Origin of the sequence: Marinobacterium sp. xm-d-564, assembly GCF_013283345.1 — a bacterium.
Taxonomy (GTDB): domain Bacteria; phylum Pseudomonadota; class Gammaproteobacteria; order Pseudomonadales; family Balneatricaceae; genus Marinobacterium_E.
This window is the reverse complement of record NZ_WBYO01000002.1, coordinates 57,294-114,964: the sequence shown is the minus strand read 5'-3', so window position 1 is coordinate 114,964 and position 57,671 is coordinate 57,294. Positions and strand designations below refer to the sequence as shown.

42 protein-coding genes (2 of these 42 cut by a window edge) are annotated in these 57,671 nt (G+C 49.2%); 21 read left to right on the top strand and 21 right to left on the bottom strand.

What is annotated here, in order from left to right:
- Together XMD564_RS02840 and XMD564_RS02835 are read left to right on the top strand one after the other, a co-directional pair.
- Positions 1-1,653, top strand: the 3' portion of a protein-coding gene (locus XMD564_RS02840; protein ID WP_173481655.1) for a sulfate permease. It extends 105 nt beyond the left edge of the window; 1,653 of the gene's 1,758 nt are visible here — the last part of the coding sequence; its start codon lies beyond the left edge, outside the window; it ends in the stop codon at positions 1,651-1,653.
- A gap of 96 nt (positions 1,654-1,749) precedes the next feature.
- A complete protein-coding gene (locus tag XMD564_RS02835; RefSeq protein WP_173507758.1) occupies positions 1,750-3,207 on the top strand; it encodes a deoxyribodipyrimidine photo-lyase in 1,458 nt (485 codons plus the stop codon).
- 143 nt (positions 3,208-3,350) lie between these two features.
- On the opposite strand, the gene XMD564_RS02830 is transcribed toward XMD564_RS02835, so the two are convergent.
- Genes XMD564_RS02830 through XMD564_RS02820 form a run of 3 tightly spaced genes read right to left on the bottom strand, consistent with a single transcriptional unit; the run spans position 3,351 to position 6,089 of the window.
- Positions 3,351-4,109, bottom strand: coding sequence for a CLCA_X family protein (locus XMD564_RS02830; RefSeq protein WP_173507757.1), 759 nt, complete (start codon positions 4,107-4,109; stop codon positions 3,351-3,353).
- A gap of 5 nt (positions 4,110-4,114) precedes the next feature.
- Positions 4,115-5,056, bottom strand: a complete 942-nt coding sequence (locus XMD564_RS02825; RefSeq protein ID WP_173507756.1) for a PDR/VanB family oxidoreductase — start codon at positions 5,054-5,056, stop codon at positions 4,115-4,117.
- The gene (locus XMD564_RS02820; protein ID WP_173507755.1) at positions 5,049-6,089 is read right to left on the bottom strand and encodes an aromatic ring-hydroxylating dioxygenase subunit alpha; all 1,041 of its coding nucleotides are present in this window, start codon (positions 6,087-6,089) and stop codon (positions 5,049-5,051) included. Before XMD564_RS02820 ends, XMD564_RS02825 begins: the two co-directional genes overlap by 8 nt.
- Before the next feature lie 143 nt (positions 6,090-6,232).
- On the opposite strand from XMD564_RS02820, the gene XMD564_RS02815 reads away from it, so the two are divergent.
- Positions 6,233-7,105 carry a helix-turn-helix domain-containing protein gene (locus tag XMD564_RS02815; protein ID WP_173505909.1) on the top strand — a complete coding sequence of 291 codons (873 nt, stop codon included), beginning with the start codon at positions 6,233-6,235 and terminating at the stop codon, positions 7,103-7,105.
- 98 nt (positions 7,106-7,203) lie between these two features.
- Here XMD564_RS02815 and glk read toward each other — a convergent pair whose 3' ends face one another.
- Together glk and XMD564_RS02805 are read right to left on the bottom strand one after the other, a co-directional pair.
- Positions 7,204-8,157 (bottom strand): glucokinase, encoded by a 954-nt coding sequence (gene glk / locus XMD564_RS02810; RefSeq protein ID WP_173494357.1) that lies wholly within the window; start codon positions 8,155-8,157, stop codon positions 7,204-7,206.
- A gap of 2 nt (positions 8,158-8,159) precedes the next feature.
- Positions 8,160-9,011: a MurR/RpiR family transcriptional regulator gene (locus XMD564_RS02805; RefSeq protein ID WP_173481555.1), complete on the bottom strand. Its 852-nt coding sequence runs from the start codon at positions 9,009-9,011 to the stop codon at positions 8,160-8,162.
- A gap of 294 nt (positions 9,012-9,305) precedes the next feature.
- Between XMD564_RS02805 and gap the strand changes: the two genes are divergently transcribed.
- The 11 genes from gap to pgi all read left to right on the top strand — a co-directional run bounded on the left by gap (position 9,306) and on the right by pgi (position 24,878).
- Positions 9,306-10,310: a type I glyceraldehyde-3-phosphate dehydrogenase gene (gap, locus tag XMD564_RS02800; RefSeq protein WP_173481556.1), complete on the top strand. Its 1,005-nt coding sequence runs from the start codon at positions 9,306-9,308 to the stop codon at positions 10,308-10,310.
- Between the two features lie 127 nt (positions 10,311-10,437).
- Positions 10,438-11,886 carry a pyruvate kinase gene (pyk, locus tag XMD564_RS02795; protein ID WP_173495406.1) on the top strand — a complete coding sequence of 483 codons (1,449 nt, stop codon included), beginning with the start codon at positions 10,438-10,440 and terminating at the stop codon, positions 11,884-11,886.
- A gap of 420 nt (positions 11,887-12,306) precedes the next feature.
- The gene (locus XMD564_RS02790; protein WP_173507754.1) at positions 12,307-13,410 is read left to right on the top strand and encodes a sn-glycerol-3-phosphate ABC transporter ATP-binding protein UgpC; all 1,104 of its coding nucleotides are present in this window, start codon (positions 12,307-12,309) and stop codon (positions 13,408-13,410) included.
- Between the two features lie 99 nt (positions 13,411-13,509).
- The gene (locus XMD564_RS02785; RefSeq protein ID WP_173481559.1) at positions 13,510-14,868 is read left to right on the top strand and encodes an ABC transporter substrate-binding protein; all 1,359 of its coding nucleotides are present in this window, start codon (positions 13,510-13,512) and stop codon (positions 14,866-14,868) included.
- Positions 14,869-15,004: 136 nt separating this feature from the next.
- Entirely contained in the window at positions 15,005-16,003 is a 999-nt protein-coding gene (locus tag XMD564_RS02780) for a carbohydrate ABC transporter permease (protein ID WP_173483173.1), read from the top strand.
- A complete protein-coding gene (locus tag XMD564_RS02775; protein WP_173483174.1) occupies positions 16,003-17,154 on the top strand; it encodes a carbohydrate ABC transporter permease in 1,152 nt (383 codons plus the stop codon). The genes XMD564_RS02780 and XMD564_RS02775 overlap by 1 nt, the downstream gene beginning before the upstream one ends.
- Before the next feature lie 192 nt (positions 17,155-17,346).
- Positions 17,347-18,684 carry a glycoside hydrolase family 32 protein gene (locus tag XMD564_RS02770; protein ID WP_173507753.1) on the top strand — a complete coding sequence of 446 codons (1,338 nt, stop codon included), beginning with the start codon at positions 17,347-17,349 and terminating at the stop codon, positions 18,682-18,684.
- Between the two features lie 172 nt (positions 18,685-18,856).
- Positions 18,857-20,473: an alpha-glucosidase gene (locus tag XMD564_RS02765; protein ID WP_173507752.1), complete on the top strand. Its 1,617-nt coding sequence runs from the start codon at positions 18,857-18,859 to the stop codon at positions 20,471-20,473.
- Between the two features lie 176 nt (positions 20,474-20,649).
- Complete coding sequence (locus tag XMD564_RS02760; RefSeq protein WP_254445570.1) at positions 20,650-21,690, top strand: LacI family DNA-binding transcriptional regulator; 1,041 nt, start codon at positions 20,650-20,652, stop codon at positions 21,688-21,690.
- Between the two features lie 351 nt (positions 21,691-22,041).
- Complete coding sequence (locus tag XMD564_RS02755) at positions 22,042-22,998, top strand: porin (protein WP_173507750.1); 957 nt, start codon at positions 22,042-22,044, stop codon at positions 22,996-22,998.
- 293 nt (positions 22,999-23,291) lie between these two features.
- Complete coding sequence (pgi, locus tag XMD564_RS02750) at positions 23,292-24,878, top strand: glucose-6-phosphate isomerase (RefSeq protein ID WP_173507749.1); 1,587 nt, start codon at positions 23,292-23,294, stop codon at positions 24,876-24,878.
- 136 nt (positions 24,879-25,014) lie between these two features.
- Here pgi and XMD564_RS02745 read toward each other — a convergent pair whose 3' ends face one another.
- A complete protein-coding gene (locus XMD564_RS02745) occupies positions 25,015-26,730 on the bottom strand; it encodes a long-chain fatty acid--CoA ligase (protein ID WP_173507748.1) in 1,716 nt (571 codons plus the stop codon).
- 370 nt (positions 26,731-27,100) lie between these two features.
- On the opposite strand from XMD564_RS02745, the gene XMD564_RS02740 reads away from it, so the two are divergent.
- On the top strand, positions 27,101-27,901 hold the full coding sequence (locus XMD564_RS02740) for an alpha/beta hydrolase (protein ID WP_173507747.1): 801 nt from the start codon (positions 27,101-27,103) through the stop codon (positions 27,899-27,901).
- 293 nt (positions 27,902-28,194) lie between these two features.
- On the opposite strand, the gene XMD564_RS02735 is transcribed toward XMD564_RS02740, so the two are convergent.
- The 10 genes from XMD564_RS02735 to sdhC form a co-directional block, all read right to left on the bottom strand.
- Entirely contained in the window at positions 28,195-28,638 is a 444-nt protein-coding gene (locus XMD564_RS02735) for a transposase (protein ID WP_173481569.1), read from the bottom strand.
- A gap of 360 nt (positions 28,639-28,998) precedes the next feature.
- Positions 28,999-29,880, bottom strand: coding sequence for a succinate--CoA ligase subunit alpha (gene sucD / locus XMD564_RS02730; protein ID WP_173481570.1), 882 nt, complete (start codon positions 29,878-29,880; stop codon positions 28,999-29,001).
- A gap of 2 nt (positions 29,881-29,882) precedes the next feature.
- On the bottom strand, positions 29,883-31,049 hold the full coding sequence (gene sucC, locus XMD564_RS02725; protein WP_173481571.1) for an ADP-forming succinate--CoA ligase subunit beta: 1,167 nt from the start codon (positions 31,047-31,049) through the stop codon (positions 29,883-29,885).
- 108 nt (positions 31,050-31,157) lie between these two features.
- A complete protein-coding gene (gene lpdA / locus XMD564_RS02720) occupies positions 31,158-32,597 on the bottom strand; it encodes a dihydrolipoyl dehydrogenase (protein ID WP_173507746.1) in 1,440 nt (479 codons plus the stop codon).
- Between the two features lie 52 nt (positions 32,598-32,649).
- Entirely contained in the window at positions 32,650-33,864 is a 1,215-nt protein-coding gene (odhB, locus tag XMD564_RS02715; RefSeq protein ID WP_173507745.1) for a 2-oxoglutarate dehydrogenase complex dihydrolipoyllysine-residue succinyltransferase, read from the bottom strand.
- A 47-nt stretch (positions 33,865-33,911) separates the two neighbouring features.
- Positions 33,912-36,743: a 2-oxoglutarate dehydrogenase E1 component gene (locus XMD564_RS02710; RefSeq protein WP_173505898.1), complete on the bottom strand. Its 2,832-nt coding sequence runs from the start codon at positions 36,741-36,743 to the stop codon at positions 33,912-33,914.
- A 505-nt stretch (positions 36,744-37,248) separates the two neighbouring features.
- The gene (locus XMD564_RS02705) at positions 37,249-37,953 is read right to left on the bottom strand and encodes a succinate dehydrogenase iron-sulfur subunit (RefSeq protein ID WP_173481575.1); all 705 of its coding nucleotides are present in this window, start codon (positions 37,951-37,953) and stop codon (positions 37,249-37,251) included.
- A 12-nt stretch (positions 37,954-37,965) separates the two neighbouring features.
- Positions 37,966-39,741: a succinate dehydrogenase flavoprotein subunit gene (gene sdhA / locus XMD564_RS02700; RefSeq protein ID WP_173481576.1), complete on the bottom strand. Its 1,776-nt coding sequence runs from the start codon at positions 39,739-39,741 to the stop codon at positions 37,966-37,968.
- Positions 39,742-39,744: 3 nt separating this feature from the next.
- A complete protein-coding gene (sdhD, locus tag XMD564_RS02695) occupies positions 39,745-40,092 on the bottom strand; it encodes a succinate dehydrogenase, hydrophobic membrane anchor protein (RefSeq protein ID WP_173481577.1) in 348 nt (115 codons plus the stop codon).
- Positions 40,086-40,463, bottom strand: a complete 378-nt coding sequence (sdhC, locus tag XMD564_RS02690; protein ID WP_173481578.1) for a succinate dehydrogenase, cytochrome b556 subunit — start codon at positions 40,461-40,463, stop codon at positions 40,086-40,088. Before sdhC ends, sdhD begins: the two co-directional genes overlap by 7 nt.
- A gap of 455 nt (positions 40,464-40,918) precedes the next feature.
- On the opposite strand from sdhC, the gene gltA reads away from it, so the two are divergent.
- Complete coding sequence (gene gltA / locus XMD564_RS02685; protein ID WP_173507744.1) at positions 40,919-42,199, top strand: citrate synthase; 1,281 nt, start codon at positions 40,919-40,921, stop codon at positions 42,197-42,199.
- A gap of 69 nt (positions 42,200-42,268) precedes the next feature.
- Here gltA and XMD564_RS02680 read toward each other — a convergent pair whose 3' ends face one another.
- On the bottom strand, positions 42,269-42,502 hold the full coding sequence (locus XMD564_RS02680; protein ID WP_173507743.1) for a hypothetical protein: 234 nt from the start codon (positions 42,500-42,502) through the stop codon (positions 42,269-42,271).
- A gap of 249 nt (positions 42,503-42,751) precedes the next feature.
- Positions 42,752-44,644, bottom strand: coding sequence for a propionyl-CoA synthetase (locus XMD564_RS02675; RefSeq protein ID WP_173484291.1), 1,893 nt, complete (start codon positions 44,642-44,644; stop codon positions 42,752-42,754).
- 285 nt (positions 44,645-44,929) lie between these two features.
- Between XMD564_RS02675 and XMD564_RS02670 the strand changes: the two genes are divergently transcribed.
- Genes XMD564_RS02670 through XMD564_RS02660 form a run of 3 tightly spaced genes read left to right on the top strand, consistent with a single transcriptional unit; the run spans position 44,930 to position 46,836 of the window.
- Positions 44,930-45,631: an energy-coupling factor ABC transporter ATP-binding protein gene (locus XMD564_RS02670; RefSeq protein ID WP_173483191.1), complete on the top strand. Its 702-nt coding sequence runs from the start codon at positions 44,930-44,932 to the stop codon at positions 45,629-45,631.
- Positions 45,628-46,236, top strand: a complete 609-nt coding sequence (locus XMD564_RS02665; RefSeq protein ID WP_173484292.1) for an energy-coupling factor transporter transmembrane protein EcfT — start codon at positions 45,628-45,630, stop codon at positions 46,234-46,236. Before XMD564_RS02670 ends, XMD564_RS02665 begins: the two co-directional genes overlap by 4 nt.
- Positions 46,237-46,275: 39 nt before the next feature.
- Positions 46,276-46,836, top strand: a complete 561-nt coding sequence (locus XMD564_RS02660; RefSeq protein WP_371731723.1) for a biotin transporter BioY — start codon at positions 46,276-46,278, stop codon at positions 46,834-46,836.
- 62 nt (positions 46,837-46,898) lie between these two features.
- Here XMD564_RS02660 and panD read toward each other — a convergent pair whose 3' ends face one another.
- Positions 46,899-47,333: an aspartate 1-decarboxylase gene (gene panD, locus XMD564_RS02655; protein WP_173481584.1), complete on the bottom strand. Its 435-nt coding sequence runs from the start codon at positions 47,331-47,333 to the stop codon at positions 46,899-46,901.
- Positions 47,334-47,565: 232 nt separating this feature from the next.
- Here panD and metH point away from each other — a divergent pair, with 232 nt between their 5' ends.
- Entirely contained in the window at positions 47,566-51,276 is a 3,711-nt protein-coding gene (metH, locus tag XMD564_RS02650; RefSeq protein ID WP_371740244.1) for a methionine synthase, read from the top strand.
- 555 nt (positions 51,277-51,831) lie between these two features.
- Positions 51,832-54,054, top strand: a complete 2,223-nt coding sequence (locus XMD564_RS02645; RefSeq protein ID WP_173481586.1) for an NADP-dependent isocitrate dehydrogenase — start codon at positions 51,832-51,834, stop codon at positions 54,052-54,054.
- A gap of 218 nt (positions 54,055-54,272) precedes the next feature.
- Here the strand turns inward: XMD564_RS02645 and XMD564_RS02640 are convergent, their stop codons facing one another.
- A complete protein-coding gene (locus XMD564_RS02640; protein WP_173494334.1) occupies positions 54,273-55,130 on the bottom strand; it encodes a DMT family transporter in 858 nt (285 codons plus the stop codon).
- Positions 55,127-57,671, bottom strand: the 3' portion of a protein-coding gene (locus XMD564_RS02635; RefSeq protein ID WP_371740243.1) for an insulinase family protein. It continues 362 nt past the right edge of the window; 2,545 of the gene's 2,907 nt are visible here — the last part of the coding sequence; its start codon lies beyond the right edge, outside the window; its stop codon occupies positions 55,127-55,129. Before XMD564_RS02635 ends, XMD564_RS02640 begins: the two co-directional genes overlap by 4 nt.

Below are 57,671 nucleotides of genomic sequence, written 5' to 3'. Positions count from 1 at the left end.
TTGATTCCGCAATCACTGGCCTATGCTCTGCTTGCTGGATTACCGCCAGAGGTGGGGCTATATGCAAGTATATTGCCACTGATCGCTTACGCTATTTTCGGAACCAGCCGTACCTTAGCCGTTGGTCCAGTTGCGGTTGTCTCCCTGATGACCGCGACCGCTTTAGGCAGCCTCGGACTTGCCAACACCACCGATTATATTGCTGCTGCCGGTGCTTTGGCGCTCATTTCGGGCACCCTGCTAATACTGATGGGCTTTTTCAAATTGGGCGCGATGGCCAATCTGCTCAGCCACCCGGTGATATCCGGCTTTATTACCGCCTCTGGACTGATCATCGCCGCCAGTCAGCTAAAACACATTCTTGGCATCAACGCGTCTGGCCACAACCTATATGACATTCTCTCTTCAATCATCATTCACCTAGAAGACACCAACATCCCGACTCTGATTATCGGCGTCTCTGCGACAGCCTTCTTGTTCTGGACCCGTAAGAGCTTAAAGCCACTTCTGCTTAAAACCGGGATGAACTCAAAACTGGCTGATGTCATTGCCAAAGCGGGACCTGTTTTGGCTGTAGCCGCCACAGCCTTTGCGACCTACTACTACCGCCTAGAGCTTGAGGGGGTCAAAGTCGTTGGTATCGTTCCAACAGGACTACCCGAGTTTGCACTGCCACATTTTGATGCAGAACTTTGGCAACAACTGCTCATTTCAGCCATGCTGATCAGTATTGTCGGTTTTGTTGAGTCAGTCTCTGTTGCACAAACACTGGCAGCAAAGCGTCGTCAAAGAATTGATCCCAGCCAAGAGTTGATTGGCCTAGGCGCATCCAACGTAGGTTCAGCGGTATCTGGCGGCTTCCCAGTGACAGGTGGATTCTCTCGCTCCGTTGTCAACTTTGATGCCGGCGCAGAGACACCGGCAGCGGGCGCATTCACAGCAGTGGGTATTGCAGTCGCTACCCTCTTCCTAACACCGCTTCTATTCTTCTTACCCAAAGCGACACTGGCCGCAACCATTATTGTTGCCGTTCTGTCATTGGTCGACCTCGGCGCCCTAAAACGCACTTGGAGCTACTCGAAGCCTGACTTCATGGCAATGCTGGCAACCATACTGCTGACGCTGTTAGTCGGTGTAGAAGCAGGCATCATCGCCGGTGTGACCTTATCGATCGCACTGTTTCTGCAGCGCACGAGTAAGCCACACGATGCGATTGTCGGCCGAATTCCCGGTACAGAGCACTTCCGTAACGTCGATCGTTTTGAGGTGGAGTACGATGAGAAGATCATCACACTGCGTATCGACATGAGCCTCTACTTCGTTAACGCGCGTTATTTAGAAGACCGTGTTTATGACCTGATTGCCCAACAAAAAGGGGTCCAGCACTTTGTTCTGATGTGCCCAGCCGTCAACCTGATTGATGCGTCAGCCCTAGAGTCCCTTGAGGCGATTAACCAGCGACTCAAAGACTTTGGCGTCTGCTTCCACCTGTCAGAGGTAAAAGGCCCGGTAATGGATCAGCTTAAGAAGAGTCATTTCCTAAACGAACTGACTGGCCAAGTATTCCTCAGCCAATACCAAGCCTGGTGCACTCTTCATAACGAGTCCGATACGCGCATGAGCAAATGCGCCAAAGCGGCTTTGACTAACTAAATGGTGACAGGCCTTCAGCCTGTCATCGGCTTTATCATGCGGCAGTGATCCGATTCACCCCCCTCAACCTATACCTCTGCATCAACAGAGGTACCCATGCCAACCCCCATCAACATTGTCTGGTTCAAACGCGATCTTCGCCTGACCGATCACCGACCTCTAAAAGAGGCGATTGAATCAGGCTTACCTCTACTGCTTATCTACATTTTCGAACCTGAGCTCATGGAAGATAGCCACTACAGTGAACGTCACTGGCGGTTTATCTATCAGAGCATCAACGATATCAATCATCAGCTTGCGGCATTTAATTCTGAAATAGTCATGCTCAACGGTGAGCCAACCGAGGTGCTCTCTAAAATACTCTCGATCACGAATGTTCACTCAATCTATAGCCACGAAGAGATCGGCATGGCCAAAACCTTTGCCCGTGATAAACGGGTAAAGAGGTTATGCATGAAGCAGGGCATTCAGTGGAATGAGTCACCCTACGGAGCCGTTATTAGAGGCGCTCGCAGTCGCGATAACTGGCTGGATAATTGGGATGCACGGATCAAAGGTCCACTGCATCAACCGGACCTAAGCCAACTGATCCCTGCTAGGCTTGGTAACTCAAACCCACTACCCTATTTTAAACCTCAACCGGATTGGTTAGAGACTGACTCGCTGATGCAATACGGTGGCCCTAGCGCAGCAGCATCTGTGATAGAGAGCTTTTTCACGGAGCGTGGTCAGCTCTATTCCAAAGCGATCTCTAAACCCTCCGCCTCTCGCAAGCACTGCAGTCGACTGTCCCCCTACCTTGCGTGGGGAAATATCAGCCTAGCTGAGGTTTACCAACAATCCAAACCCTCTTGCGTCAGAAGTCAGTGGGAGAAATCTCTTAGAGCGTTTCGATCTCGTCTGCACTGGCACTGCCACTTCATTCAAAAATTTGAATCTCAGATCGAGATAGAAACCCAACCGATCAATGCCGGCTACAACCAATTTCCGTGGCGAACAGATAAAAAAGTCGAAGAAGATCTAAAGGCGTGGGAGAGTGGTATGACAGGCGTGCCTCTGGTTGATGCCTGCATGCGAGCACTCAATCGTACCGGTTACATCAACTTTAGAATGCGAGCGATGCTTGTAAGCTTTCTATGCCACTACCTAAAGATTGATTGGCGCCTCGGCTCACCTCACTTAGCTCGACAGTTTCTCGATTTTGAACCGGGCATTCACTTCCCACAGTTACAGATGCAAGCAGGTACAACGGGTATTAATACGTTAAGAATCTACAACCCCACCCTTCAGGCCGAGGAGCATGATCCAGAGGGTCACTTCATCGCGAAATGGGTACCTGAACTAGCGGAACTACCCAAAGAGCTCAGACACTCCCCTTGGGCGATGGGTGGACTTGAGAAACAGATGCTGGAGAGTGAGCAGAGCTATCCAGATCCAATTGTCGATCTAAAACATTCAGCTGCTGAAGCCAGAGAGCTGTTTTGGGGTTGGCGGGAACGGCCAGAGGTTCAGATGCATAATCGAGCCATTCTTAGGAGGCATGTGATTGAGTAGCTTGCCGTTGACTCAACAGGGGATGACAGGCTGAAAGCCAGTCACCTTGGTAGTACTGACGTGACTGGCTTTAGCTTGTCACCTAACGGAGCTCCCGTGACTGGCTTTAGCCTGTCATCGGCATAAGCAGCGTCTTCCATAAACTACCTAGAAAGCGCATACCCCAACAACCCAAAGTAATCTTCAAACGCTTTATCAATCGCATAGGCTTCAGACTCGAACGGATAGAGCCCTTTCGTATCTCGCACAATATCCTTAGGATTGATCAACAGGCTGTTCTTTATCTCCGCTCTCGATATCCAAGCCTCAAATGCACGAGCAAACAACTCCTCAGGCAGGCTCCAATAGAGCGATCCTGCTTGCTTATCTAAGACAACGGATCGAGTGACATAGTCACTTGGACTCTGTTTATCGTTGGAAAGGTAGAGCGTCGTGTAGAGCCGGTCTAAGGCATCATTAAGCGGATGCACTTTGTGGGTAAAGTCAGCCAACCATGCGGTCGTTGCGAAACGTGCACCAACATCCTCTTCGAAAGAGGTCTTAGCCAGATAGTGATCTAAAGCGTGCGCCCACTCATGAGCCAAACTGCCAATTCCGGCTTTTTTAGCCAGGGCAAGGGTTCTAGCTGAGGGTTGATAGTGCGCACAGACACCGGGACGTCCACCGGTGCCATAATGGAGTGATAGTTCGCCACGAAGTGACAGCGCAAAATTTGGAAGACCGAGAATCTCTTGCAGATCTAACAGAGCAATAAAGAACTCTTCAGCCCGTATCGCCTGCTCTTCAGCGGTGACCCACCCACCAATGCGCACCGAACGAAAATCGAAGAAATTGCGAATCTCATTAAACCCAGGGTTGTGACCCAGATTTCGGGGAGGGCCTCGTCGCCAAACGCGCTGCATTCGTTCTACAAATCAATCTCGATCACAGGCGTTTTACTGCGTGAACAGCAGACCGTCATTTGTCGATTTGAGGCCTGCTCCTCTTCGCTTTGATACAGATCTCGGTGATCCGGCTCACCGGAAACAACATCAACTAGACAGGTACCACAGACACCCGATTCACAAGAGAGAGGCACAAAGACGCCTGCATTCTCTAGAACTTCAGCAATGGTTTGATCAACCGGTACCAGATACTCATCACCGGTCGATTTCAACTTCACGGTAAAGGGCTGGTCACCCTCTTCCACTTCTAGAACGGTCGCATTGAAATACTCACGATTGATCTGATCTGTGCGCCAGCCAGTCTCTTTGGCGGCCTCTAATAACGCATCAATAAAACGCTGTGGGCCACACACATAGAGCTGCTCATCGGCCTGAGGATTTGCCAACTCAGAAGCCAGATCAAGCCCGCCATCACTAGAGAAAGAGAAACGGCAGGCCTCAGAGAAATCACACTGCTGAAGTTGAGAGTAAAAGGCCGCTCTCTCCGGTGACTTTGCTCGGTAGAGTAGATCAAATTGACTGCCTCGTGCGTTCAGTTCACGCGCCATCGCAAGCATCGGTGTTATACCGATGCCTGCCGCAAATAAACGGTGATTGGACGCTGTTTTCAAGCCAAAGTGATTTTGCGGCTCATCCGCCTCAATGACGTCATCGAATTCAAGCGCAGCAACGGCTTTAGAACCCCCACGTGATTCAGTTTCAATCAACACTGCAAGTTCATAGTACTGAGTTGATGTGCCAGGGTTACAAATTGAGTACTGTCGGCTCAAACCGGTACCTAGGTGTAAATTGATATGTGCTCCTGCAGCTACTTCCGGCAGTGGCTCGCCTGATGCGGATTCCAACGTCAGGCTCACAATCTGATCGGTGAGTGGAGCTTTACTCGCAACCCGCAGCTTAAGCATTGCCCGCCTCCTGTTCTAACTTAATCGCACGCTCAATCATACGGCGCGCCTGAACACCGCCGGCATCAATATCCAATTTAAGCAGGTCACGATCTGGGTAACGATCCAAGTTCTTCTGCTGCGCTTCCAGTACTTCAAGATCTTCAGTAAAGATACCACCCTGCCCTTCACGAATCTTATCGGTCAGCGCTGTATCTTCAGGCTGGAAGTTTCTCGCCATACCCCAGAAGTAGTGCATGGTTGAATCCGTCTCAGGGGTAATAAAATCGACCACCACACTGCTAGCACGTTTCTCAAGCGGTGCATCAATACCGCCGTTACCAGCCAGCGCTACGCCTACGTCAATCATGATGTGACTCGGTGCATTAAAGCGGCAGATCTGCCAACGATCGACGGTCGCATTAGGGTCTAACCCCTGAAACTCCATCGCCATCTGCCAGAACGGTGGCGCTTTTACCTCTGGCATAAAGCGCTCAGTAATGACCTGATCACCCTCCATACGCGTTTTCACCGGTGCTTCATCGATCTCTTTCTGACCGATGCTGGTCGAGTGAACGTAGGTCTCGTGAGTAAGATCCATCAGGTTATCAATCATCAAACGGTAGTCACACTTGATGTGGAACAGGCCTCCACCATAAGCCCAACCTTCATTCTCAGCCCAATGGAACTTAGGCAATTTAGACTCATCCGCTTGGGCTTTATCACCCGGCCACACCCAGATAAACCCGTACTTCTCCATCACTGGGAACGAGCGCGTGCAAGGGAATCGATCAGTACGCTGTTTAGGCATCGAGATCGTCTGACCATCTGGCCCCATACGCAGACCATGGTAGCCACAGACCAATTCACCCTCTTCTACATATCCCAACGACATGGCCGCACCACGGTGAGGACAAAAGTCTTCAATACAGGCGATGGCATCACCTTTACCACGGTACATAACCAAGTTGTGGTTACAGATGGTGCGACCGAGTGGTTTATCGGTCACTTCAGATGACATAGCCGCGACGTACCAGGCGTTTTGAATATGCATGACGCACTCCTTTTAATTTTATGAAGTCAGTATCTCAATTGGCTTAAGAACTCCCAACTCAAAAAAACGCCAATTAATTGCACTTTTCGGTCAAATAATAGAAATTAAAGGTAAATAACATCAATGGATTTACTTTTTTCGTCATGCAAAGATCTACAAAGTCATCTACAACACCCAACTATGCACTCTACGGTGACAGCCAGAGTGACGCTCAAGCGGGGTTTGTTCATATAGAAACAGTTCAAGAGAGTAGCAGACCCTATCGCGGTGTTATCAAACCGCATAAGCATAGCGATCTATTTCAGGTCTTAATCATTGAACAAGGTGAAGCTGAGATTCAACTGGAGGAGGATCAAGTCTCAATTAACGAACCGGTCATTGTTACGTTACCACCAGAGAACAGACACGGTTTTCACTTTCACAGCGGTATAAGAGGAGTCATTTTAAGCATCGCTCTGCCGATTATTCAGCAAGACATCGATATTGTGACCAGCAGCGCCTCTATTCTTCTTTTGGGGGATAAAGAGGAAGCGGCAAAACAGATACTGACCATCGCAGAACTTTTAATAGAAGAGCAGCAACAACCTACCGATCAACAGAGCGTTTCACTGCAACTGATCCACACACTGTTCGCAATGATCAAAAGAGTGGATACCGCGTTAACATTGAGTGAGAAGCTACCCGATGCGTTGAAACAGTTTTCTCAACTGATCGAAAGAAATTTAGAGAACCGATTGGATATTGATGATTACGCATCTCAGTGCGGAGTTTCAACGAGTACCCTCAATCGTCTGTGCAAAAAGCACTTTGGAAAAAGTGCTCTACAAACGATCAATCAGCGTTTAGCCATTGAGATCAAACGACGGTTAGCCTTCACTCAGAGGTCAATCGCCCTGATATCGGATGAGTTAGGGTTCAGTGATCCGGGTTACTTTACAAGGTTTGTAAAACGGGAACTTGGCGAAACACCGATGGCGTTTCGAAAAAGACATCAGTTTGACGTAGAGAGCGGGTGACAGGCTGAATGCCAGTCACCAGTGTACAAATTACGCTACGGAGCCGCCGTGACTGGCCTTCAGCCTGTCATCGGCACTACCAGCAGACTTCCAGAGCCCTATACCAACGCCGCTGCAGCCCCAATCAAACCCGGCTCTTCAGCCGTCATAACATAGGTCGGAATGGTCGACATGTACTGATCAAAACGCCCTTTAGCTTCAAAGCGCTGTCTAAACCCACTCTCGATAAAGAAGTCGAGCATCTTAGGAACAATTCCTCCAGTGACGAATACACCACCCTGGGCTCCATATGAGAGAGCTAAGTTACCGGCAACACTGCCATAGATTTTACAGAACTGCTCCAGCGTCTCTAATGCAAACTGATCTCGCTCTTCAAACGCTAAGCGACTGATCTCGGCAGGTGAGATTCGCTCAACCGGAGAGCCACGTAATTCCGCTAACGCTTGGTAGATGTTTTGAATCCCCATACCCGACACAAGACGTTCTGCTGAGACACGTTCATAACGTTTTAACAACCAACGCAGAATCGCAACCTCTTGCTCTGTGGTCGGTGCAAAATCGACATGCCCGCCCTCGGTCACCAGAGGAATAGACGCTCCTCCTGAGCGAACTAACCCTGACACACCTAAACCCGTGCCTGCGCCCAACACAGCAATAGGGAAATCCTCTAAAGGCTCTCCACGACCCACCTGAATCAGTTGATCACCCGTCAGATTAGCCGCGGCATAAGCCATCGCAGCGTAATCATTGATGACAGAGAGCTGTTCAATACCAAAATGGTTCTGCAGATCTCGCTTTGAAAATACCCAACCGTTGTTGGTCATCGAAATCCTATCGTTGTGAGTAGGACAAGCGATGGCAATACAGCAACGATCGGGAACATCACTTCCAAGATCACTAAGGTACTGTTTAATCGCCAGATCAATCGATGCAAAGTCATCGACTGCTAAATTACGAATATTAGTCGGATTAATAGAACCCGTTTCAACCATGGCAAAACGCGCGTTGGTGCCACCGATATCGGCAATTAGAGAGAAGTTGTCCACACTCATACCTATTTTGCTGGGTAACGTGTCTCTTTTAATGAGTCTTTGATGTTCTTGAGGTGCTTAAGGAAGTCCGGTCCGCGACGTAACGTGACACCCGTCGCCAGTATATCGATTACGGTCAGGTGCATAATACGAGAGGTCATTGGCATGTAGACATCGGTATCTTCTGGTGCATCAACCTCAACAACAATAGAACAGTGCTGTGCCAGTGGTGAATTCGGTGCGGTAATGCCAACCACGGTGGCACCACTCGCACGGGCTAGCTCAGCAATATCAACTAACTCACGAGTACGACCGGTGTAACTGATAATGACAATAACATCGCCTGTAGAAGAAGCAGCCGCAGTCATACGCTGCATCAGTACGTCGTCGTAAGCGACGACTGGGATGTTAAAGCGGAAGAACTTGTGCTGAGCATCTTGCGCAACAGGCCAAGAGGCACCCAAGCCAAAAAACATGATCTGCTTAGCCTGAATCAACTGATCCACCGCTAGATTGATCATCTGTGGATCAACGGTCTTCTTAGCAGTGACCAACGCAGCGATGGTCGCGTCGATGATCTTGTTGGTGTAGCTCTCTGAGTCGTCATCAGGTTCGACACTGCGACTAACATAGGGAACACCGTGTGCTAACGCCTGAGCTAGATGCAGTTTAAAATCTGGGAAACCGGCTGTATTGAAACGTTTACAAAAACGATTAACCGTCGGCTCACTCACCTGAGCAGCGCGAGCTAATACGGCAATAGAGGATCTTGTCGCCGCCTGCGGGTCTGCAAGAATGACTTCAGCGACTTTACGCTCGGATCGGTTCAGCGACTCAAGCTCTGCACTGATCTGCTGCATGATGTTAGATGGCATTAGCTACCTCAACAAATTTCATCGAAATCTAATTAAGTTACTTTAACACACCAAAGGTTAGTAAAAAACTTACGAATTAAAAGAAATTACGTAAGTTAATAACTTTTATGAGAGTAGCCTTAAATAGCGTAAACCCTATGAAAATTGGCTATATACGCTATAAATAGGGTCATTATTGCAAAAAAGAATAGGGATTTTATAACCCATACGATTGAACTTTAGACGAAAGTCGGCAAAACTGTACGTAAATTTACAACATAAACTGATAATAAAATTAGTTACGAGGGTTTTGAAATGACAATTCGCGTTGGCATTAACGGTTTTGGCCGTATCGGCCGCATGGCGTTCCGTGCAATCTACCAAGAGTTCAATGGTGATATTGAGGTGGTTGGTATTAACGACCTGCTTGGGTCTGAATACCTGGCTTACATGCTGAAATACGACTCAGTGCACGGTCAATTTAAAGGCGATATCCAAACCGACAACGGCAACCTAATTGTGAACGGCAAAACCATCCGCCTAACCGCTGAGCGCGATCCTGCTGATCTTGCTTGGGGTGATATCGATGTCGATCTCGTCCTTGAGTGTACTGGCTTCTTCCTAACCGAAGAGGGTTGTCAAAAACATATTGAAGCAGGCGCTAAGAAAGTCGTCATGTCGGCTCCATCAAAAGACGGCACTCCGATGTTCGTTTATGGCGTAAACCATGAAACCTACGCAGGCCAAGCGATCGTCTCTGCAGCCTCTTGTACAACCAACTGTCTTGCACCCGTGGCTAAAGTCCTAAACGACAAATGGGGTGTGAAACGCGGTCTAATGACAACGGTTCACGCCGCTACAGCGACTCAAAAAACCGTTGACGGCCCATCGGCAAAAGATTGGCGCGGCGGTCGTGGTATTCTAGAGAACATCATCCCCTCCTCTACTGGTGCCGCTAAAGCGGTGGGAGTAGTACTTCCTGAACTCAACGGCAAACTTACCGGTATGGCTTTCCGTGTACCAACTACAGACGTATCGGTCGTTGACCTAACCGTTGAGCTAAATAGTGAAGCGAGCTACGAAGATATCTGCTGTGCAATGCGTGAAGCTTCAGAGACAGGCGCTCTGGGTGAAACGCTAGGCTTTACTGATGATGCCGTTGTTGCAACGGATTTCCGTGGTTGTAACAAGTCATCGATCTTCGACTGCAAGGCTGGCATCCAATTGGATGACACCTTTGTGAAAGTGGTCGCTTGGTATGACAACGAGTATGGCTACACCTGTAACATGCTTCGTTTTGCTAAAGTCGTTGCTCAATAAAACTGAACAACCATTTCACACAAACGCCATCTAATCGTGGTATAACTTTCTACAACTCTCTACAACTGAGGGCTAACACTAGTTAGCCCTGCTTACCCACCGAAAGCAAACCGCTTAAGGATTTAAGATGCAACGCAGAACCAAAATTGTCGCTACCCTTGGCCCAGCAACCGATTCACCAGAGGTACTTGAACGCCTCGTTCAAGCGGGTGTGAACGTTGTCCGACTAAACTTCTCGCACGGCGAGGCGGATGATCACAAGAAGCGCGCAGCCATGGTTCGTGAAGCTGCCGCAAAAGCGGGTCGATTCGTTGCGATCTTAGGGGACTTACAAGGCCCTAAAATTCGTATTGCGCGATTCACAGACACTAAGATCCATCTCAAAGTGGGTGATCGTTTTGCTCTGGACTCGAGCATGGACAAAACAGCCGGCACACAAGAGGCTGTGGGTATCGACTACGAGCAACTGGTAGAAGATTGTAAACCAGGTGATGTGCTACTGCTTGATGACGGTCGTGTACAGATGCGCGTTGTTGAGAAGAAGCCAAACCGCTTGGAGTGTGAAGTGACCGTTGGCGGCCCACTTTCAAACAATAAGGGCATCAACCTACAGGGCGGTGGCCTTTCAGCTGCTGCTCTGACTGAAAAAGATAAAGCAGACATCATTACCGCAGCAGAGATCGATGTTGACTACCTAGCGGTCTCTTTCCCTCGCTCAGGTGCTGACATCACAGAAGCGCGCGAACTGATGAATGCGGCCGGTGGTGACGCAGGTATTGTTGCCAAGATCGAACGAGCAGAGACGGTTAGCTGTGTCGAAAATATCGATGAAATTATTCTAGCGTCAGATAGTGTCATGGTTGCTCGTGGCGACCTAGGCGTAGAGATCGGCGATGCAGAACTGATCGGCATTCAGAAACTGATTATCGATCGTGCACGCACACTGGATCGCACCGTAATCACAGCAACGCAAATGATGGAGTCAATGATCTCCAGCCCAATGCCAACTCGTGCAGAGGTTTTTGACGTAGCCAACGCTGTTCTAGATGGAACCGATGCCGTCATGCTTTCAGCTGAAACCGCTGCTGGTGAATTCCCAATTGAGACCGTCGAGGCGATGTCTCGCGTCATTATAGGCGCCGAGAAGAACCGTCAATCTCAAGTCTCTAAACACCGTATGAACGAGCGGTTCCACAAAATCGATGAATCGATTGCCTTGGCGGCTATGTATACTGCTAACCACTTAGAGGGTGTCACTGCGATTATCTCGATGACTGAATCAGGCGCTACGCCGCTTCTAATGTCGCGTATCCGCTCTGGACTACCCATCTTCGCCTTCTCGAAGAATCCAAAGACACAGACCCGCGTGGCGCTCTACCGTGGCGTTAAAACCGTTCCATTTGATTCAGAAGCGGTTCCCAACGAAGAGATCAACCAACGTGCTGTTGAAGAGCTACAGCGTCGTAAGGTAGTCAAAGAGGGTGATATCGTTCTGATTACCAAAGGCGACTACGTCAACGCTCAGGGTGGTACCAACACCATGAAGATCGTTCGTGTCGGACCGAATATTAAGTAACCACATCACGTTAGGTGTCTGGCTTCAGCCTGACACCCTTATTTATTGAATGGGTCAGACCAACAGTCTGGCCCATTTTTGTTGGAGCCTTATCGAAGATGAGGCGATAGCCTTCTCGCTTCACCCAGGGCTAGCTCCTACACCGCTAAGTAGTTATGTAGGAGCTAGCCTAAGGCTAAGCGAACTGAAAAAAATAAGCCGATTCGCGGCCTTTTCAAGACCGCTCCAACGCTTTTCTACGCCACACTCTTAACGCACTGCAAAAAATTTAAGAAGCCGTTAAGAGGCATTTTTGACTTGTTTCTTAATCGTTCCCTGACTAAATTACGTAGTTACTGAATCGATTAAGTAGAACGACTGTTTTGCATAATCTTATAACTGCAGGAAGCAGTATTAATAATAAGCAACTGGAGGTTTTTGGTGGCATCGGTCAATCTGAGCAACCTAAACAAAATTTACGGCGAAAAAAGTAAAACGCCGGTCCACATTCTTCATGATGTTAATCTCGACATCGCCGATGGTGAGTTTGTGGTATTCGTTGGGCCTTCAGGCTGTGGTAAATCAACCCTACTTCGTTGTATTGCAGGACTTGAAGAGATCTCTTCAGGCGACCTGAATATTGCTGGTGAGCGCGTCAACGATCACACGCCTAAAGAGCGTGGCATCGGCATGGTCTTTCAGTCATATGCGCTCTACCCGCACATGTCCGTCTACCACAACATGGCGTTTGGTCTTGAACTCTCTGGCATGCCTAAGGATGAGATCCGCAGCCGCGTGACTGAAGTGGCTAAGACTCTGCAACTGGATCATCTACTGGATCGTAAGCCTAAAGCTCTATCAGGTGGCCAGCGCCAACGTGTTGCTATAGGTCGCGCCATAGTTCGTGAGCCTAAAGTCTTCCTTTTCGACGAGCCTCTTTCTAATTTAGATGCGGCACTACGTGTTCAGATGCGTATCGAAATTGCTCGTCTTCACGGTACGCTAAAGAACACTATGATCTACGTGACTCACGATCAGATCGAAGCGATGACGCTTGCAGACAAAATCGTCGTTCTAAGCGCAGGCCGCATTGAGCAGGTGGGTGCGCCACTGGAACTGTACCACCGCCCTGCTAACCGTTTTGTCGCTGGTTTCATTGGCTCACCGAAGATGAACTTCCTAGAAGTGAGTGTCGATGCAGTCGAGAAAAATCAGATCACGATCTCTCTTGATGGTCACTCTCTGACGCTAGAGCGCCAAACTGATGCTTTTGCCTGCGATAAAGCCGCACTTGGCATTCGCCCAGAACACCTAACAGTAGATGGTAGCGGCGATCTCTTTATTGAGAGCACCGTCAGCCATGTCGAGCATCTTGGTGACCAGTGCATGATCTATATGGATTTGGAAGGTTTGGAATCACCCGTTGTTGTTGTCGCTGATGGCGATGTCACTGCAAAGAGCGGCCAAACATTAACGCTCGGCATTCCGGTTGAACGTTGTCACCTGTTTGATCAGAACGATCAGCGTGTGCTTCCGGTTGAATAAGAATTTGAGTTTCGTGCATTCGGCATGATTTTCACGGGTTGAGCACCCGGCATAGTGCAAGCCGCTCACACAATAAAATCAAAACAGAGGTTTACCCTGATGACTCTACGTAAGACTCTTTCGGTAGCAATCGCACTTGCTACTCTTTCAGGCACAGCGGCAGCTGAAGGTCTAAAATTCGACAAAGCAGACAACCGTTTCTCTTGGGACTCACTGTCTAAATTCGAAAGCATGGATCTAAGTGGCAAAACCATTCGATTTGACGGCCCATGGATCGACGGTGACGAAGCTAACCTTCGCACAGTGATTGCCTACTTCGAAGAAGCGACTGGCGCTACTGTTGAATACAACGGTTCTAACGACTTCGAACAGCTTGTTCTAGTTGATATGAAAGCGGGCAACCCACCCAACCTAGCAGCATGGCCACAACCTGGTACTGTGTCTGAACTAGCATCACAGGGTAACCTAGTGGCTCTATCTGACAGTGTTGAGCAAGCAGTAGCGACTAACTACGCAGCGGGCCAAAGCTGGGTTGATCTAGGTACCTACAAAGGCGCTGACGGCAAAGAGGCGATGTTTGGTCTTCCATACAACGTTAACTTGAAGTCCCTCGTTTGGTACGTGCCAGAGAACTTTGAAGAGATGGGTTACGAAATCCCACAATCGATGGAAGAGCTAATTGCCCTATCTGATCAGATCGTAAAAGATGGCGGCACACCTTGGTGTATCGGCATGGAGTCTGGCGGTGCAACCGGTTGGGTTGGTACTGACTGGATGGAAGATCTAATGCTTCGCACTCAGCCACCTTCTGTCTACGACCAGTGGGTTTCAAACGAGATGCCATTCAACGATCCTAAAGTCATTGAAGTCATGAACACCTTCGGTCAGTTCGTGCTGAACGACGACTACGTTGATGGTTCATCTTCAGCTGTTGCTTCGATCTTCTTCGGTGACTCACCAAAAGGTTTGTTCGATACGCCACCTAAGTGTTACATGCACCGTCAGGCGTCGTTCATTCCTGCGTTCTTCCCTGATCAGTACAAAGAGACGATCGGAACAGATTCTGACTTCTTCTACTTCCCATCGTACGAAAGCAAAGATCTAGGTAACCCTGTTCTTGGCGGTGGTACGTTGATCACTATGATGAAGGACTCACCAGAATCACAAGTCTTCATGGACTACCTAACTTCACCAATCGCGCACGAGTTGTGGATGGCTGGCCAAGGCTTCCTAACACCACACAAAGGCGCGAAGCTAGAAGCTTACTCAAGCGACACGCTACGTAAGCAGGGTGAGATCTTCTTGAATGCAACAACCTTCCGCTTCGATGCGTCTGACCTAATGCCAGGTGCTATTGGTGCCGGTGCATTCTGGACAGGTATGGTTGACTTCACTTCAGGCAAATCGGCTGAAGAAGTGACTACCGACATCCAAAAAGCTTGGGATGCTATCAAGTAATAGCGCCCACCTTCGCTTCATCTGCGATAAAGCTCCTACACTCTTGTAGGAGCGATCTCGCAGAGGTCGCGATTCAAAAGAGGGATCAGACTCAAGGTCTGATCCCACTCTCTGATCGACTCATATTGAGACCACTATGACTGAACAGATCTACTCTGCCCTAATCGCGATCCTTATTGGTGTATCGGCGGTTATTATCTACTTCTGGGGCAGCAACTGGATTCTAGATGCGCTGATTTCAAAATCATCACGCGCTAATAAAGAGGTACTTCGCGAGAAGATCCGCCCATGGCTATTTGCAGGGCCGGCACTCTTCTTCTTGACGCTCTACCTTGTCTACCCTGTTTTCGAAACCCTGTGGTTGTCGTTCCAAAACTCCGACTCCACAGAGTTTGTTGGCTGGTCCAACTACGCTTGGCTGTTTAATGATGGACAGTTCCACATTACGCTGCGTAATAACCTACTTTGGCTGATCATTGTGCCAACGCTCTCTACTGTTTTTGGTCTCGCAGTAGCTGTGTTAGCCGATCGTGCCAAATTCGGCACCATCGCCAAATCGATCATTTTCATGCCGATGGCGATCTCATTCGTCGGTGCCTCGGTTATCTGGAAGTTCGTTTATCACTATAACGGTGAAGGCGATACTCAAATCGGCATTCTCAACGCCATTGTGGTGGCGTTTGGTGGGGAACCGCAGTTCTGGTTATCGATGGAGATCTGGAACTCTGTACTGCTGATGGTCATCCTAATTTGGATTCAGACCGGTTTTGCGATGGTGATTTTAGGTGCTGCACTTCGCAGTGTTCCTGAAGAGACACTAGAAGCAGCGATCATCGATGGCGCTAACCGTCGTCAGCTATTCTTCCGAATCACACTACCCCAGATCATGCCAACCGTCATCGTGGTTTGGACCACCATCGCCATTCTGGTTTTGAAAGTATTCGACATCGTCTTAGCGATGACCAATGGCCAGTGGGAAACCCAAGTATTGGCCAACCTAATGTATGACTGGATGTTCCGCGGTGCCGGTGACTTTGGCCGAGGCAGTGCCATTGCCATCATTATCATGTTGTCAGTGACACCAATCATGGCTTGGAACATCTACCGTTTCCGTAAAGATGAGGCAGGACGCTAATGAGTACACAATCTTCTTTCTTGCCAAGGTTCTTTAACGGCACCGCACTAACCGCCCTGGTTATTCTTTGGCTAGTCCCAACACTGGGTCTGTTTGTCAGCTCTATCCGTGACAAAGATCAGTTGGCGGCATCGGGCTGGTGGACCTCGTTTAATGAGTCAAAACAGGTCACCTTTGCCCGGACCGATCTACCTGAGACACAACAGCAGATTGATGGTCAGTTTGTCTTAAGCGGTCAACTGACGGCTGACGATGGCACTGCATTCACAAACATCTTAGCGTTCGGCAGCAGCTCACGGGATCCAGAAGAGGTTCCAGCCGGTGAGACGGCGACGCTAAAAAATGGTGCGCAGCTAACGGTGAACAGTGACGGTAGCTACACCTATGTCCAGGACAAAGAGATTACCGGCAGCCGTGGCAAGCGTATCTTCTTCGCCTACGGTCAACCGCCACGCTTTACGCTAGAGAACTACGACAATGTCTTGGATAAAGGCAAAATCGGTCAGGCGTTTCTTAATACACTGGCCGTAACCATCCCAGCGACCGTTATTCCGGTTCTGATCGCAGCCTTTGCGGCCTACGCCTTCAGCTGGATGCAGTTTGCGGGGCGTGAATGGCTGTTCGCCGTGGTTATCGGTCTATTGGTCGTGCCGCTACAAACCTCACTGGTACCATTACTGCGTCTCTACTCAGATCTAGGTCAGATGTTCGGCTTTGAGAGTAAGGGCTACCCCGGTGTCTGGATGGCACATACCGGCTTTGGTTTGCCTTTGGCGATCTACCTAATGCGTAACTACATGAAGAGCCTGCCTGGTGATTTGATCGAGAGTGCCCGTGTCGATGGTGCGAGTCACTTCCAGGTCTTCACTAGAATCATTCTGCCTCTGTCTTTACCAGCACTGGCCAGCTTCACGATCTTCCAGTTCCTTTGGGTTTGGAATGACCTGTTGGTGGCTCTGGTATTCCTAGGACAGGGCGAAGATCAGATTGTACTGACTGCCCAACTGCGTGCCCTACTCGGCACCCGCGGTTCCAACTGGGAAGTGCTAACCTCAGGCGCCTTCATCAGTATTATCTTGCCGCTGCTCGTCTTCTTTGCACTGCAACGATTCTTTGTACGCGGCTTAGTAGCAGGATCAGTGAAAGGCTAAGCCAGCCTTTGGCGGTGACTGGCTTTCAGCCTGTCATCCACTGTATGGAAATCACTGAGAAAGCAGATGACAGGCTAAAGCCAGTCTCTGTTGATATGAACTGAATTAGGTGACTGGCTTTAGCCTGTCACTGGTGAATTAAAAAAACAAAGGTGACTGGCTTCAGCCTGTCACCAAAACAGCGAATAAAACATGACCAACAAACCAGACCAAACACTACCCGAGCACTTTAAAGCTCAGCGCGGTTGGATCAACGATCCAAACGGCTTGGTCTATTTTGACGGTCGTTACCACCTCTTCTACCAGCACTACCCAGAAGGACTGACCTGGGGCCCTATGCACTGGGGACATGCCGTCAGCTCCGATCTGAATCAGTGGCAGCATAAACCCATTGCCTTAGAGCCTGACGAACAGGGTATGTGCTTCTCTGGAAGCGCCATTGTCGATTGGAAGGATGACTCGGGCCTATTTGATGGCCAAGTGGGCCTGATCGCTTTCTATACCGCTCATCGTGACAAAGAGGGGTTTGATCGCGACTACGAGCAAGATCAATGCATCGCCTACTCTAGCGACAGTGGTGAGACCTGGACCAAATATTCAAACAACCCTGTTTTGAGCAACCCCGGTTTTTCTGACTTCCGTGACCCTAAAGTCTTTTGGCACGAAGAGAGTCAGCACTGGATTATGTGTCTGGCAACACGTCAAACCATCTCTTTCTACCGTTCCAAAAATCTGCTCGATTGGAGCTTCTGCTCAGAGTTTGGAGAAGGCCAAGGGGCACACGAATGGCACCCTTGGGAGTGCCCTGATCTATTCGAACTGACCACCGAGAATGGTCTAACCGCTTGGGTATTGGTAGTGGGAATTGGTATGACACCCGACATCCACTACGGTTCGTACACCCAATACTTTATCGGTGACTTTGACGGAATACAGTTTACTAACCGAAACCCGGCCGGCACGGTTTTGCTGTTAGATGAGGGGCGCGACTACTATGCGACACAGAGCTGGTCAGACGCCCCCAATCAACAACGACAGGCCATCTCTTGGTTTAGCAACTGGCGCTACGCCAATGAACTCCCCTGCTCGGTCACCAATGGCCAGATGACTCTACCCCGTCAGTTAAGACTGATAGAGACCGCTGATGGATTAAGAATTGCACAACAGTTTGCGAGTCGTTCAGAAGCCGAGGCCATTCAGCCAACCGACTCTATTAGGTTGAACAAGGGCAAACACCAGAGCACTCAATTCAATTTGGACGTCGGTGAATCTGCCTATTTTGCATCAGACGATGATGCACATCGAATTGAGATTAAGCGAATAGAAGAGCGTTACCAGATAAGTATTGGTCGCTCTGTTGATACCGATGATGACGAGTTAAACCAACATTTTTCGCATCAATACAGCCGGGAATTGAATGTAAACGGGCCGCTACACGTTGAGTGGATATTCAGTGAGGCAGGGCTAGAGATGCTGCTAGCAGATGGATTGATGAGTATTACGCAACGGTCGTTTCCAGTGCGCTCTTAAAAGAGTGTTGGAGCGTCCTTAAAAAGGTCGCGAAGCTTTAAATAGATTAGGGATCGCCTCATCTTCGATAAGGCTCCAACAACTAGTGGGTGACAGGCTGAAGGCCAGTCACCTGAAAAGAAACACCGGTGACTGGCTTCAGCCTGTCATCCGCATAAATAGAGACAACACTATGAGCAACAACCCCTGGTGGAAAGGCGGTATCATCTACCAAATCTATCCTCGCAGTTATATGGACTCCAACGGCGACGGGATTGGTGATCTTCCCGGTATCACATCCAAGCTGGATTACATCGCTTCACTAGGCGTTGATGCCATCTGGCTCTCCCCTTTCTTTAAGTCACCGATGAAAGACTTTGGCTACGACGTCTCTGACTACTGCGATGTCGACCCTATGTTTGGCACGCTCGATGACTTCAAAGCGCTGGTTGCTCGCGCACACGAACTGGGGTTAAAAGTTATGATCGATCAGGTGCTATCACACACCTCGGATCAACACCCCTGGTTTACCGAAAGCCGATCTAATAGAACCAATCCGAAAGCCGACTGGTATGTCTGGGCCGATCCAAAACCGGATGGCACACCGCCCAATAACTGGCTATCGATCTTTGGCGGTTCTTCATGGCAGTGGGATACCCAGCGCCAGCAGTACTACCTGCACAACTTCCTAACGAGCCAGCCGGATCTTAATTTCCACAACCCAGAGGTGTTCCAAGCAAACTTGGATAACATGCGCTTCTGGTTAGATTTGGGGGTCGATGGCTTCCGCCTGGACACAGTAAACCTCTACTACCACAGCGCTGGACTAGAGGATAACCCACCTCATCCAGAGGGCACACCGTACATCAACAGTGTTGACGCTTCGAACCCTTATGTTCGCCAAACTCACCAGTACGATCTCAGCCAACCGGAAAACCTCAACTTCCTTAAGGCGATGCGTGATCTGCTGAATGAATATGATGATCGCAGCATGGTCGGTGAGATCGGCGTGGACCATACCGATCCACTGCAGCGCATGGCGGAGTACACAGCCGGTGGTGACAAACTGCACATGGCTTACACCTTTGACCTGTTGTCACCCGAGCACAGTGCGGACTACTTCCGTCAAGTGATGACCACCTTTAAAACGAACGCGGGTGATGCTTGGCCCTGCTGGGCGGCATCAAACCATGACGTCAAGCGCAGCGCGACACGCTGGGGTGAGCAAGAGGATCCAAAGCAATTCCCGCTCGTTTCCATGGCCATGCTGATGAGCCTGCGCGGTAGCGTCTGTCTCTATCAAGGCGAAGAGCTTGGGCTACCAGAAGCGGATGTCCCCTTTGAAGCTCTACAAGATCCCTATGGCATAGAATTCTGGCCCGAATACAAAGGCCGTGATGGCTGTCGTACCCCAATGGTCTGGGATAACAGCGAGCAAGCGGGGTTCTCCCACGCTAAGCCATGGCTGCCAGTCGATCCAAGACATCTACCACTGTCCGTTGAGATGCAAGAACAGCAAAACGATTCAACGCTTCATAAAATGCGTCAGTTCATTCAATGGCGACAGCAACAGCCAGCACTGATTAAAGGCGATATGGAGTTGGTTGAAGAGACAGGCGAAGCGTTTGTATTCACGCGTCAATCTGATGAGCAGTCACTGTTGGTTGCGATCAATATGACCGGTACAGAGTTAACAGTACCTTACAGCGGAACGCTCAAATCAATGTTAACTGGGCACGGTTTTAGCGGACGATACGAGAATGGTGCGATGGTACTGCCGCCCTATCAGGCGTTGTTTGCAGAGGTTTGAGTAAAACGAGACAGCAGATGACAGGCTGAAAGCCAGTCACTGTAAATGCACCGGTGACTGGCTTCAGCCTGTCATCCGCTTGCAAATTACGGGGAGTACTAGTCAAACCGATCGCCTCATCTTCGATAAGGCTCCAACGGGTAGAGGCGATAAGGCTCCAACGGGTAGAGATGATTATGAAAAAAATGACAATAAAAGAGGTGGCGAAAGCGATTGGTGTCTCTACGGCCACCATCTCAAATGCCTTTAACCGCCCTGATCAGCTCTCTGAAGCGCTTCGCACCAAAATCTTGGCGCAGTGCCAAGAGTTGGGTTACGTCGGTCCTAGCGCGGCTGGGCGCTATCTACGCACCGGTCGCTCTGGTGTAGTTGGGATTGTGCTAACCGATCGTCTCGCCTACTCCATGAACGACTACGTCGCTAGCCACTTTCTATCTGGCTTGGCGGATGAGTTCGACAAGGCGCATCTCAATATGCTGCTGCTCTCGGCAAGGGACTTGGATCACGCCAACCGTCAGCGCCTGCATGAATCGATGGTTGATGGTTTTATTGTCTACGGCTTTATCCCACCTGGCCCAACGCTAGAACACCTAAAACGTCAGCAGAAGCGCCTGATTGTTGTGGATCATAAGATAGAGGGTTATGGGTCGGTTAACATTGATAACCGCGAAGCGAGCTACCAGATCGCTAAACATGCACTCAAACAGACACCGAAGAACCCTGCGATTCTTGCGCTGCGCATCACATCCGATGATGGTATTAGCCAAGCCAATGAAGAGACCCTAAAAACCGTTGGATTACGCCTCTCTTTGGATCGTCTTAATGGTTACTTTGATGCCTTTGATGAAGCAGGAATCGAGAGACCCATGGATCAGATCTGGAACCTTCACGTCAACGACTACGACGAAGCGTTCAAACTGGCCTACCAAGTATTAAGCCAACCCAACCGCCCAGACCTACTGCTATGCCAATCCGACGTCATGGCTATTGCCGCCATGCGTGCCGCACTGCAGATGGGGATACAGTTTCCAGAAGAACTCAGGATCACCGGCTTTGATGGCATCCCCGAAGCCCAAGCCATGCCCAAAGCGATCACCACCATACAACAACACTCATTCGAAAAAGGCCGAATGGCTGCAAGATTGTTTATTGAGAATAGAATGAGTGAGGATGTGATTATGCCGACAGAATTGTTGATCGGCGAGTCTTGTCCCTAGCTCAGCGCAAACCATCGCGGCCTTTGCAAGACCGCTCCAACATTTTAAAAAGCCTACATATTCCAAAAAAGAATAATTTATATAACCAAAAGATCTCAAGGTTAACCGAAACTTAACAGCATATATAAGCAATTGATTTATAATAGTTTTTATAAAAATTTGCTTTTCTGAACAGAAAATTAACAAAAAAAAGTCTATTTTCAAGGAACTTTTTAAAAAAGCGGGTTGACCCCAGGTATTTCGGGGGATAAAGTGCATTCTGTCCAAAGCCGAACAGGTTTGGGTTTTAACTTAAACTTAGATTTGGCCGGATATTTGAGGCTTAAATTAAAAATTCTGGAGATTTCCAAAATGAAAAAACTACTTGCAGTTGCTGTTGCTACAGCGATCTCTGCGCCAGCAATGGCTGACATGACAATCTACGGTACCGTAGCAGTTGATTTCATCAAAGGTGACGTTGCAACTTCTGACGTATCTAAAGTTGAACGTGATGACGTTGTATTCGGCATGAAAGGCTCTTCACAAACTGACGCTGGCCTTAATGTATCAGCAGAAGTAAAAACTGAGGGTGATTTCACTTCTCCAACACTTGCTTACCTAAAAGTTGACAACGGCACTGTTGCACTTTGGGGTGGTAAATTCGGTAGCCCAGCAGACGCTGCTGACACTGTAGATTACTCAAACACTGGTAACGTGACTTACTTCTCTGGTGAAGTTGATAACGCTGTCGGCGTAACACTTTCTTCAAACGGTTTCTCTGCTGGCATTGGTGCTGTACGTAACGGTACTACCAACGAAGGTACAGTTGCTCAACTAGGTTACGCTGTTGATGGTCTTTCTATCAACTTCGGTATGGAAGAGACAAGCAACACAGTAACTACCACTAAAGCACTTAAAGTTAATGGTGTTGAATACGCATCTAAAGATGAAGCTGCAGTTGGTTACGACTACAAAGCTACTGGTGTGAAAGTTGCTTACGCTATGGATGCTTTGACTGTAGGTGTAGCTGTTGCAGATGGTGAATATGCTCTAGTTGCAGACGCTTCTGATAAAGTTGAAGTTGAAACTACTACTGTTTTCGGTAGTTACGTAATGGGTAACACTACCCTTTCTGCTTTCTACGCTCAGGACGAAGCTCAAAGTTCTGTTGCTGGTTCTGCCGCAGTTGAAATGGACACTACTGCGTTCAAAGTTGCTCAAAACTTGGGTGGCGGTCTAAGCGCTTACGCTGAATACTCTAACAACGATTCAGACACTGCAGCACTAGACGGTAGCAACGTTACAATCGGTGGTTCTTTCTCTTTCTAAGATTTTCTTAGACAGAAATCCACAGGACCCGCTGCTCACGCAGCGGGTTTTTTTTCGCCTGTACATAGCTACCGTGACAGGCTTTCAGCCTGTCACCAACAGTGCACTGAACTAACTACGTAGCCGCGGTGACTGGCCTTCAGCCTGTCATCCACTCTGTTACCATTTTCCAGAAACTTAGAACATCCTGCAATAAAGTATGTAGTAAAATTACGTAAATATATTCATTTAATCTCTTTATTCCCGTAGAATTGACGTAACTTAAACAAAAAACCTTATTTTAGGGGCCGAAAATGAATCTTCTTACCTCATCTGTGACTTGGAAAAAGCTAGAGCAGCTCGCGCAAGAGACTCAAGAGGACCGTATTAGCGACTACTTTAAGCAAGACGCTAAACGCTTCGATAAGATGAGTGTCCGCTTGGGCGAGCTATTTTTGGACTTCTCTAAAAATAAGATTAATGACGATGTCTTTAAAGCGTTGATCGATCTAGTAGAGCACTCCTCCTTGCGCCAGCGCCGTGCTCAGATGTTCTCGGGGGACATTATTAATGTCACAGAGAAACGCCCTGTCTTACACACCGCATTGCGTAACCGTGGTGATGAGCCAGTGATTGTCGATGGCGTAGACGTGATGCCAGAGATTCGTTCCAGCTTGGATAAACTTAAGGTCTTTAGCGAACAAGTTCGTAACGGTGACTGGAAGGGCTACAAAGGCAACCGCATTACCGATGTGGTTAATATAGGGATTGGTGGTTCAGATCTGGGACCTAACATGGTAGTACGCGCCCTACTGCAATTTCGCCATCCGGACATTAAGTTCCACTTCATCTCGAACGTCGACGGGCAGCACATAAAGAAGACGCTTAAAAACTTAGATGCCAAGTCCACACTGTTTGTTGTCTCGACCAAGACTTTCTCAACGCAAGAGACACTACTAAATGCGAAAACAGCTCGTCGCTGGTTCCGTGAACAGACGGGCGGCCATGAGGATATCAGCCAGCATTTTGTGGCGGTATCGACTAACCAAGCAGCCGCGATGGAGTTTGGTATTGCAAAAGAGAACATCTTTGAATTCTGGGCTTGGGTGGGTGGTCGTTACTCGCTCTGGTCAGCAATTGGTCTTCCGATTGCCCTATCGATTGGCTATGACAACTTTATTAATATGCTAGAAGGTGCCTACGAGATGGATCGCCACTTTGTGGAAGCGCCAATGGATCAGAACATGCCAGTGATCATGGCGCTGATCGGTATCTGGTACATCAACTTCTTGGGTGCCGAAACTCAAGCTGTGATTCCTTATGACCAGGCACTGCACCAACTGCCAGCCTTTTTGCAGCAGTTGGATATGGAGTCAAACGGTAAGTCGGTTGATATCAATGGCGATCCGGTAGATTACGCAACCGGACCTATCGTATGGGGGCAGACAGGCTCCAATGGCCAGCACGCCTTCTTCCAACTACTGCACCAAGGCACACGATTCGTACCGATCGACTTTATCGCCTCGCTAGAAGCTGATGAACAGACTGAAGAGCACCACTTCGCACTGCTAACCAATATGCTGGCACAAGCCAATGCCTTTATGAACGGTGATGATTCAGACGGTCTATTGGAGTATCAGAGCTGCCAGGGTAACCGCCCAAGCAACGTACTGTTAATGGATCGCATCAGCCCACGCAACCTAGGCGCGCTCATTGCGCTTTATGAGCATAAGGTATTTGTACAAGGCGCTATATGGAACATCAACTCGTTTGACCAGTGGGGTGTTCAGCTCGGTAAACGCCTAGCCAATGAGATCAGCCAACAGATTGGTGAATCGACGCAGGGGTATGACCAATCGACGCAAGGGTTGATGGCGTTGGTGCGAAAGCATATGGGTTAAAGTCCAACTGAAGTTGTTGGAGCCTTATCGAAGATGAGGCGATTAAAATCGCTTCGCCTTTGGCTAGCTCCAACAATTGTTGCTTTACAGAGAGTTTATCGCGGCCTTTTTAAGACCGCTCCAACCAGAGGGGTTACTACTTCCCATACAACCGATCAATCGCTACTTGGTTATCTTCAATCACCTTAGAGCGTTTGATCTTCTGTGTGGGTGTTACGTATCCATTCTCAATCGAGAAGAGTTCCCGTTGTACAATGAACTTACGGATACGTTCGGTACCGTTTAGCTCTTGGTTAACTCGTTTGACCGCTTTAGAGATGATTTTTTCTAGCTCGTCATCCGAGTCTGTCGCTTTTTGCAGGACTTCAGACGGAACGATAATCGCGGACAACCAAGGTTTGGCATCGCCAAGCACAACTGCTTGATCCACCTCCTCCTCCAGTGTCAGCTTCGCTTCTAGCTTGGCAGGCGCAACGTTATCACCACCTGAAGTGACGATAAGGTCTTTCGAACGCCCTACAATAGAAACAAATCCCTCTTCATCGATTTCGGCCAGGTCACCCGTATGCAACCAACCATCCTTGATGGTGACTGCCGTAGCTGACTCATTCTGCCAATAGCCTTTCATGACATTGTCACCACGGACGAGCAGTTCACCATCGTCCGCTAGTTTCAACTCACAATCGAGCGGCAAACCGACGGTCGACATACGGATGTTACCGGGGCGGTTCACAGTAATCAGTGGCGATGCCTCGGTTTGACCATAACCTTGGGAGATGCCGATACCTAGGGCAGCAAAGAAGTTACCGATTTCCGGATTAAGCGGTGCACCACCTGAAACAAAGTATTTAATCTTGCCGCCAAAACGATCACGCAGTTTTTTGCGAACAAGCTTCTCTAATAGCGGATCAAAAATGGCTTCGAGTAGCGAGAGTTTTTCATCATTAAGCTTTTTCGTGCCGATCGCCAAAGCCTTATAAAAGAGCCCTTTCCGGAAACCGCTGGCTCGATCCACACCCAATTTAATCCGTGCATAAAGCATGTCGTAGAGACGCGGAACGGCCGTCGCGATGGTTGGGGAGACCTCCGTTAGATACTGCGCGAGCTTATCGGTTGATTCGCAGTAAAAAATCTCAGCCCCCTGTGTAATCGGCATATGCAGGCCAGCTGTATGCTCGTACGCGTGAGCGAGTGGCAAGAAAGAGAGGAATCGATCCTCTTCATTAACAGGAATAGTATCCAATACTCGCGCAGCAGCTTCGACGTTATGAATAATATTCTTATGGGTCAGCATCGCCGCTTTAGGGTGTCCACCCGTGCCTGAGGTGAAGATCAGGGTACAGACATCGTCCGTTTCTATAGATGATAGATCTGGTCGATCGACTCCTTGTTGAACCTCAGGCCAAGGTAAAATCTCGGTATGCCAATCGGGTTTATCATGCTCACCCTGGTCGATCACAATCATATGAGTGACACATTCATGGCTGACGTTGGCCTCTAAGACTCTATCTGCCAATTCCTGAGACGAGACGATGGCAAATTTAGGGCTAGTCAAAGAGAGAATATGGCGAAGATCGTCAACAGTGTGTGCTGTATAAGCTGGAACCACATAAGCTCCCACAGACATGATCGCTAAATCACTGACGGCCCACTCAGGACGGTTTTCAGAGAGAATTAAAACGCGATCGTCTTTACCGACACCATACTGTGTTAGATAGTGACTGAGTGTTGAAATTTGATCGGCTGTCTCTTGCCAAGAGAGCGTCTTCCACTCGCCTTCAGTTTTGTAGCCAAGGAATGTGCGATCTTGGAAGCGATCAACCTGTTTGTAAAAGCGGGATACTAGGTTCATGTTTGTCTTTTTTCTTATAAATTTAATGGAAATACGCGTTTAGTGTTAACTTGGTGCTTTGGTTTTATTAAATTGATAACGTGATAGATATTTTAGAGCGGATGACAGGCTGAAGCCAGTCACCGCGACTTCGTAGCCTGTATAGTACACCTGTGACAGTAATTTGCTCCTGCAATGACTGCATACAGGCCATCCATGGCCTTAACTGGCTTCAGCCTGTCATCCGCTCTATCATAATCAAGTGTACGGAACCAACTACGGAGCTACCGTGACTGTCTTTAGACTGTCATCGGCTCTACTAGTCGACTTCCAGAGAGTGGCCTAGTCGCGGTGACTGGCTTCAGCCTGTCATCTATGGATAGACTAAATAATGAAATTATTTAAACGCACTGCAGTCCTGCTAACTCTCACCTACCTATCCGCTTGCGGGTACATGTACTTTGCGCAAGACTCTTTGATCTTTAAGCCGACCTACGAAACGGAATCAGTTGAGAAGGTATTCCCCGGTGCAAGCGAGCTCTTTATCAATACCCCACATGGCAACCGCCTTCATACTTGGTACAAACCAGCTAAGCCTGGACGAGAGACACTTGTCTATCTGCACGGTAATGCTCGCAACCTGAGCACGCGTGGGCGACTGATCAATATCTTGTCAGAGAATGAACGGGGACTATTAATCTTCAGCTGGAGCGGGTTTGGGCAAAGCAGAGGTACACCAAGCGAGGTTAGCTTTTATGACGACGCACGTGCGGTGTTTGATTGGTTAGCCAAAGAGCACAATCTAAATTCATCAGACCTGATCATCTACGGCGAGTCATTGGGAACTGGCGTGGCGGTTCAATTAGCCACTGAACGCGATTTTAAAGGGGTGATTCTGGCCGCGCCCTATACCTCTATTGCGCAGATGGCGGCTGATGACTACCCCTGGTTACCGGTTAACTTACTGCTTAAACACCGATTTGATTCGATTGATAAGATTCAACAGGTGGATGAGCCTTTAGTGATCTTGCACTCAACCGATGATGACACCATTCCCTACGAGCAAGGTGTAAGGCTTTTTGAGGCTGCAGGAGAGCCTAAGCTGTTTATGGGGTTTGAGGATCGTGAACATACGCGGTTTCGATCGGAGGATGTTGATCGGGCAATTCGCTGGGTATTGGAGCGGGAGTAGAGAGCGGATGACAGGCTGAAGCCAGTTAAGGCCATGGATGGCCTGTATGGAGTCATTGCAGGAGCAAATTACTGCCACCGGAGCGCTGAACCAACTACGCAGCCGCCGTGACTGTCTTTAGACTGTCATCGGCTTTATCAGTCGACTTCCAGTGAATGGAGCAAGGCTTCTTAGCAGCATTTTCCAGAGTCTCTGCCAACTGTGACAGCGGATGACAGGCTGAAGCCAGTCACCGGTGTGTAAAGCCTGCTACGGAGTCGCGGTGACTGTCCTTCAGCCTGTCATCAGCCCCATCAGCGTTTTCCAGAGTTCCCGCTAGACCACCGATACTCCGAAGGCATTCCACAAATCCCAGCCCGCACCGGATTTTGTTCGATATATGCTTTGATCTGCTCTAGGTGGCTCTGGTTTGTAACAGGAATATTCCTAAATCGCCCTTCCCATATCGTTCCAGTCAATCCATAACGCTTATTGAAGTAACGACCGTAACTTCCTGCGATACGTTTCATCATCTCTGAAATGCCATCATCAGAACTAGGCGTTAATAAAAAGTGAATGTGGTTGCTCATCAGTACCCAAGCATGCAGTTGAACTTCGTATACCTCTGACCAATACTCAAGTTTACTGAGGTACATTTCAAAGTCGGCACTGGCTTTAAAGATGTATTGTCGGTTGTGGCCGCGGTGAATAATGTGCTGGGGCACACCTGCTGGACATAATCTTGGCTTCCTTGCCATGGTTAAACTCCTTTTTCTTTGGAGTATAGATCATGGTTGGGAGTTTACATTGACAGCGGATGACAGGCTGAAGCCAGTCACCGGTGTGCTGATCCAACTACGGAGCTGCGGTGACTGTCTTTAGACTGTCATCAGCTCTACAAAGCGACTTCCAGAGATTGGAGCAAGACTGTTTGGCAGCTTCTTCCAGAGTCGCTGCCAACTGCGATAGCGGATGACAGGCTGAAGCCAGTCACCGGAATACTTAATTAACTACGGAGCTGCGGTGACTGGCCTTCAGCCTGTCATCCGCCCTATCCCCGTCTTCCAGAAAACACAAAAGCGACCCAAGGGTCGCTTTTCTTTAACGCGAGAAACGAATTACTTCATTGCCCAGCCAGTTACTTCAGATAGGGCTACGCCGATATCTGCTAGTGAACGTACAGTCTTAACGCCTGCGTCTTCTAGTGCTGCGAACTTCTCGTCTGCAGTACCTTTACCGCCAGAGATGATTGCACCAGCGTGGCCCATGCGTTTGCCTGGAGGCGCTGTTACACCCGCGATGTAAGAGACAACAGGTTTAGTTACGTTTGCTTTGATGTAAGCAGCCGCTTCTTCTTCTGCTGAACCACCGATCTCACCGATCATAACAATCGCTTCAGTCTGTGGATCGTTTTGGAACATCTCTAGGATATCGATGAAGTTAGAACCAGGGATTGGGTCACCACCGATACCAACACAAGTAGACTGACCGAAGCCAGCGTCAGTTGTCTGTTTAACCGCTTCGTACGTTAGCGTACCAGAGCGTGAAACGATACCAACTTTACCTGGTAGGTGGATGTGACCTGGCATGATACCGATCTTACATTCGCCCGGTGTGATAACACCTGGACAGTTAGGACCGATTAGACGTACGCCAAGCTCGTCACACTTCACTTTACACTGAAGCATGTCCATCACTGGGATGTGCTCTGTGATACAAACGATTAGCTTGATGCCCGCGTTAGCCGCTTCAAGGATCGAATCTTTACAGAACGCCGCTGGAACGTAGATAACTGATGCTTCTGCGCCAGTCTGCTCTACTGCTTCAGCAACCGTGTTGAATACAGGTAGACCTAGGTGAGTTGTGCCACCCTTACCTGGAGTCACACCGCCAACCATTTTAGTGCCGTATGCGATCGCTTGCTCAGAGTGGAAAGTACCCTGACCACCAGTAAAACCCTGACAGATTACTTTGGTGTCTTTGTTAATTAGTACTGACATGATTAGTTGCCTCCTGCTGCTTTAACTGCTTGCTGTGCAGCGTCAGTCAAGCTGGTAGCCGCGATGATATCCAAACCAGATTCAGATAGCAGTTTAGAGCCGAGGTCTGCGTTGTTACCTTCAAGGCGAACAACCACTGGAACTTCTACGCCCACTTCTTTAACAGCACCGATGATGCCTTCTGCGATTAGGTCACAACGTACGATACCACCGAAGATGTTAACCAATACCGCTTTAACTTTGCTGTCTTCAAGGATGATCTTGAACGCTTCAGTAACACGCTCTTTCGTCGCGCCGCCACCTACGTCAAGGAAGTTAGCTGGGAAACCGCCGTGTAGAGAGACGATGTCCATAGTACCCATTGCAAGGCCAGCACCGTTAACCATACAACCGATGTTGCCGGTTAGTGCTACGTAGTTAAGATCCCACTCAGCCGCGCGTGCTTCACGCTCGTCTTCCTGTGATGGATCTTCCATTGCTTGGATATCTTTGTGACGGTAAACCGAGTTGCCATCGATAACGACTTTCGCATCTAGACAGTGTAGGTTGCCTTCGTCTGTGATAACCAGCGGGTTGATCTCTAGAAGGGCTAGATCTTTCTCTTCAAACATCTTCGCAAGACCCATGAAGATCGCGACAAACTGTTTGATCTGTACGCCTTCAAGACCCAACTTGAATGCTAGCTCACGACCCTGGTATGGCTGCGCGCCAGTCAAAGGATCGATGGTTGCTTTAAGAATCTTCTCGGGTGTTTCGTGAGCGACTTTCTCGATCTCTACACCACCTTCAGTCGATGCCATGAACACAATGCGACGTGATGAACGGTCAACAACCGCACCTAGGTATAGTTCGTTTGCGATGTCTGTGCAGGTCTCAACAAGAATTTTAGAGACTGGCTGACCGTTCGCGTCAGTTTGGTAAGTTACCAGATTAGTACCTAGCTTATCTTTTGCGAAAGCTGCTGCCTCTTCTGGAGAGTCTACTAGTTTAACGCCGCCCGCTTTACCGCGGCCACCTGCGTGTACCTGTGCTTTAACAACCCACTTATCACCGCCAATTTGTTTGGCTGCTTCTGCGGCTGCTTCCGGTGTATCGACTGCAATGCCTTGTGACACTGGCAGACCGTACTGTGCAAACAGCTGCTTGCCCTGATACTCGTGAAGATTCATTCTATAGTCCGTTATTTAGGTCGGTTAAACGAACACGGGGTTACCCGTGCCATCGATCTGAACAAAAGCGCTTCAAGCTTTTGGCCTGAAGCGCTCACTGTTCTGCGATTAACGCTTTTTGCGATTCGCAATGTGGATAGCGTGATTATCCACAGCTAGAGCTGCTTCGTGGATCGCTTCACTCACGGTTGGGTGAGCAAATACGGTCAACTGCAGATCTTCCGCGCTTGATGCAAATTCCATTGCGATAACACCCTGAGCGATCAGCTCAGAGGCGATACCACCAACGATGTGTACACCAAGAATACGGTCGGTAGCTTCATCAGCGAGCATCTTAACGAAGCCCTCTGTCGCATTCGCTGCCATGGCACGGCCAGACGCTGCGAATGGGAATTTGCCACTCTTGTATTTGATACCTTCCGCCTTAAGCTGCTGTTCGGTCTTACCGACCCAAGCCAACTCAGGGAAAGTGTAGATGATGTTAGGGATGCAGTCGTAGTTCATTGCTGCTTTGTGACCCGCAATGATGTCTGCAACCATGATGCCCTCTTCTGATGCTTTGTGTGCAAGCATCGGGCCACGTACTGAGTCACCAATTGCGTAAACGCCTGGTGCACCGGTACGACAGTTTTCGTCAACGAAGATGAAGCCGCGCTCATCCAGAGAGACACCTGAATCTTCAGCTAGAAGACCGTTGGTTTGTGGTCGACGGCCGACAGCAACAATCAGCTTATCAACAACAAGCTCTTTATCGCCTTCTGAATCGGTGTATTTAACTTTTACCGCTTTACCATCAACGATCTCAGTGCCAGTACAACGCGCACCCAGTTTGATGTCTAGACCCTGTTTGGTTAGAAGCTTTTTAGCCTCTTTCGCTAGGTCTTGGTCCGCTAGGGCTAGGAAGTCATCCATCGCTTCAAGGACAGTAACTTTAGAGCCACAACGAGCCCAGATAGAACCCATCTCTAGACCGATAACACCGGCACCGATGATACCTAGGTGCTCAGGGGTTTCATCGATATCCAACGCACCTGCGTTGTCTAGGATTAGACCCTCTGTAAGAGGTGCTGGTGGGATCTCTACAGGGACAGAACCTGATGCAAGGATCACGTTGTCAGCTTGGTAAGTAGAGACAGAACCGTCAGTAGCGGTAACTTCAACCTGCTTACCCGCTAGCAGTTTACCTGTACCCGCAAGGGTTTTGACACCGTTCGCTTTGAACAGACCTGCGATACCGCCGGTTAGGTTCTTAACGATGCCATTTTTACGAGCAACCATTGCTTTAGGGTCGATCGATACGTTTTCAGCAACAATACCCTGAGCCGCGAAGCCGTGTTGAGCTTCGTGTAGTTTGTGGGTTGTTTCAAGCATCGCTTTCGATGGGATACAACCTACATTTAGACAGGTACCACCTAGGACAGTACCGCCCTTCTCATCAATCCACTTTTCAACACAAGCTGTTTTCAAACCAAGCTGTGCTGCACGAATCGCTGCTACGTAACCGCCAGGGCCAGCACCGATTACAATTACGTCAAACTTATCAGACATTACTTTTTCCTATCTCAGTAACTTTTTAAAGATTCCTAGAATGCGATTCGCATTAAACGTCTAGGAGCATGCGCGCTGGATCTTCCAGCAGGTCCTTAATTGTTACAAGGAACTGTACAGCCTCTTTACCATCGATCATACGGTGGTCGTAAGAGAGTGCTAGGTACATCATTGGTAGGATTTCAACCTGACCATTCACCGCCATTGGACGCTCTTGGATCTTGTGCATACCCAAGATAGCTGTCTGTGGTGGGTTAAGGATTGGGGTCGACATCAATGAGCCGAATACACCGCCGTTAGTGATTGTGAATGTACCGCCCTGCATGTCTTCCATGCCAAGCTTACCTTCACGACCGCGCTTACCGAAGTCTGCAATAGTGCCTTCTACTTCTGCAAGGCTCATCGCATCCGTATCGCGCAATACTGGCACCATTAGGCCACGATCAGTCGATACAGCGACACCGATATCTTGGTAACCGTGGTAAACCATGTCGTTACCGTCGATTGATGCGTTAACCGCTGGGAAGCGTTTTAGTGCTTCAGTCGCCGCTTTAACAAAGAATGACATAAAGCCTAGACGTGTACCGTTGTGAGTCTTCTCAAACAGATCTTTGTACTGTTTACGAAGTTCCATGACAGGCTTCATGTTCACTTCGTTGTACGTTGTTAGCATCGCAGCATTCTGTTGCGCTTCAACTAGACGCTTAGCGATGGTTGCACGTAGACGAGTCATTGGAACGCGTTTCTCAACACGCTCACCTACTGGAACGTTTACCGATACCGCTGGCTGGGCTGCAGCAGGAGCGGCTGCAGGTGCTGCTGCCGCAGGAGCGGAAGCCGGCTTGTTCGCCATGAAGTTCATAACGTCTTCTTTAGTGATGCCACCATTTTTACCCGTGCCAGGGATCTGGCTAGCATCAAGACCGTTCTCATCAATCAGTTTACGAGCGGCTGGGCCTACTTTTTCAGCGTCACCTGCTGGAGCCGCTTCAGTCGCTGCTTCTGCTGCTGGAGCTGCCGCACCGGCTGCACCCGCTTCAAACTTAGCAAGAATCTCTTCGCTAAGAACCGTTTCACCTTCGCCTTTTAGGACTTCAGTGATCACACCGTCGGCTGGAGCGACAACTTCAAGAACCACTTTATCGGTTTCGATGTCGACAATAAGTTCATCGGCAGAAACCGCTTCACCTGGCTGCTTGTGCCAAGTTGCAACAGTTCCGTCTGCTACTGATTCTGGAAACGTAGGTGCTTTAATTTCGATTGACATGATTTTTCCTTTCTTGCCTTCTGCTCGTCGTACGAACGAATTCTTTATTAACCGTTTAGGGCGTCGTTAACCAATTTCTCTTGCTGCTCAACGTGAACAGAGATGTAACCTACTGCAGGCGCTGCAGCGTGTGGACGACCCACACCATCTAGGTGAATCTCTGGCTTCACTTTACGTAGAGCGTTGCGCATGTGGTGCTGACTGCAGTACCACGCGCCCTGGTTCATTGGCTCTTCCTGACACCAAACAACCGATTCAAGATTAGGGTATTGGCTCAACTCATCTACCAGATCCGCCTCTGGGAATGGGTAGAGTTGCTCAATACGAACGATCGCAACATTCTGCTTCTCTAGCTCTTCGCGACGGTTGTATAGGTCGTAGTAAACCTTACCGCTACACATCACAACACGATTCACTTTCGACTTATCAAGCTGATCCACTTCACCAATAACCGGTTGGAATGTGCCATCCGCCAGCTCTTCTAGAGTAGAGATCGCCTGCTTGTGACGAAGCAGAGACTTCGGCGTCATGACCACCAACGGTTTGCGAAGTGGGCGAACCACCTGACGACGCAGTAGGTGGAAGATCTGCGATGGCGTCGTAGGTACGACAACCTGAATGTTGTGCTCAGCACAGAGCTGTAGGTAGCGTTCCAAACGAGCAGACGAGTGCTCTGGACCCTGACCTTCAAAGCCGTGAGGTAGCAACATTGTCAGACCACATAGACGCTGCCATTTCGCTTCGCCTGATGTGATGAACTGATCGATCACGACCTGAGCACCATTGGCGAAATCACCGAACTGCGCTTCCCAGATCACCAACGAGTTTGGTGTCGTGGTTGCGTAACCGTATTCGAATGCCAATACCGCCTCTTCAGACAGGTATGAATCGTGGATCGTGAATTTTGGTTGATCCTTATCCATGTTCTGAAGGGGTACGTAAGTCGTCGCATCTTTCTGATCATGCAGAACCGCGTGACGGTGTGAGAAGGTACCACGACCGACATCCTGACCGGTCAAACGGACTGGGTGACCCTCTGCAAGAATTGACGCGTAGGCCAATGTCTCTGCAAAGCCCCAGTTAGCGGCCATTGCACCGGCTGCCATACGCTTACGGTCGTCATAGATCTTAGAAACCTGACGCTGCACGCTGAAGTGCTCAGGGGTTTCAGCAATGTTCGCCGCAAGCTCTTGAAGCACTTTGATGTCGACACGAGTATCACACTCAAACGACCATTGGTGACCAAGGTAAGGCGCCCAATCGACAAACATCTTAGTGTTTGGTTCAAGCACAAGAGAGTGAGCAACGTGTTCGCCATTTTCTAGCGCTGCACGGTAAGCTTTTTCCATCTCTTTGCTCTGTTCAGCAGTGATCACACCCTCTTCGATCAGCTTAGTTGCGTATAGATCGCGTGTGGTCTTCTGCTTTTTGATGACATCGTACATCAACGGTTGAGTACCGCTTGGCTCATCCGCCTCGTTGTGACCGCGACGGCGGTAACAGACTAGATCGATAACAACGTCTTTCTTAAATTCGTTACGGTAATCAACCGCCAACTGAGTCACGAAACGAACCGCTTCTGGGTCGTCACCGTTGACGTGGAAGATTGGTGCTTCGATCATCTTAGCAACGTCGGTACAGTAATCTGTAGAGCGAGCATCTTCTTGCTTAGAGGTCGTGAAACCAACTTGGTTGTTGATCACGATGTGGATCGTGCCGCCTGTCTTATAAGCGCGTGTCTGAGACATCTGGAATGTCTCCATGACAACACCCTGACCCGCGAAGGCTGCATCACCGTGGATGTTGACAGGGACAACGGTGTTACCGACTGGATCTTCACGACGATCCTGACGGGCACGAACCGAACCTTCAACCACTGGCGCTACGATCTCAAGGTGAGATGGGTTGAATGCCATCGCAATGTGCACCTCACCACCGTCAGTATTGACGTTCGATGAGAAACCCTGGTGGTACTTAACGTCACCCGATGAATCAACCAGCTTCTTACCTTCGAATTCACCGAACAGGTCAGCTGGGTTTTTACCGAAGATGTTAACCAGCGTATTAAGACGGCCACGGTGTGCCATGCCGATCACAACCTCTTTAGCACCCTGCTTACCAGCACGCTGGATCAGAGTATTCAATGAGACGATCAGAGATTCACCACCCTCAAGACCAAATCGTTTAGCACCAGCAAATCGGGAGCCAAGGTACTTCTCTAGACCTTCAGCTGCCGTTAGGCGCTCTAGGACCATGAGTTTCTTCTCAGGCTCAACCGTTGGGTGTGCACGAGTTGGCTCAATGCGAGACTGAAGCCATAGACGCTCTTCAGTGTTCACAATGTGCATGTACTCAGAACCTACCGAACTGCAGTAAGTCTCTTGAAGATCCTGAAGGATCTCGCGCAGTGTCGCCTCTTCGCGGCCAAACTGCAGACTACCGAGTTGGAAAGTTGTATCAAAATCTGCTTCTGAAAGTTCGTGGTAGCGCAGATTAAGGTCGGCCACTTCTGCACGTTCTAGCAGATTCAGTGGGTCGATCTTGGCGATCTGGTGTCCACGCATACGGTAAGCATCAAAAAGGGCTAGCGCGCGAACTTGCTTACGCTCGTGTTCAGAGCTGACAGAGGATACCGCTGCAGGCTGTGCACGTTTTTGATTCTTAGCAATGTATTGGAAATGTTCACGAATCGGTGCAAGAGGAACATCAGGAGTAATGTTTTCACCGACTTTAGGGAGTTTATCAAACTCTTCACGCCACTCTGGGGGAACGGAGTTTGGATCTAAAAGGTACGTTTCGTATAGCTGTTCTACGTAAGAGAGGTTGCCGCCGTATAGATGAGCATTCTTCCACAGCTGCTCCATCAGACCGTCTTGCATTATATATTTACCCTCGTTGTGGGGTACGGGACCTCCGAAGCTCTTGTGAAGCCTCTTCATCCATCGCCCTTATGCTTCTAATTTCCATTTTTCAGCGCATTATTCGGTGTTGCAACCAAATAAAACTCGCGTAGTTTACGCCTTTTATTCAACCCTGAACACCGCAGTTTTAGCGATTTAATACTAAAGTAATCAATGTTTTATCGCGTTTTGGAATAAGTTAATTCTACGGGCTTTTAACAGCCGTTTTTAGTTCTTTTAGGCTATTAAGTAAGAGCTTTTTAAACGTTTTTTTGCACTTTAGTCGTAATGCATGTTTTGGAGTGTTGTACGAGGAGTTTGGAGTGTAATTGAATTGCGGTTGACAGGCTGAAGCCAGTCACCAATGTATTATTTTCGCTACGGAGTGACGGTGACTGGCTTCAGCCTGTCATCCACCCTTACAGCGATTTCCAGAAAACAAAAAACCCGCCAAGGCGGGTTTTTTTTGAGCTTCAACCTAATCTTAGGTTGCGCGTGAGATCAGCATGTTACGGATCTTACCAATCGCTTTGGTTGGGTTAAGACCTTTAGGACATACGTTCACACAGTTCATGATGCCGTGGCAGCGGAATACGCTGAATGGGTCATCTAGCTCTGCAAGACGTTCATTCGTTGCTGTATCACGGCTGTCCGCTAGGAAACGGTAAGCCTGTAGAAGGCCTGATGGGCCGACAAACTTATCTGGGTTCCACCAGAACGACGGACAAGAGGTTGAACAACAAGCACAGAGGATACACTCGTATAGACCATCTAGCTCTGCACGCTCTTCAGGAGTCTGCAGGCGCTCGATCGCTGGAGCCGGAGTATCGTTGATCAAGAATGGTTTGATCTTCTCGTACTGCTTGTAGAACTGACCCATATCGACAACCAAGTCACGGATAACCGGAAGACCTGGAAGTGGACGAAGAACCAGCTTGTCGTTCTTAACCACTTCAGAAAGAGGGGTAATACACGCAAGACCATTCTTACCGTTCATGTTCAAACCGTCAGAGCCACATACGCCCTCACGACAAGAACGACGGAATGTCATTGATGTATCTTTCTCTTTGAGAAGGTGTAGAAGATCCAACACCATGATGTCCTTGCCACCAGGGATATCGATCTGGATATCCTGCATGTAGGGAGCATCATCAATCTCAGGGTTGTAACGATAAACACTTACTAGCATCGTAACGACTCCTTAATATGTACGAACTTTAGGTGGGAACGCTTCCATGGTCTTCGGAGCGAAGTTCACGGCACGTTTGCCCAGCGTTTTCGTTTGTGGGTAGTAAACTGAGTGACACAACCAGTTTTCATCATCACGCTCAGTAAAGTCGTTACGAGCATGCGCACCACGAGACTCTTTACGCTCGTATGCAGCAATGGCAGTTGCCTCAGCCACTTCCATTAAGTTCTCAAGCTCAAGCGCTTCAAGACGTGCAGTGTTGAATGACCCAGTCTTATCTTCAAGATATACGTTCGCTACACGCTCACGGATTGCCTTAAGCTTAGTCAAACCTTCCTGCATCGCATCGCCGTCGCGGAATACACCGAAGTAGAGCTGCATGCACTGCTGAAGATCTTTACGAATATCCGCAACCTTCTCACCGCCAGTCGAGTTATTTAGACGGTTTAGACGAGCCATTGCTGCCTCGATCTCTTCTTCAGTAGCGTCTTTAACTTCGTAGCCTTCGCGCATCTGCTGTTCGATCTGAAGACCTGCAGCACGACCGAAGACAACCAAGTCTAGTAGTGAGTTACCACCTAGACGGTTAGCACCGTGTACCGATACACAAGCAACCTCACCACAAGCGAATAGACCTTCAACGATCTTATCTTCACCTGATTCAGGATCTGGGTTAATCACCTGACCACCGATGTTAGTGGTCACACCACCCATCATGTAGTGACAGGTTGGCACCACTGGAATTGGCTCTTTCACAGGATCAGCTGCTGCGAATGTCATTGAAAGCTCACAGATACCTGGTAGACGTGAGTGAAGAACCTCTTCACCTAGGTGATCAAGCTTCAAGTAGACGTGATCGCCGTCTGGACCACAGCCACGGCCTTCAAGGATCTCTAGGATCATTGAGCGCGCAACAACGTCACGACCGGCAAGGTCTTTCGCATTAGGAGCGTAACGCTCCATGAAGCGCTCGCCGTCTTTATTAACTAGGTAGCCACCTTCACCACGACAACCTTCAGTTACCAGCGTACCTGCACCCGCAATACCGGTTGGGTGGAACTGCCACATCTCCATGTCTTGCGCAGCAATGCCGGCACGAAGTGCCATACCCATGCCGTCACCAGTGTTGATCAATGCGTTGGTAGTCGATGCGTAGATACGACCTGCACCGCCAGTAGCCAATACAGTCGCTTTCGCTTTAATGTAAACGGTTTCACCTGTTTCGATACAGATCGCAATACAACCGACAACCGCGCCGTCTGCATTTTTAACAAGATCGACTGCAAACCACTCGTTTAGGAAAGTTGTACCTGACTTCATGTTTGCTTGGTATAGCGTGTGAAGCAGTGCGTGACCTGTACGGTCTGCCGCAGCACAAGTACGAGCAGCCTGACCACCTTCACCGAAGTTCTTAGATTGACCACCAAATGGACGCTGGTAGATACGACCTGTCTCTGTGCGAGAGAAAGGAAGACCCATGTGGTCAAGTTCGAATACCGCACGTGGACCTACAGAACACATGTATTCGATCGCGTCTTGGTCACCGATGTAGTCAGAACCTTTAACGGTATCGTACATGTGCCAGCGCCAATCGTCGTTTGGATCCGCACTCGCGATTGCACAAGTAATACCACCCTGTGCAGATACTGTGTGTGAACGTGTTGGGAATACTTTTGTAACACACGCAGTGTTTAAACCTGACTGTGCAAGTTGAAGGGCTGCGCGCATACCTGCACCGCCACCGCCGACAACAATTGCATCAAATGTAAGCGTACGTAGCTTAGACATCTATTAAACCCCCCAAAGAATCTGAATACCCCACACCACGTAAACAAACGCGAGCAGGCCACAGGCAGATTGGAATACGAAACGAATGCCAGTTGGTTTAATGTAGTCGGTAGAAATTGACCACATACCGATCCAAGCATGCGCAACCAATGAAAGCAGTGTTAACAGTGTGAAGATACGCATTGCAGTACCTTCAAACAGTGCTGACCACTGGTTGTAATCTAGTTCAGGGTTAAGCAGCATGTAGCCGATCATGAAGATCGTGTAAGCTGCAAGGACAACCGCAGTTACGCGCTGCATCATCCAATCGTAAAGGCCGCTACGGCCAAAGCTTGTTACCGAAGTTACCATACCCAAACTCCTGCTAGCACAATGGAGATAGCTGAAATCGCAAGCGTTGCTTTCGCAGCCGCATTGCCAGATTCAATCTCTTCACAGTAACCCGCATCCATAACAAGGTGCTTGATACCTGCGAAGAAGTGGTACAGAAGTGCAGACAACAGACCCCAAGCGATGAACTTGGCAATGAATGATTCTGTTAGAAGTGCAGCTGCTGCATCAAAACCCTCTTGAGACTCAAGAGAAAGGCTCAGTGCGTACATCATGAAAATGGTACCGACAAATAGAATCAGACCAGTGACACGGTGCAGAATTGAAGTCACAGCCGGTAGAGGCTGCTTAATGGTTCTCAAATCGAGATTTACAGGTCGTTTTTTGTTCACGGCTCTAGTTCACACTTATGTGCCCTCTCCGGGGCCTCGTTTACTAGTAAGTACCTGATTCGGTAGTGACAGAGTCAACTACTCAGGACGACGATTAAAACTGCACGTTTATGACAAATATTCATATGAATATTCACATATTGCAGCGCGCAATTTTCGGAGGCTGATTATAACAATTGATAGGCTTTTGACAATCAATCTAAGGCCCTATTAGCCAATGGTTTAATAGGGCCATGTACAGTTCCGACGCGATTCATACGCCAGAGCGCATAAATTCGACTTATAGCTTTTTGTCCTTACTTTATAGCTTTTGCACTGCAACAATTGACGATTGACAATCACTTTGGGCTCACTATAGTGATCAGGCCTTAAAGAGTTCTGAGCCAACCTCAGAAGAGCTCTAAGATGCTTAAATACCCATATTAAGCAGTAACGGAAATAGATAGGAGCCAACCATGGCTGATAAGAAAGCTCGTCTCGTAGTAGACGGTGTAGATAAAGAGATCGAACTGCCGGTTTATCACGGCACAGAAGGTCCAGATGTTGTTGACGTTCGCCCACTAACAGGAGAAGGCCTGTTTACTTACGACCCAGGTTTTGTATCAACAGCCTCTTGTGAATCAAAAATCACATACATTGACGGCGCTAATGGTGTTCTTCTTCACCGCGGTTACCCAATCGAAGAACTGGCCGAGCACTCAGACTACTTAGAAGTGTGTTACCTCCTTCTAAATGGTGAACTCCCTACTCCCGAGCAGAAAGCTAAATTTGACTACACCGTGAACCAACACACCATGGTTCATGAGCAGCTTCGCTCTTTCTACAACGGTTTCCGCCGTGACGCTCACCCAATGGCGATCATGTGTGGTGTCGTAGGTGCGCTATCCGCTTTCTACCACGACTCACTGGATATCAATGACCCTCATCACCGTGAAGTTTGTGCTTACCGTCTCATTGCTAAAATGCCAACGCTAGCGGCGATGTGTTACAAATTCTCAATCGGTCAGCCATTCATCTACCCACGTAATGATCTTGGCTACGCTGATAACTTCCTTCGCATGATGTTTGCGACGCCGTGTGAAGATTACAAAATCAATCCAGTGCTTTCACGCGCGATGGATAAGATCTTCACGCTTCACGCAGACCACGAGCAGAACGCGCCTACTTCAACTGTTCGCCTTGCAGGTTCATCAGGTGCTAACCCATTTGCATGTATTGCAGCTGGTATCGCAGCACTTTGGGGCCCGGCTCACGGTGGTGCAAACGAAGCTGTATTGAAGATGCTTGCTGAGATCGGCTCTGTTGAGAACATCCCTGCGTTCATCGAGAAAGCAAAAGATCCAAACGATCCATTCCGCCTAATGGGCTTCGGTCACCGCGTATACCGCAACTTTGACCCACGCTCACGCGTTATGAAACAGACCTGTGATGAAGTATTGGCTGAACTGGGCATCACGGATGATCCAATGCTAGACATCGCTAAAGAGCTTGAGCGCATCGCGCTAGAAGATGAATACTTCGTTAGCCGTAAACTCTACCCTAACGTTGACTTCTACTCAGGTATCATTCTGAAAGCGATCGGTATCCCTACCTCTATGTTTACCGTTATTTTCGCTCTGTCACGTACGATCGGCTGGATCTCACACTGGAACGAGTTCCACTCAAGCCCGAACAAGATCGGTCGTCCACGCCAGCTCTACACTGGTGAACCTAAGCGCAAGCACCCACGTGCTTAATCGCTACTAGCGACCCATAAAAAAACCCCGCAGTAGCGGGGTTTTTTATTGTCTATCGCCAGACAACTATTAGTGCTGTGTACGCATCAACGGTGAGCTAAACACCTGCTGGATAGCGCGATGATTAACAACCTGTGCAGCCACTTTGGACGCTTTTTTCTGAGCCTGAACAATAAGCGCTGCCAATTCAGAGCGACGAATCTGTTTTGCATTCCACTCAACCAGAGCGATCTTTTCTGACTCGCTTAGGTCGTTGCTATCTAGAAGCTCTAGAAGTGTTTTTTGATCAAGGATCTGTGACATGAGGTCATCCTCCACTGTTTAATTAAGTTAGCGCTAATGTATTCGACTAAGGTATTAGCCAGCAAGAGAGGCTTTTTCACAGAATAGGTGAGTTTAGTTCAACAAAAGGTAGAAGAACTGTAGGAGCCTTATCGAAGATGAGGCGATCCATCATCGCGACCTTTTCAAGATCGCTCCAACTATTCACCTGCGCTCAATAAACAAAAAAGCGAGCCTGAGGCTCGCTTTTCATTCACAAGGTAAATTCAATTACCCAGCAATCATTCCATTCTCACGCATGATGCCTTCGATCTCTGGCAAGCTGGCTGGATCATCGATGGTTGATGGTACTGTGTACTCTTGGCCATCAGCGATCTGACGCAGTAGCTTACGTAGGATTTTGCCTGAACGAGTTTTAGGCAGACGTTTAACCACTGCCGTGCGCTTGTAACAGGCGATTGGGCCAATCTCTTTACGAATATTAGCAACCAATTCCGCTGAAAGTTGCTCATCTGAGATATCAGCTCCGTCTTTCAGAATGACAAGACCAACAGGCTCCTGACCTTTTAGCTGCTCAGAAATACCGATTACGGCACACTCTGCAACGGCTGGGTGCGCAGCTACGATCTCTTCCATCTCACCCGTCGATAGACGGTGACCGGCAACGTTAATCACATCATCGGTACGACCCATGATGAAGACATAGCCATCTTCATCTTTATAACCACCGTCACCTGAGGTATAGAAACCTTCAACATCTGACAGGTAACCCGACTTGAAGCGATCGAAGTCACCCCAAACCGTTGGCAGACAACTTGGTGGTAGTGGCAGCTTGATAGCTATAGAACCCTGCTGACCTGCTGGCAATTCATTACCCGCTTCGTCAACAATCTGCACATTAAAGCCTGGGCTTGGCAGCGTTGCTGAACCGGCTTTTGGTGGCATTGGCTCGACACCCATCAAGTTGCCACAGATCGCCCAACCGGTCTCTGTCTGCCACCAGTGATCAATAACGGGTTTACCGGTTTTCTCAACAGTCCAATCATAGGTTGGTGGATCTAGACGCTCACCCGCCATGAAGATGGTTTGCAGTTCAGACAGGTCGTACTTAGCCACTTCCTGAGCTTCAGGATCTTCTTTTTTAATTGCACGGAAAGCGGTTGGTGCAGCAAATAGAATCTTAGCTTTGTACTCTTCACAGACACGCCAGAAAGCGCCAGCGTCCGGAGTGCGAACCGGCTTGCCTTCGTAGACAATCGTACTACAGCCAGCCAGAAGTGGTCCGTAAACAATGTAGGAGTGACCAACAACCCAACCTACATCCGAAGCGGCCCAGTAAACATCACCCGCTTTCACGTTGTAGATCGCTTTCATTGAGTAGTTCAGTGCGGTCGCATGACCACCATTATCACGAACGACACCCTTAGGTTTGCCCGTAGTACCTGAGGTGTAAAGAATGTATAGAGGATCTGTACCTTTAACCGCCACTGGCTCTGCTGGCGTCGCGTTAGCCATCTCTTCAGCCCAGTCACAATCACGTGGGGCCGTTAGCTCGGCCGTCACCTCTTCACGCTGGAAGACAATAACAGACTCCGGCTTATGCTCAGACAGGTTAATCCCTTCATCTACCATCGGCTTGTAAGGAAGTACCTTGGCAACTTCGACACCGCAAGAAGCCGTCACAATCGCCTTAGGTTGTGCATCATCGATACGTACAGCAAGCTCGTTAGGCGCAAAGCCACCAAATACAACTGAGTGGATAGCACCTAAGCGTGCAACCGCCAGCATAGCAACCACGGCTTCAGGGATCATTGGCATGTAGATAACGACACGATCGCCCTTCTCGACCCCTTTAGATTTCAAAACACCCGCAAAGCGTGACACCTGATCTTTCAGTTCAGAGTAGGTCACAGTGCGTTTAGTGTTAGTTACTGGTGAATCATAAAGTAGAGCTGCTTGGTCACCGCGACCCTGTTCGACATGATAGTCAACAGCCATGTAAGAGGTGTTCATCTCACCATCAGCAAACCAACGGTCAATACCGTTCTCATCTTTCGAAAGAATCGTTTGTGGTGCTTTGAACCATGGCAGATCAGCCGCTTTTTCAGCCCAAAACGCTTCTGGTTGCTCGATCGACTTCGTGTATTCGCTAAGGTAAGACATACTCATTCCTCATTAACTGACGAGATGTGATTATTTTTAGACGCTCGATATGAGCACTTTTCTAAAATAAGATTGTCGACACTTTACCGGAAAAGATTGGGGATTTATTTACGACTTATGGCGATATTGTCGACAATCCTATCCGCCTTTATAACCAGATAAGTGGATTTAATGCTCTTTTATCGCCAGCATGTAGTTCTACTACAGCCCTATTTGGGTTGGATTTGTTCGAAAGCATAGGCTACTCTGCGTCCACATTTTGAAAAGTTACATACCCTTTTACCAATGCACACCCCATCCATAGAGTTAAGTCACGTCACTCTGACAAGAGAGGGACGCACCATCTTCGATGATCTGACGCTGTCACTTAATGAGTCACGCATTGGTATTATCGGGTTTAATGGCAGTGGCAAAAGCAGCCTGATTCGCCTGCTTAACGGTTTACTTACCGCCGACAGCGGCACCATCAGCATCAACGGCAAAGACCCATCGAAAGGGCCTGCCGCCATGTCGACTGAAGTCGGTTTTGTATTTCAAAATCCAGATCACCAACTGATCTTCCCTACCGTGCTTGAGGAGTTGATCTTTGGTCTGCAAAACCAGGGCAAAGATAAGTCAGAGTCAGAAGCCGAAGCACTCGCACTATTAAAAGAGCACGATCGACTGGATTGGAAAGATCTTCCGGTCCACAGCCTCTCTGAAGGACAAAAGCAGTTGATCTGTATTTTCTCGGTACTCCTATTGAAGCCTAAAGTTATTGTCTTCGATGAACCCTTCTCTGCACTTGATCTACCCACTCGATATCAGCTTCAGAAAGTGATCAGCACTCTGTCCCAGCAGGTCATTATGATCAGTCACGAGCTAGACGGTTTTGACGGGTTTGATCGACTGGTATGGCTAGGTGATCAAGGGGTCGTAAAAGACGGTCCCACTGAAGAGGTGATCACTGACTATAAACAGCATGCTGTTAAGACCGCTGAGTCATGATGAGTCTCTACCTTGCACAAATATCCTGGCTGCACCGTCTACCTGCCGGGTTAAAGCTCTTCTGTTTAGCCATCGCCACGGTGCTGCTCTACCCAGTAAAAGAGGTAGGAATCATCTCTTTAGCCGTTGCTGTTACGTTGGGGATCTACGCCAGCTTGGGCAGATCTGGCTTGGCGCAATTGAAACTATTGAAACCGCTGTTCTGGATGATGCTGGCAATCTTTGCCTTACAGTATTGGACCATGGGGCTTGCCGAGGCTTGGATACTACTTGGTCGCATGTTGGTACTAATCTTACTGGCCAATGCCATCAGCATGACTACGCGAATGGATGAGATGAACGCGGTTTTTCAATTTTTGCTAACGCCACTTCGATGGCTGGGTGTTCAGACCCAACGAATCGCGTTTGCACTCTCTTTACTGATACGGTTTGTTCCTGTGTTGGTCTCGTTTATGCATGCTCTGTTAGCGGCATGGCGAGCACGAGGTGGACAGCGTCGCTATTGGCAAATTATAGCCCCATTAGTGGTACAGGCACTTAGAATGTCTGACCAGGTGGCTGAAGCGGTCGCCGCTCGTGGCGGCATACCAAAAATTAAAAACTAGAGAGCCATTTCGGCTTCAAGCAACTCAAAAGGAGTCACTGTGAGTGAAATAACGAAAGACAAACAGGTTGTTCAAATTGCAATCTTCGCAGCGCTGCTAGCTGCATTGGGCTTTATCCCACCGATCCCATTTGCGACGGGTGTTCCCATCTCAGCTCAATCGCTGGGCGTTATGCTAGCGGGCACGATCTTGGGCGCACGTAACGGTGCTCTATCGATGATTCTGTTCCTAGTCGTCGTGGCTCTGGGTGCTAACCTCTTGGCCGGTGGTCGTGGCGGTCTTGGCGTCTTTGCAGGCCCTACTGCTGGTTTCCTGTTCGCCTTCCCATTTGCTGCGTTCACAGCGGGTCTTCTGACACGCTCACTCTCAGGTAAATTCTCCCTCACCATTGCAGCCGGCATTGGTGCTCTGGTGGGCGGTATTGTCGTGATGTACCTATTTGGTATTGCTGGATTCAAACTGGTCACTGGACGTACATGGCTTGAGTCACTGATGATCATGTGGGTCTACATTCCAGGTGACGCAGTGAAGGTCGTTCTTGCAGCGGTCGTAACAGGTGCAGTCGCTCGAGCGCTTCCGGGCACTTACGCCAACAAGTAACACCAACATTGAACACAAAAAAACCCGCTACTTGGCGGGTTTTTTTTACTTCTAGAAACGACTTACATTGAAGCAGGCTGAACAGGAATCGCTTTTTTCACACCGGTCAACTTGTTACGAGCGCGGATCTCTTCATCGGAGACTCCGTCTACCTCATCAAACTTAGCGCCTTCGAAATAGCAGAGCGTTGGTTGGAAGCCATCCAGTTCTGAACTATCTAGCTGGACGTAAGCGGCAATAATAAGTAGGTCGCCCTTGTTCGCTTTATGAGCCGCAGCACCGTTCACAGAGATTACACCGCTGCCACGCTCTGCACTGATAACGTAGGTCGAAAAACGTTCGCCGTTGTTGATGTTATAGATCTCAATTTTCTCATACTCATGAATACCTGAAGCATCTAAAAGGTCCTGATCAATGGCGCAAGAGCCTTCGTAGTGCAGTTCAGCATGAGTGGCTGTCACGCGGTGCAGCTTCGCTTTTAAGAAAGTTTGTAGCATATCTATAACCCATGAATTGGTTGGGGATTCTATCCCTGAGTCGAACGAGGTCGCGATTTTACTCTTATCATCTAAATTTTGCACCTGCGTAATCGTTCTAACAATATTCAAAGTCAATTCAGGTTAAACATGAGCTGATTTCAGTCAAAGATGAAATGCAATCAAAACCATTCCAATCAACTTGTTATAGAATATGCGCCTCAAAATTCGTTTAGATAAAAGGCGTGACAGCGTGCGTGACTATTCTGCAACAGATCAACTACTAAAACAGCTACTCAAAGAGCGCATCCTTATTCTGGATGGTGGCATGGGTACGATGATCCAGGGGTACAAGCTAGAAGAAGCCGACTACCGTGGTGAGCGCTTTGCAGATTGGCACTGTGACGTCAAAGGTAACAATGATCTATTGGTGTTAACACAGCCCAAGATTATCGAAGATATTCACTACGAGTACCTCAAAGCGGGCGCCGACATTATTGAAACCAACTCATTCAACGCGACCACCATCGCGATGGCCGACTATGAGATGGAATCGATCAACCACGAGATCAATGTCGAAGCGGCTAAAGTGGCACGTCGTGCTGCAGATCGTATGACGGCCGAGACACCAGACCGCCCTCGTTTTGTTGCAGGTGTACTTGGCCCGACCAACCGCACCGCTACCATTTCACCCGATGTAAACGATCCCGGTTTTCGTAACATCACCTTTGATCAACTGGTTGAAGCGTACACCGAGTCGCTTGATGGTTTGATCACCGGTGGTGCAGACCTGATTCTGATCGAAACCATCTTCGATACCTTGAACGCTAAAGCGGCCGTTTTTGCCTGTGAGCAGTACTTTGACGATCACAATCTAAGACTCCCATTGATGATCAGTGGCACCATCACTGACGCTTCAGGCCGCACGCTCTCTGGCCAAACGACCGAGGCGTTCTGGAACTCTCTTCGTCACGCTAAACCACTCACCATCGGTTTGAACTGTGCCCTAGGCCCTAAAGAGTTACGCCAGTACGTTGAGGAGCTCTCTCGTATAGCGGATACCTATGTCTCTGTTCACCCTAACGCGGGTCTACCCAACGCCTTTGGTGAATATGACGAATCTCCTGAAGAGATGCTGAGCGAAATTGCCGAATGGGTCGACTCTGGCTTCGTCAATGTGGTGGGTGGCTGTTGTGGCACAACCCCAGATCATATACGCGTCATTCGCGAAGGGATCATCTCTAAAGCGCCACGTCAGATTCCAGATCTACCGATAGAGTGTCGCCTAGCCGGCCTAGAGCCTCTAAACATTGGAGCTGAGACTCTGTTCGTTAACGTCGGTGAACGGACCAACGTCACCGGCTCTGCTCGTTTCCGCCGACTCATTAAAGAGGGTGACTACGAGACAGCACTAGAGGTCGCTCGTCAGCAGGTAGATAACGGTGCACAGATCATCGACATCAATATGGATGAGGGGATGCTGGATGCCGAAGCGGCCATGATTCGCTTCCTCAATCTGATTGCATCCGAGCCAGATATCTCACGTGTGCCGATCATGCTCGACTCCTCTAAATGGGAGATCATCGAAGAGGGTCTAAAACGCATACAAGGTAAAGGCGTTGTTAACTCCATCTCACTCAAAGAGGGTGAAGAGAAGTTCATAGCTCAAGCCAAGCTGATTCGTCGCTACGGTGCTGCGGTGGTCGTGATGGCCTTTGATGAAGTGGGTCAAGCCGACACCTATGAGCGCAAGATTGAGATCTGTGAGCGCTCTTATCGCGTGCTGGTCGATACCGTAGGCTTCCCACCTGAAGATATCATTTTTGATCCGAACATCTTTGCCATTGCTACCGGCATCGAAGAGCACGACAACTACGCAGTCGACTTTATTGAGGCGACTGGTTGGATCAAAAAGAACCTACCGCACGCTATGATCTCGGGCGGTGTCTCCAACGTCTCGTTCTCGTTCCGTGGTAACGACAAGGTCCGCGAAGCGATCCACTGTGTATTCCTCTACCACGCCATCAAACAGGGCATGGACATGGGTATCGTCAATGCGGGTCAGTTGGCGATCTATGACGACCTACCTGAAGCGCTGCGTGAGCATGTTGAAGATATCGTACTTAACCGTCGCGAAGACGGTACCGAGCGAATGCTCGAGCACGCTGAACAGTATCGAGGTGATGCGGCCACTCAAGCGAACGGGGCTGATTTGGCATGGCGTGAACTGCCTGTCCAAGAGCGCCTATCGCACGCCCTAGTCAAAGGCATTGCCGATTACATCGATGAAGATACCGAAGAGTGTCGTCACCTGTACGATCGTCCACTGCACGTCATCGAAGGTCCATTAATGGATGGTATGGGCGTTGTAGGTGATCTGTTTGGCGCCGGTAAGATGTTCCTGCCTCAGGTGGTGAAATCGGCCCGCGTTATGAAGAAAGCGGTTGCCTATCTGATGCCTTACATTGAGGCGGAGAAAGATGGCAGCGAGTCGAGTTCAGCCGGCAAAGTGATCATGGCGACCGTAAAAGGTGACGTGCACGACATCGGTAAGAATATCGTTGGGGTGGTACTGCAGTGTAACAACTTTGAGATCATCGACCTCGGTGTCATGGTCCCTGCAGAGACCATTCTGAAAACAGCCCGCGAAGAGAACGCCGATATTATAGGTCTGTCTGGACTGATCACACCGTCACTGGATGAGATGGTGCATGTTGCTAAAGAGATGCAGCGCCAAGGCTTTGACATACCGCTGTTGATCGGTGGCGCAACCACGTCAAAAGCACACACTGCAGTTAAGATTGAACCTAGCTACCAGAACAACCAAGTGGTGCACGTAACCAACGCATCACGTTCGGTCGGTGTTGCCTCTGCCCTACTCTCGAAAGAGCGTAAAGAGCAGTTCATTGCCGACACTCGTGAAGAGTACCAGGCGGTTCGTGAGCGTCACCTGGCCCGTCAAAATGAGCAGCGTCGCGTCAACATCGATGCGGCTCGTGCGAATGCAGAACCGGTAAACTGGGAAGGCTACCTACCGCCAGTACCCAACAAACCTGGCATTCACACCCTCAATAATATTCCGCTGGAATCACTGATTGAGTTCATTGACTGGACGCCGTTCTTCCAATCTTGGGAGCTGGCTGGTAAGTACCCTCGCATCCTGACCGATGAAGTCGTTGGCGAACAGGCAACCAAGCTGTTTGAAGATGCCAAAGCGATGCTTAACAAGATTGTTTCGGAAAAACTGTTAGAGGCACGTGCTGTCGTTGGACTATTCCCAGCTAACCGCGTCGGTGATGACATCGAACTCTACACGGACGACAGTCGCACTGAGCTATTAACGACGGTTCACCACTTACGTCAGCAGACGCAAAAGATTGAAGGTCGATACAACCACTGTCTGTCGGACTACATCGCGAGTAAAGAGAGTGGTACACCAGATTATCTAGGCGCCTTTGCTGTCACAGCGGGCATTGGTGTTGATGAGATAGTAGCAGAGTTCGAAAAAGACCATGATGACTACCAATCGATTATGGTTAAAGCTCTGGCTGACCGTCTTGCCGAAGCGCTTGCCGAGAAACTGCACGCAGATGTCCGCAGAGATTACTGGGGCTATGCATCTGAAGAGTCTCTCGATAACGAAGCGTTGATTCGCGAAGAGTATGTTGGCATTCGCCCAGCACCTGGCTACCCAGCCTGCCCTGACCACACCGAAAAAGGGTTACTCTGGGAGCTTCTGGATGTCGAGCAGCAGGTCGGCATGACGCTGACTGACAGCTTTGCCATGCTACCCACCGCCGCTGTCAGCGGATGGTACTTCAGCCACCCTGAGGCGAAATACTTTGGTGTTGCCAAGATCAGCGAAGACCAGGTAGAGGACTACGCCCACCGTAAAGGGATGGAGTTGTCAGAAGCTGAGCGCTGGTTGGCACCGAATCTAGGGTATGAGCCGGAGTCGTTGTAAAAGCACGTGATTTGAATGCGGTGACAGGCTGAAGGCCTGTCACCCGTACCTTGATCGGCACCATTATGATTATTCGCGGTTTTTCGCTTCGCTCAAATTCGCTCCTACAACACTGCCTTGTAGATAATCTGCTACAAAACCCGATTTTAGGATCGAATCCCCCGAAGGGGAAACCGCGAACCTAAGGCCTCTCAACGTTGTGATGAACTTACACCAAAGTGTCCGTGACTGGCTTTAGCCTGTCATCGGCATCACCAGCGTTTTCCAGAACCTCTGCGAACACCAGACAGCGGATGACAGGCTAAAGCCAGTCACCCGGTCTTAGCAAAACCTCTGGATAAACCACGCCAAACCACCTTATAACTTTCCCGACTTAACTTGATCCAAATCGACCTAGCACTCCTACACCTTAAGTCTTAGTCCCGCTCTGTAAAATAACTACACACCCCAGTATAATGCGCGCTGCGAAACTATCACCGCAGATTCCGAAGGAAATAAATTGAGGTCACAAACTTCAATTTGATGGAATCCTACCGTTAACATTTGGGGACTAGAATGGCTAAAAAACCAAGTACCATCGTCTACACACTCACTGACGAAGCACCAGCACTTGCGACAGCATCACTACTACCGATCGTACGTAAGTTTGCTAAAACCGCAGACATTAATGTTGAACTCTGCGACATCTCACTAGCAGGACGTATCCTCTCCTCTTTCCCCGAGTACCTTAACGATCAACAGAAGGTTGAAGACGGTCTAGCACAACTAGGTAACATGACCTCTGATCCAAACCTTAACCTGATCAAACTACCAAACATCTCAGCCTCTGTACCTCAGTTGAAAGCTGCAATTGCTGAACTTCAGGGCCAGGGCTACCACGTACCTGAATTCCCAGATGAGCCACGTAACGACAAAGAGATCGAGATCCGTGATCGTTACTCTAAGATTCTAGGTTCCGCTGTTAACCCTGTACTACGTCAGGGTAACTCAGACCGTCGTGCTCCAGCGGCTGTTAAAGCCTTTGCACGCAAGCACCCACACAGCATGGGGCAATGGAGCAAAGCGTCACGTACGCACGCTGACTACATGAACGGCGGCGACTTCTTCTCAAGCGAACAGTCTGTAACGATGGAGAAGGACACTAAGGTCCGTATCGAATTCATCTGTGGCGATGGCAACATCACTGTTAAGAAAGAGCTAGACCTTCAGAAAGGCGAAGTACTTGACGGCATGTTCATGAGCGCTAAAGCGCTACGCAACTTCTTCGAAGAGACACTTCAAGACTGTAAAGAGTCTGGTGTTATGTGGTCACTGCACGTGAAAGCGACCATGATGAAAGTCTCTCACCCAATCGTTTTCGGTCACGCAGTGACTGTCTTCTACAAAGAGGTATGGGACAAGTGGGGCGAGCTGTTTGAAGAGCTAGGTGTTAACCCTAACAACGGTATGGGTAACATTCTTGATAAGCTTGAAACACTGCCTAACTCTAAGCGTGAAGAGATCCTAGAAGATATCCACGCAGCTGCACTGCACCGCCCAGAAATGGCGATGGTTGATTCCGTTAAAGGCATCACTAACCTTCACGTACCTTCAGACGTTATCGTCGACGCCTCCATGCCTGCGATGATCCGTAACTCAGGTAAGATGTGGGGCCCTGACGGCAAGACTAAAGACACTAAAGCGGTCATGCCTGAATCGACTTACGCTCGTATCTACCAGGAGATGATCAACTTCTGTAAAACGCACGGTGCGTTCGATCCAACGACTATGGGTACCGTTCCAAACGTCGGTCTAATGGCGATGAAAGCGGAAGAGTACGGTTCGCACGATAAGACCTTCGAAATGGAAGAGGATGGCATCATGCGCGTCGTTGCTGAAGACGGCACTGTATTGATGGGCCACAAAGTTGAGAAAGGTGATATCTGGCGTGCGTGTCAGACCAAAGATGCTGCGATCCGTGACTGGGTTAAATTGGCTGTGACTCGTTCACGTCAATCAGACACTCCTGCGATCTTCTGGCTAGACGCTGAACGTGCCCACGACCGTGAACTTCGTAAGAAGGTAGAACTCTACCTACAAGAACACGACACTGAAGGTCTAGATCTTCGCATCATGTCTTACGTACGCGCGATGCGCTCTACTTGTGAGCGTCTAATCCGTGGCATGGATACCATCTCTGTTACCGGTAACGTACTTCGTGACTACCTAACCGACCTATTCCCAATCATGGAGCTAGGCACTTCTGCTAAGATGCTATCCGTTGTTCCAATGCTTGCGGGCGGCGGTATGTACGAAACAGGCGCTGGTGGTTCTGCACCTAAGCACGTACAGCAGGTTGTCGAAGAGAACCACCTACGTTGGGACTCTTTAGGTGAATTCCTTGCAATCGGTGTCTCACTAGAAGAGCTAGGCATCAAAGAGAACAAACCACGTGCTAAAGTTCTTGCAGCAGCACTCGATCGTGCAACTGAAACACTACTTGAGCGTGGTAAGTCACCTTCTCGTCGTACTGGTGAACTGGACAACCGCGGAAGCCACTTCTACCTAGGCCTTTACTGGGCACAGGAACTTGCACAGCAGGAAGAAGATAAAGAGCTAGCAGCAACCTTCGCTAAAGTTGCTGAAGACCTAAGCGCTAACGAAGCGAAAATCCTAGAAGAGCTAGCAGCCGTTCAAGGCAACCCAGCGGATCTTCAGGGTTACTACCATGCACCGCTAGACGTTGTAACTAAGGTTATGCGCCCAAGTGAGACTCTAAACAGCATCATCGATGCCTAAGGGTTAGCGTGAATAAAAAAACCGCGGCTTGCCGCGGTTTTTTTGTTGGAGCGATCTTGAAAAGGTCGCGAAAAAGATCGCCTCATCTTCGATAAGGCTCCAACGTACTGGTGACAGGCTGAAGCCTGTCATCCGCTTTTAAATTACGTGCAGAGCTTGGCAGTAAACTAAAAGAGCGGGTGACAGGCTGAATACCAGTCACCGGCATACTGCCAATCCTACGCTTTCGCTTTCAACGTCATCACCCCACCCAACACAATTAACCCCATACCGGCAATCGTTAAGGTTGCTAGAGTCTCATCCCACAACAACCAACCGACCAGACTGGCTATGATGACTGAGCTGTAGGTGAATGGCCCAAGATAACCAGCGGGGGCGCTATGGTATGCCTTAGTCATTGAGAGTTGCGCCAAGGTCGATAGCGCAGCGATTCCAATAACACCCGCTAACTCAAACCAGCCCAGTGCCACCCACCCCTGCAGTGCAAAGGGTGCACTGAATAGTGACGCAAATAGCGAGAAGTAGAAGACCACCCTGCGAGAGGGTTCTGTATCTTTCATTTTACGCACGAAAATTTTTGCTTGAGCCCCCAGCACAGCACCAGCAAGGCCTATCAATACTGCCAGTTGCAAACCGGCATTGGCCGGATTAAGGACTAGTGCTACCCCAACAAACCCGATCGGTAGGGACCAAAAAAGAATGGGGTGGATCTTCTCTTTCAAGAACCAGAGCGCCAGCAGTGGCATGAACAGCGGTGCCGTCTGTTTTAATAGGGCTGCCGTACCCAGAGGAAGATGGGTCCAGCCATAGTAGAGACAGGACATAGCAGAGACACCAACCAGAGCCCTACCCAAATGAAGGTTGATGCGTGAGGTTTTCAGCGAGATCCCCTTCGCACCCAACACCAGTGGTAGCATAATGAGCAGACCAAAGGCGTTTCGTAAGAAGACCAACTGTGCAACCGAGAGCGCCTCAGCAACGGTTCGAATTAACACACCGGTAGCCACCAAGACAGCTTCTGCAAAAATAACTAACAGAACTCCTTTTAAGAGCTGGTTCGCCCCCTGCTCACTCACAACGAGAATCGCTGGTAGTCGTCAGAGAGAGTCTCTGCCGTTTTAGCGCTGGTCACAATCGCTTCATAGCCCTCTTCAGGGTTTGATAGATACTGATTAACGACGCGCTCAATATCACCTAAGGTGACAGCTAACACTCTTGAGCGATACTCCATGCGTTGTTCCGGTGTACGGCCAAAGAGCGCATTCAGGTGAGTCGCTTTAGCTTCGCCAGCCGGTGAACCCGGTTTATCGATCGAACTGATCACACCCAAGATTGCCTCTTCCAACTTTTCAGAATCCGCACCACCGTCAAGCAACCAAGCCACTGATTGATCGAAATGGTTGATCGTCTCGATGCTGTTTGGATCACGGTAGCTGTAGAAACGGAATAGCCCGTCACCACTGTCTTGGCTAGCACCCGAACCGTAAGCACCACCCTGCTCTCGAATGGCACGATGCAGGTAACCGTTGCGGAGAATCTCACCAGCAACGGTCAACGCGGCGGCATCTGGATGCGCAACAGTAACGGTCCTGAAGACCTTGGCACAGAAGTTTACCTGTGTATTAACAATCCAAGCCTGCTGCTTCACTGACGCTTCAGCCGATACTTGGAAAGGCTTATCGACCGAACCAGAGGATAGACGCGCGAACTCTTTTTCAAACTGGCGCAGACAGCTCTCTTTATGCTCTGAATCAGCCACTAACAGCGCTTTAGGGCTAGAGGCCATTATTGCTTGGTGAATGCCTCTAAGCTCTTCAGCCAGGGCGTTCAACTGGCTTTCATCACTGGATTGATCAGCCAACTCACGGGCCAATTTAATCGATGGCAAACCTCTAGAGGCGTGTGAGAAACCGGCCCCAGGTGCTAGACCTGCACTGGCGGCCAAAATCGCTAACGAGTGACCCTGCCCAGTAACAGACTGCTCTTTTCGAGACGCGTTCTGGTTTAGCAACTCAGCAATACGAGCCGTCTCATTAAAAGGTGCTGAAACCAACATATCGGCCATCAACTCAGAGAGTGCCGCTTGATTAACAACCAACCCTTTGCCGGATAAGATCAGGATAGCGCGCAGTTGTGTCGCATCATCGGTCGCCGCTCGCGCATTGATAGAAGCTGAGATTCCACCACTGATGGCACTCTCCAATGCCTGGTGCTCTTTGTAGGTTCGGCCAGCACTACCCAATTCCGTTAGACACTGAGTGTAGAGTGGTAGAAGGGTCTGCTGCCTTGCCGTTAGTTCTGGCAGATCAAACAGCAGCTGTTGGTAGACGATGCCATTGGTGCCGGCTGTAAACCAAGTAGTGGAATCATTGACCTGATCACCTACCGGGAAGTGACATTCAACAGGAACATCCTCTAAGGTCACTTTTGGCAGCAGTGAAGGGTCATCGGCTTGGGTTTGACGCTCTTCGAGCTGTTTAGCGAGCGCACCGATCGACTCTAACGCTTCACGACTCAAACTCTGTTTGTATTGGGCCAGACGATCCGCCTCAGCCTGATCTTTACGCTGACTCAGTTCGGTATCAGGCCTTAGAGTGAGTAGCACACGGTGCGGATTATCGAGCAACCAAGTTTTTACTAGATTCGGAATGAACTGAGGGTCTTTAATCTCCTCTCGTAGTTGATCCAGAACAGAGTCAATATTGAGGCTCGCAATGGCATCACCACGGTGAATCGCATTTGATAGAGAAGCTAGTATCAGCGACATACCAAAGGGGTAGTGATCACCAGTGATTTCACGTTGCTGAAGCTCCAACTGGTGCAGTTGGGCGGCCACAACGGATGGATCAACACCCTGATCAACCACCTCTTGCAGCGTATCCAACACCAACTGTTCAAACTGCGCCGCTCGCTCAGGCTCACTCCCCTCAATACCACAGAGGAATGACATTTCGCGATTAGAGTCCTCGATACCACAAAGCGGTGAAGGTGCAGCTCCTAAATCTGTTGACTCTAGAGCGGCTCGCAGGGGTGAACTGGAATTATCCAACAGAACGCGTGACAGAAGTTGCCCCTCAAGCTCTGCCTTAAGATCGATCGAAGGCTTGGTTAACCAACCAATGACATGATGGGTCTTCCCCTCTATCTCACCCTGATCGAGTGGGTAGGCCTCTTCTACCTTGATCGGGGCAAAGTAACGCTTCTCATCGGCCACACTCAATTCAGCATCGAGTCGTTCAAAACGATTAAACGCCTGCTCTTCAAAGCGACGCTGTAATTCTTCAACGGGAATATCACCAAAGGTCATGACAATGGCATTACTTGGGTGATAGTGGGTCTCATGAAAGGCTTTTAACTGATCGTAGGTCAGATCCGGAATATCCGCAGGTTCACCACCCGAGTTGTAGTGGTAGGTCGTCGTTGGAAACAGGTATTTAGATACCGTTTGCCACAGCACCGATGTGGTTGAGCTCATGGCCCCCTTCATCTCGTTGAATACGACTCCTTTAAAGAGCAGGTCCGACTCTGGATTACCCGCTTCCGCTAGCTCTACACGGTGTCCCTCTTGCGCAAAATCTAATGGGTCGAGACGCGGGAAAAATGCAGCATCAAGATAG

Excerpts from the sequence above, each read along its gene's own strand:
- XMD564_RS02835 (WP_173507758.1), top strand. The coding sequence starts at position 1,750 with ATGCCAACCCCCATCAACATTGTCTGGTTCAAACGCGATCTTCGCCTG.
- XMD564_RS02830 (WP_173507757.1), bottom strand. The coding sequence starts at position 4,109 with ATGCAGCGCGTTTGGCGACGAGGCCCTCCCCGAAATCTGGGTCACAAC.
- XMD564_RS02825 (WP_173507756.1), bottom strand. The coding sequence starts at position 5,056 with ATGCTTAAGCTGCGGGTTGCGAGTAAAGCTCCACTCACCGATCAGATT.
- XMD564_RS02820 (WP_173507755.1), bottom strand. The coding sequence starts at position 6,089 with ATGCATATTCAAAACGCCTGGTACGTCGCGGCTATGTCATCTGAAGTG.
- XMD564_RS02815 (WP_173505909.1), top strand. The coding sequence starts at position 6,233 with ATGCAAAGATCTACAAAGTCATCTACAACACCCAACTATGCACTCTAC.
- glk (WP_173494357.1), bottom strand. The coding sequence starts at position 8,157 with ATGAGTGTGGACAACTTCTCTCTAATTGCCGATATCGGTGGCACCAAC.
- XMD564_RS02805 (WP_173481555.1), bottom strand. The coding sequence starts at position 9,011 with ATGCCATCTAACATCATGCAGCAGATCAGTGCAGAGCTTGAGTCGCTG.
- gap (WP_173481556.1), top strand. The coding sequence starts at position 9,306 with ATGACAATTCGCGTTGGCATTAACGGTTTTGGCCGTATCGGCCGCATG.
- pyk (WP_173495406.1), top strand. The coding sequence starts at position 10,438 with ATGCAACGCAGAACCAAAATTGTCGCTACCCTTGGCCCAGCAACCGAT.
- XMD564_RS02785 (WP_173481559.1), top strand. The coding sequence starts at position 13,510 with ATGACTCTACGTAAGACTCTTTCGGTAGCAATCGCACTTGCTACTCTT.
- XMD564_RS02780 (WP_173483173.1), top strand. The coding sequence starts at position 15,005 with ATGACTGAACAGATCTACTCTGCCCTAATCGCGATCCTTATTGGTGTA.
- XMD564_RS02775 (WP_173483174.1), top strand. The coding sequence starts at position 16,003 with ATGAGTACACAATCTTCTTTCTTGCCAAGGTTCTTTAACGGCACCGCA.
- XMD564_RS02770 (WP_173507753.1), top strand. The coding sequence starts at position 17,347 with ATGACCAACAAACCAGACCAAACACTACCCGAGCACTTTAAAGCTCAG.
- XMD564_RS02765 (WP_173507752.1), top strand. The coding sequence starts at position 18,857 with ATGAGCAACAACCCCTGGTGGAAAGGCGGTATCATCTACCAAATCTAT.
- XMD564_RS02760 (WP_254445570.1), top strand. The coding sequence starts at position 20,650 with ATGAAAAAAATGACAATAAAAGAGGTGGCGAAAGCGATTGGTGTCTCT.
- XMD564_RS02755 (WP_173507750.1), top strand. The coding sequence starts at position 22,042 with ATGAAAAAACTACTTGCAGTTGCTGTTGCTACAGCGATCTCTGCGCCA.
- pgi (WP_173507749.1), top strand. The coding sequence starts at position 23,292 with ATGAATCTTCTTACCTCATCTGTGACTTGGAAAAAGCTAGAGCAGCTC.
- XMD564_RS02745 (WP_173507748.1), bottom strand. The coding sequence starts at position 26,730 with ATGAACCTAGTATCCCGCTTTTACAAACAGGTTGATCGCTTCCAAGAT.
- XMD564_RS02740 (WP_173507747.1), top strand. The coding sequence starts at position 27,101 with ATGAAATTATTTAAACGCACTGCAGTCCTGCTAACTCTCACCTACCTA.
- XMD564_RS02735 (WP_173481569.1), bottom strand. The coding sequence starts at position 28,638 with ATGGCAAGGAAGCCAAGATTATGTCCAGCAGGTGTGCCCCAGCACATT.
- sucD (WP_173481570.1), bottom strand. The coding sequence starts at position 29,880 with ATGTCAGTACTAATTAACAAAGACACCAAAGTAATCTGTCAGGGTTTT.
- sucC (WP_173481571.1), bottom strand. The coding sequence starts at position 31,049 with ATGAATCTTCACGAGTATCAGGGCAAGCAGCTGTTTGCACAGTACGGT.
- lpdA (WP_173507746.1), bottom strand. The coding sequence starts at position 32,597 with ATGTCTGATAAGTTTGACGTAATTGTAATCGGTGCTGGCCCTGGCGGT.
- odhB (WP_173507745.1), bottom strand. The coding sequence starts at position 33,864 with ATGTCAATCGAAATTAAAGCACCTACGTTTCCAGAATCAGTAGCAGAC.
- XMD564_RS02710 (WP_173505898.1), bottom strand. The coding sequence starts at position 36,743 with ATGCAAGACGGTCTGATGGAGCAGCTGTGGAAGAATGCTCATCTATAC.
- XMD564_RS02705 (WP_173481575.1), bottom strand. The coding sequence starts at position 37,953 with ATGCTAGTAAGTGTTTATCGTTACAACCCTGAGATTGATGATGCTCCC.
- sdhA (WP_173481576.1), bottom strand. The coding sequence starts at position 39,741 with ATGTCTAAGCTACGTACGCTTACATTTGATGCAATTGTTGTCGGCGGT.
- sdhD (WP_173481577.1), bottom strand. The coding sequence starts at position 40,092 with ATGGTAACTTCGGTAACAAGCTTTGGCCGTAGCGGCCTTTACGATTGG.
- gltA (WP_173507744.1), top strand. The coding sequence starts at position 40,919 with ATGGCTGATAAGAAAGCTCGTCTCGTAGTAGACGGTGTAGATAAAGAG.
- XMD564_RS02680 (WP_173507743.1), bottom strand. The coding sequence starts at position 42,502 with ATGTCACAGATCCTTGATCAAAAAACACTTCTAGAGCTTCTAGATAGC.
- XMD564_RS02675 (WP_173484291.1), bottom strand. The coding sequence starts at position 44,644 with ATGTCTTACCTTAGCGAATACACGAAGTCGATCGAGCAACCAGAAGCG.
- XMD564_RS02670 (WP_173483191.1), top strand. The coding sequence starts at position 44,930 with ATGCACACCCCATCCATAGAGTTAAGTCACGTCACTCTGACAAGAGAG.
- XMD564_RS02665 (WP_173484292.1), top strand. The coding sequence starts at position 45,628 with ATGATGAGTCTCTACCTTGCACAAATATCCTGGCTGCACCGTCTACCT.
- panD (WP_173481584.1), bottom strand. The coding sequence starts at position 47,333 with ATGCTACAAACTTTCTTAAAAGCGAAGCTGCACCGCGTGACAGCCACT.
- XMD564_RS02645 (WP_173481586.1), top strand. The coding sequence starts at position 51,832 with ATGGCTAAAAAACCAAGTACCATCGTCTACACACTCACTGACGAAGCA.